Source organism: Rhizobium sp. LCM 4573, from assembly GCF_001854865.1.
In the GTDB taxonomy this organism is placed as follows: Bacteria; Pseudomonadota; Alphaproteobacteria; order Rhizobiales; family Rhizobiaceae; genus Neorhizobium.
Map to the genome: position 1 here is coordinate 167,836 of NZ_MDDW01000028.1, position 57,671 is coordinate 225,506.

Consider the following 57,671-nt stretch of genomic DNA (forward strand, 5'->3'; position numbering starts at 1 on the left):
CTCGGATGCGCATGTCATACCGCATGGGACGGCGGATGCGGGCCGCGCGATGCGCGGTGCTGATCGGCTGACCATGATCGTCGACGCGCTTTGCGACGCCTATGACCTGGTGCTGGTGGAATGCGGTCCCGCCGAGATGTCCGGGCTTTCACGCCTGACCCGAGCGGAATCGGCCGAGATCATCCTGTCGGTGCCGGAATTGGAGGAGGCAGATATCGCCGCCCTGGTGAGCAAGTTCGAGGAGGCAGGTTACCGCAACCTGCTCGTGATGTCCGGCCTTGGCGAAGGCCGCTCGCCCAGCGCGGGAAGGAATGCCGCCGCCTGATCCGTTCTAGGTCAGGGTGTTTGCTGTAATCTCTCGAGACCGGCGCGGCAGCGCTGCAGGAGCGTGTAGAGACCGGGGCTGCGCTTGACCGCCGATTTCGCCCGGCCAAGCGCGGCTGCAAGGGGATAGGCGGCCGTGCCCTTCCAGGTCAGCGGCAGCAGGATATCGTGCTGCACGGTCTCCTCCGTGCACCAGCTCCGCTTGTAGACCTGGTCGCCGAGCCCGAAATCGAAGACGGTTGCGCCTACTCCGCAGGCCTGCTCGATCATCAGCCAGAACAAGAGTTCGCCGGGGCTCGCTTCCGGGCAGACGCTCTCGTCGATCGAGCTGAACTGGCAAAGCATGTGCCCGCCCTTCCGCGAAAGCCCGGCGATCGCCGCGATATGTCCCTCATGCCGGCCGTTCAGGCGGATGGCATGCAGAGCGAGCGGTGTATCGAGGCCGCGCTGCGGAGCATCGAGCAGGCGATGAAAGAAATCGCGCGTTCCGGAGGGGCGGAAGATATCCGGCAGGCCGAAAGCCCTCAGGCGCTCGCCCTTCTGACGGAAGAATAGATCGAGAAGGGCGTGTCTTTCCTCGCTTGTCGTCGGGCAGATATGTTCGAAGCCGCCGAGGGTTTCGAGCTTGCGGCTTTGGGAGCGGAACCTTTTTCTCCGGGTCTTGGCGTTGAGCTGCGCGATCGTTTCCTCGAACGAGGCGCGGAGCGGAAGCTGGAAGGAGCGGTTGGGATTTTCGGCAGTCGCGAGCGCGGCGAGGGGATGGCGGATGCCATGCCATTCAAGCGGCACGTTGTCGTAGACGAGCAGGTCCGCGTGGGCGGCAAGCGCGACCTTCAGAGACCGGGCGAGACCTGTAAGGGCTTGCTCCTCGGGGAGGGGGAAGTCCTCACTGAAGAGCCCGGTATTGACGTTGTTGAACCGGCCCCCGGGCGGGCGGGCGATGCGGATGCCGATTATCTCGGCCACTTCGAGCGGCAGAAGCATCACCGTGCGGCCGTCGATATGGCCCTCCACGACGATGCCCCGATTGCCATGCGCTTCGAACCATGCGCGGCACCAGTCATAGCCCTGATGCAGAGAATTTCGCTCAAGGTTCTCAAGCTGCCGCCATGCGGCCTCCAGCGGGGAGAGATCGTTGGTTACCGAAAGGYGAAGGTCGGCAAGGGAAAACCGCCCGTCGGCCCGGAGCCCTTCCGGGCTCTGGGCGCTGCCGAGCGTATCGACGAATTCGGTTTTCCGCTTGTGCATTTCGCCCCTGCCGATCACTGCCGGGATGATAGGCGGGGCATCGAAAGAATGGGTTTACCGGACGAGTCGCGGCRCCAAATCTGCGGGATTTGGTTAATGCGAAGTGACGGACCGACGGTCACTTCGGCTTCGGGCCAGCCATCCACCTGATGATCAGCATGGCCGGCAGTATCCAGACGAGCCCGCTCAGCAGGAAATAGAGAAGATGGACCCACCAAGGGGAGGTGCCGAGTAGCAGTGTGGCTATGGTGGTCGCCGCCAACGCGTAAAAGATGACGAGGCAGATGATGAGGATCGTGCCGATGAAGCTTCTGAGGCGCGCGGGCATGTGGTCTTTCATCTCCTCATGGGGCTTCTTTAGGCATCCGCGACCGCATGCCGCAAAGGATCGGGGCTTGTTTTGCATGGGTCTATGGGGCAAATCAACGCCGAAGATGAGGGAGCGGACGATGTGCGCCCCTTTTTCCCGGAACCGCAGGAGTGACCATGTCGGCGGCGGACGTGACGGCAGCAAACATTTTAGGCGAGACGAAGCGGCGCGAGCGCGACCGGCGCGCAGTGCGCATCTGGCTCGGCGTCGTCATCTTCACGCTCTTCTGTCTTGTTCTGGTYGGCGGCGCGACACGGCTGACGGATTCCGGCCTGTCGATTACCGAATGGAAGCCGATCCACGGCGCCATTCCGCCGCTCTCCGTGGAAGAGTGGCAGGAGGAATTCGAGCTTTACAAGCGCATTCCTCAATATGAGCAGATCAACCACGGCATGACGCTCGACGAGTTCAAGTCGATCTTCTGGTGGGAATGGGCGCATCGCCTGCTGGCGCGCGCGATCGGCATCGTCTTCGCCCTGCCGCTCCTGTTCTTCTGGCTGACGGGACGCATCGAAAAGCGGCTGCGCGGACCTCTGATCGGGCTCTTGGCACTTGGCGGTTTCCAGGGATTCATCGGTTGGTGGATGGTCTCCTCCGGCCTCACCAAGCTCGTCAGCGTCTCGCAATACCGGCTGGCGGTGCATCTGACGATCGCCTGTCTGATCTTCGCCGGCTGCGTCTGGATCATGCGCGGATTGTCGCCGCATAGCGGCGATGCCGCGAAGGGCAGCGCGAAGACGGGCGCGGTCCTGGTGGCGGTGCTGTCGCTCTTCCAGATCTATCTCGGCGCGCTGGTGGCGGGGCTCGATGCCGGCCTCAGCTACAATACCTGGCCGCTGATGGACGGGGCGCTGGTGCCGGCCGATCTCTTTGTCCAGCAGCCCTGGTGGATCAATCTCTTCGAAAATCCGAAGACGGTGCAGTTCGTCCATCGCATGGGCGCTTACCTCCTCTTCGCCGTGGCGCTCTGGCACATGGTGGTGACGCTGCGCTCGGCACCGGGAACCACGCATGCCCGCCGCGCCGTGTTGCTCTTCGGGCTTATCTGTCTGCAGGCGGGCATCGGCATCGCGACGCTGCTGACCCAGGTGCACCTACATGTCGCGCTTCTGCACCAAGCCGGCGCGCTCGTGGTGCTCGGCTTTGCGATCGCCCATTGGCGCGGCTTTGTCGGTGAATATCCTGCCGAGGCTAAGATCGAGGTTCGCGGCTAAACCTGCTGCAGAACGCTACGGACAGCGGCTGCGACCTTGAGTTCGTTGTCGCGCTCTTCCTCGCTGCCGTCCTCTTCATGCCAGGCGGCCGACAGGCAGCCATAAGCGAAGGCGTAACGCAGAAGGGTGCGCACGTCGCGCCCAAGCGTTTTGGCGAAGACTTCCGCCATCGAGGCGATGCGGTTCTCGTCGCGAGTCAGGTCGAAACGGTCGAGCGGATTGGAGAACATATTGGCGACATCGAGCGCCGCATCGCCGATCAGGCCGACCGGATCGATGATGAGCCAGCCGCGCGGGCCCAGCATGATATTCTCGTGATGCAGGTCGCCATGCAGCGGCCTGACGTCGCGCTGGTCCGCGATCAGCGCTTCGGCCATCGCCGCGCCTTCGCGATAGGAGCTTTCGACACCTTGTCTGCGGTCCGCTTCCGCCTTCCTGAACAGGCTTTCGAAATAGCGCTGGAGGGGCTGGAGGGTTGCCGGTGGCGGCACATCCGAGGAGCGATGGTATTTCATCAACACCTCGGCCGCGATTTCGGTCGCCTGGGCGTCCCCATGCGAGACGAGGCGGTCGCGGAGCGTCTCGTTGCCGGCATGTTCGAGGAGTATGACATTGCCCGAGCGCGCCAACACACGGATGGCCCCGATCCCGTCGCGCCATTCGAGGAAGTCGACGCCGCGAAGGTTGTCGGCAAGCGCCTTCTTCTTCAGCACCTTGACGATATCGATTTCGCCGCGGGCCCGCGTCACCTCATAGACGGTGCCGGCCACCGTATCGGCAATACGGTGCGCGCTTTCGATCCGCCATTCGGTGGGGAAGGCCGCTATGCCCTTGTCGCTCATGCCGAAAGCATCAGGTCCATGTTCTGGACGGCCGCACCCGAGGCACCCTTGCCGAGATTGTCGAGCAGAGCGACGAGATTGACATGGGCGCCGCCTGGCGTACCGAACACGAAGAGCTTCATCCTGTCGGTATTGACGAGTTCCTCGGCATCGACGCGGGGCAGGGCCTTGCTTTCCTCGAGCGGCACGACAGTGACGATATCCTGGCCGGCATAATGCTCGGTGAGCGCCTTGTGGATGCCCTCGATGGTGGTTCCATCCTTGAGGTCATCGAGGAAGAGGGGCACCTGTACGATCATGCCTTGCGCAAAGCGGCCGACGGAGGGCGAGAAGAGCGGCGCGCGGTCGAGCTGGCCGTGAACCTTCATCTCCGGAACGTGCTTGTGTTTGAGCGGCAGGCCGTAGAGGAAGTTGTTGGCGGAGATGGCGTCTTCGCGGGTCTGGTCTTCCATCTGGCCGATCAGCTGCTTGCCGCCGCCGGTATAGCCGGAGACCGCGTTAACCGTCACCGGATAACCGTCTGGCAGGATGCCGGCGGCGCGCAGCGGGCGGATAAGGCCGATCGCGCCGGTCGGATAGCAGCCCGGATTGGCGACATGGCCAGCGGACCGGATCTTGTCGGCCTGCGCCTTGTCCATTTCGGCAAAACCATAGGCCCAGGCAGGATCGACGCGGTAGGCGGTCGAGGTATCGATGACCCGCACCTTGTTGTTGCCGGAGAGCATGGAGACGGCCTCTTTCGAAGCATCGTCCGGCAAGCAAAGGATGGCGATATCCGCACTGTTCAGCAGGTCCTCGCGCATGGCGGCGTTGCGCCGCTCCGCTTCCGGGATCGACAGCAGCTCTACATCGCGGCGGCCGGCCATGCGGGTGCGGATTTGCAGCCCCGTCGTACCGTGTTCGCCATCGATGAATATCTTCGCTGCCATTGTCTTTATCCTGTTGTTTCAGTGCCTTGGAGTGAGGTCCGGATTCAGTCTACCAATGTGTTGAATCAGAAAATTAACGGGCGGCAAATTTCTCCGCGCGGAGCCCGAGCATATACATGGCAACCGTCGCTCCGGCAATGGCGGTGATATCCGCGTGGTCATAGGCAGGCGCGACTTCGACGACATCTGCGCCACGGATATCGAGCGGTCCGAGCTTGCTCAGCACGGACAGGATCTTGGCGCTGCTCGGCCCGCCGGCGACCGGCGTGCCGGTGCCGGGTGCAAAGGCCGGATCGAGACAGTCTATATCGAAGGTGAGATAGGCGGGCACGTCGCCGACATGGTCCAGGATCAGCCCGGCGATTTCGGCCGCCGTCAGGTCCTCCACTTCGTGGCCATGGAGAATGCGGATGYCGCAATCCTCCGGCGCATGGGTGCGGATGCCGATCTGGATCGAGTGGCCCGCATGGATGAGGCCATCGCGGACAGCGCGCGCCACGAAGGAACCGTGGTCGATGCGCTTGCCATCGTCGAACCAGGTATCCTGATGGGCATCGAACTGCACCAGCGCGAGCGGGCCGTACTTTGCCGCATGCGCCTTAAGGAGCGGCCAGGTGATGAAATGGTCGCCGCCGAGCGTCAGCAGGAAGGCGCCGCCTGTGAGGATCGCGGCGGCTTCCCGCTCTATCGTGGCGGGGGTCTTCTGATGATCGCCGTAGTCGAGCAGGCAGTCGCCGTAATCGATCACAGCCATTTCGGCGAAGAGGTCGCGCTGAAACGGATATTGCGGATCGTTATCGAAGATCGCGGAAGCCCTGCGGATCGCCTGCGGTCCGAACCGCGCGCCCGGCCTGTTGGAGGTTGCGGCATCGAACGGGATGCCCCAGACGACCGCGTCGGCGCCATCGAGGTTCTTGGTGAAGCGTCGGCGCATGAAGGAAAGCGCGCCCGCAAATGTCGGATCCGTGGCGGCGGAGGTGAGGCTTTTGCCGGTGAAGGCATGGTCGATGGATTTCGAGGGCATGATCCTCTCCAGGATGGCTGCCGTAAGGTGCTTCGGGCAAAACTGAAAAACAAGACCGCAAACAAAAAAGCGGAGCCGAAGCCCCGCCTTTTCGAAAGTCCAAATCCGAAGCGATTAGCGCTTGGAGAACTGGAAGGAACGACGGGCCTTAGCCTTGCCGTACTTCTTACGCTCGACGACGCGGCTGTCGCGGGTCAGGAAGCCACCCTTCTTGAGGACCGAGCGAAGGCCCGGCTCAAAATAGGTGAGGGCCTTGGAAAGGCCGTGGCGAACTGCGCCGGCCTGACCGGAAAGACCGCCGCCTGCAACGGTCGCGACGATGTCGAACTGGCCGGTGCGGGCTGCTGCGACGATCGGCTGCTGCAGGATCATCTGCAGGACCGGGCGGGCGAAGTATGCCGAGAAATCCTTGCCGTTGACGATGATCTTGCCGGAGCCGGCCTTGACCCAAACGCGGGCGACCGCGTTCTTGCGCTTGCCAGTGGCGTACGAACGGCCGAGGTTATCGACCTTGCGGACGTGAACCGGAGCCTGGTTTTCGGCCGCCGGAGCGAGATCCTTCAGAGAGGAGAGATCGGCCATTATCAGGCGCTCCTTACGTTCTTGCTGTTCAGCTTGGCCACGTCGAGGGCGACCGGCTGCTGTGCTTCATGGGGATGGTTCGGGCCGGCATAGACGCGCAGGTTCTTGAGCTGGCGACGGCCGAGCGGGCCGCGCGGGATCATGCGCTCGACAGCCTTCTCGACGACGCGCTCCGGGAAGCGGCCTTCGATGATCTGGCGCGCAGTGCGCTCCTTGATGCCACCCGGATAACCGGTGTGCCAGTAATACTTCTTGTCGGAATACTTCTTGCCGGTGAGGGCGACCTTTTCCGCATTGATGACGATGACGTTGTCGCCATCATCGACGTGGGGGGTGTAGGTGGCCTTGTGCTTGCCGCGGAGACGGTTGGCAACGATGGTGGCGAGGCGACCGACGACGAGCCCTTCGGCATCGATGATCACCCACTTCTTCTCCACCTCGGCGGGCTTCTGAACGAAGGTTGACATGTTCTTGCTTCTTTCATCTGGACCCGAGCTTCCGGATGTTCCGAACGCCGGGCGTTTCTTGTTGCTTGGCTTGCCTGAAGCGGCAAGAGAGAATGCAGTCCGGGAAGGTCTGCAGACTGCGGCGGCTTATACCGGCGACGGAAAAAATGGTCAAGCTCGTGGACTTCGAGCGTTGAAAAATAGATTTAGTAAAATCAATGGGTTATCGGTGAGGTATGATTATACCACATTATTTCGGCGGAATCGAATAGGTCGCCACGGCCTGGGCGACCGGAGAATCCACGTTCTCCTGCGTGAGGATGGCATCTATGACCGCCAGCCGTTTGCCGAGTTTCAGTATCCTGCAGTCGCAGAAAATCGGCGCGAGCTTCGGCTTGCGCAGGAAGTTGATGTTGAGGCTGGTCGTGACCGCAAGCGCCACCGGGCCGATATGGGCGAGGATTGCCGCATAGGCCGCGACGTCCGCGAGCATCACCATGGAAGGGCCGGAAACCGTGTCGCCGGGCCGCAGATGCCGTTCGCCGGGTTCGAAGCGCATGGTAAGCCCGCCTGGCCGGATATCGGTCACCGAAAGGACACGGCCATCCGCATGCACCTGCGGAAAGTGGCTTTCCAGAAAGGCGTGGATATCCTCGATAGTCATGATGGGGTGCATCCTGGCTCCTTCCGCTCCCCCCGCCGCTAGGGCGCAGGGAACTGAACCGGTCGAAATCAGTCAAGATCGGATCTGTCAATTTCTTGTCGCAGCCATGTGCAAACCTGTCGGAACATGGGGTTTCTTAATCTTGCTGGTTTCAGACAAGATTAGGATGGGCTATGCAATCTATGATTGAAGTATTTCAAGAAATTGCTCAAGCGAGTGAAACGGCATCGGTTGATGAAATTCAGTCGATCTCAAAGCAATATTTGATGAAACTACGAAACAAAGCGTGAATTGCCAGCCGGCAACCGTCCGGATCGTGCTGTAAACGAGATATTTCGCGTGATGCGGTTTTGCGAGGCTCGATCAGTAGGAACCCCTAATTCAACCATAAGATGGCTCTAATATGCCTGGGTACGGAACGCGAATGTTCCCGGAACATTGGTGAAACGCAGGGCGAGCCGGCTTAACCAGCCGGAAATCCCGTTGTGGAAAAGAGAAGGGCGGGCGCCCATCGGATTTGGCGGAATGTTACCTAAATAGAGGATGAGGAGCGGCCAGCGGCCGTATCCGTCGCAGGAGGTAAACATGAACCACGACCGCTACGACGACGCCTATATTGCCGAGATACTGAAGACGACCCGCACGATCGCGCTGCTCGGCGCGTCACCCAATCCGGAGCGCCCGAGCAACCGGGTGATGGGCTTCCTGCTTTCGAAGGGCTACCGCGTGATCCCGGTCAATCCCGGTCAGGCGGGCAAGGAAATCCGTGGGCAGAAGGTCTATGCCCGTCTTTCCGATATTCCCGAGGCCGTCGACATGGTCGATATCTTCCGTGCCGCGCAATATCTGGATGGCGTGGTGGATGAGGCGCTGGCCCTGCCGCAGAAACCGAAAGTCGTCTGGGGGCAGCTCGGCGTCCGCGACGATAGGGCCGCCGCCAAGGCCGAAGCCGCCGGTATCGCGGTGGTGATGGACCGCTGCCCTGCAATCGAGTATCCCCGCCTGGTCGCCTGATCGGCTTCACAACCGCAAAGGGAGGTTTTTGCTTGCCCGATACGCTGTCCGCCCGGAATCTTATTCCTTGATCGGTGGCCGATCAGCGGTTTTCTTGGGTCAAGCAGAGACCCGTCGTTCGAGGAGAGGGCGCCATGCCGACACGCAGTCCGGGATTTTCCACGCTTGCCGTCCATGCCGGCGCCGAGCCAGATCCGACGACGGGGGCGCGGGCGACGCCGATCTATCAGACGACATCCTTCGTCTTCAACGATGCAGACCATGCGGCGGCGCTCTTCGGACTGCAGCAGTTCGGCAATATCTATACCCGCATCATGAACCCGACGCAGGCGGTGCTGGAGGAAAGGATCGCCGCGCTCGAGGGCGGCACGGCGGCGCTCGCGACCGCTTCCGGCCACGCGGCGCAGATGCTCGCCTTCCACACGATCATGGGTGCGGGCGACAATTTCGTCGCCGCGCGTCAGCTCTATGGCGGTTCGGTCAACCAGTTCGGCCATGCCTTCCGCAATTTCGACTGGCAGGTGCGCTGGGCTGATTCTGCCGATCCCGAGAGTTTCGAGAGCCAGATCGACGAGCGCACCAAGGCCATCTTCATCGAAAGCCTGGCCAATCCTGGCGGTACCTTCGTGGACATAGCGGGTATAGCCGAGGTGGCCCGAAGGTACGGACTGCCGCTGATCGTCGACAACACGCTCGCCAGCCCCTATCTGGTGAGGCCCATAGAGCACGGGGCCGACATCGTCATCCACTCGTTGACGAAATTCCTCGGCGGCCACGGCAATTCCATGGGCGGCATCATCGTCGACGGCGGCACTTTCGATTGGTCGAAATCCGGCAAGTACCCGATGCTGTCGGAGCCGCGGCCGGAATATGCCGGCATGGTCCTGCACCAGACCTTCGGCAACTTCGCCTTCGCAATCGCGGCCCGCGTACTCGGCCTGCGCGACCTTGGGCCGGCGATCTCGCCCTTCAACGCCTTTCTCATCCTCACCGGCATCGAGACGCTGCCGCTCCGGATGCAGAGACATAACGACAACGCGCTGGCGGTGGCGAAATGGCTGAAGGAGCATGAGAGGGTGGCGTGGATACGCTATGCGGGGCTTGAGGACGATCCCAACCACGCGCTGCAGCAGCGATATTCGCCGAAGGGGGCGGGTTCCGTCTTCACCTTTGGCATCAAGGGCGGATATGAGGCCGGCAAGGCCTTCGTGGAAGGCCTCAAGCTCTTCTCCCACCTCGCCAATATCGGCGATACCCGCTCGCTTGTCATCCACCCGTCCTCAACCACGCACAGGCAGCTGACCGAGGAGCAGCAGATTGCCGCCGGCGCCGGGCCCGACGTGGTGCGCCTGTCGATCGGCATCGAGGACGCGGCCGACATCATCGCCGACCTCGAACAGTCGCTCGCAAGGCTTTGATGTTGCTCGACGCGATGAGGCTTCAGCCTTGCCGGGCGGCCTCGATTGCCGCGACGTCGATCTTCCTCATGGTCATCATCGCATCAAAGGCGCGTTTTGCCTGATGGCCGCCTGCCGCGAGCGCCTCGGTCAGGACGCGCGGTGTGATCTGCCAGGAGATGCCCCACTTGTCCTTGCACCAGCCGCATTCGCTTTCCTGGCCGCCATTGCCGACAATGGCGTTCCAGTAGCGGTCGGTTTCCTCCTGATCGTCGGTTGCGATCTGGAAGGAAAAGGCTTCGTTGTGTTTGAAGGTGGGGCCGCCGTTCAGGCCGATGCAGGGAATGCCCGCTACGGTGAATTCAACGACCAGCAGGTCTCCTTGCTTCCCGTCCGGATAGTTTCCGGGCGCGCGGATGAGGGCGCCGACGGAGCTGTCGGGAAAAGTCTCCGCATAGAAGCGGGCGGCAGCCTCGGCATCCTTGTCGTACCACAGGCAGATCGTGTTCTTTGCCATTGGGGTGTCCTCCGGTGTTCGTTCTCCCATCTTCCGTGAAATAAGAGGCAGATCGTCTTTCTCCAGCCTATATCATTGCGATTTGAAGGACCGGATTGCTAAATGTGTCCGCTGAAATGCGTATGAGGTGAAAGATGACCTTCCGGCTTGCATTCGATCCCTCCACCGTCGAACCCGAGCACGGCGCGCCTCAGCCGGACCGGCTAATTTCCGGCGACCCGCAATTCCGCACCTGGAACTTCGAGCAGGCCGAAGGCGGGCTCTATGCGGGAATATGGGAGGCGACGCCCGGCAAGTGGCGGATCATTTACGAGGAATGGGAATATTTCCACATCCTCTCCGGTCATTCGATAGTGACGGAGGAGGGCGGTGAGCCGGTGCATCTGCGCCCCGGCGACAGCATGATCCTGAGACCCGGTTTCAAGGGAACCTGGGAAGTCGTTGAAACGACTCGCAAGGATTACGTCATCCGGGTGTGATCACCACTTCAGATCAAGCCGCTCCAACCCGTGGAAGTGATAGACATCCTTGACCTTCGGCGGTGATGCGATGCTCAAACTCGGCAGGCGCCGGAAAAGGATCGGCAGCACGATATTGAGTTCGAGCCGGGCGAGCGGCGCGCCGATGCAGAAGTGTATGCCGGCTCCGAAGGAGAGGTTCGGCGCCTCCTGCCGGTCAGGCTTGAAGGCGAGCGGATCGGAGAATTTCCTCGGATCGAGATTGGCCGCGGCGAGGATGAGGCTCACCTTGTCCCCGCGCTTGAAGGAAAGGCCGTCCACCTCGACATCCTCGAGCGCCCAGCGCTGGAAGATGTGCACCGGCGCGCAGATGCGCAGCGTCTCCTCGACCGTGCGTTCGGTCGTAGCCTCATCCTGGAAAAGCTCGGCCGGTGGTAGCCCGCTTTCCAGGATCACGCGCACCGAATTGCCGATCTGATGGACGGTCGCCTCGTGGCCGGCATTGAGGAGCACGATGGTCGTGGAGACCAGCTCGTCATCGGTGAGGTACTGCCCCTTGTGTTCCGTATGGATCATGTGGGTCAGCAGGTCTTCGCGCGGGTTCCGGCGGCGCTCGGCGATGAGGCCCTTCACATAGTCCGCGAACTCCCTCGCCGCCCGGTCGGCAGCGTATTCATCCTCAAGGCTGCGCTTGAACATGTACATGCCGACATAGGCATGCGACCAGGCAAGCAGTTGCGGTCCCATTTCGTCAGGGATGCCGATCATCCGGGCGATCATGGTGACGGGAATGATATCGGCGAAGGAGGAGAGAAGCTCGGTTTCACCGTCCTTCTCGAACCTGTCGATCAGCTTTTCCGTGAGTTCGGCGATCTCCGGCCGTAGCCGCTCGATATGGCGGGAGACGAAGGCGCGGTTAACGAGCGTGCGCAGACGCGTGTGCTCCGGCGGTTCGATCTCCAGCAGCGAATGACGCTCGGCAAGATCGAAATTCTCAAGATGCCGAGCCGGTTCGGGAAGCCCGAGTTCCTCGCGGCTCGCAATGTGCAGGATCTGCCGGCCGAAGCGGCGATCACGCAGAAGAGCRTTCACATGGTCGTAGCCGGTGAAGAACCATTGCCGCTGTTCCTCCCAGTAGAAGGTCGGACAATGCTCGTGGAGCGCCGCGTAGACACGGTTCGGATCGCCATAGAAGGCCGGGTCGCGTCCGTCGAGCGAGACGCGGCGGGTTTCGGGATCGATGCGGAGGAAATCAGGCAATGCGGTCATGACCACATTGCTAGCTCAATCCCTTTGGCTGCGAAAGCCGCTACTCGCCCACGGCGGTCCCCTCGCGGCGCGGATCGGCGCTGCCGGCAAGGCCGGTGGCGGTAATCTCGATCGCATGCAGACCGGAATTCATCTCGCCCGCCTTCACCTCGTATCCGAGCGTCTTCAGCGGTTCGGCCAACTCCTCGGCGGTCGTGCCGGCTTCGATATCGTAGGTGCCGAAGCGGTTGATGAGGTGCGGCTGGGCGACGACCTCCTCTACCGGCATCTGCCAGTCGACATAGGCGATCAGCGCCTGCGCCACATAGCCGATGATCTRGCTGCCGCCAGGGGAGCCGATCGCCAGCAGCGGCTTGCCGTCCTTCATGACGATGGTGGGTGCCATGGAAGAGCGCGGACGCTTGCCGGGCTCCACGCGGTTGGCCACCGGCAGAGCCCCATCATGGGTCTTGAAGGAAAAATCGGTCAGCTCATTGTTGAGCAGGAAACCGTTCGTCATCAGCCGGGAGCCGAAACCGCTTTCAATGGTCGTGGTCATCGAGACGACATTCCCGTCGCCGTCCACGATCGAAAAATGGCTGGTGGAAGGCATTTCGAGTGCCTCGCCGCGGCCGAAAAGCAGGGCATGATCCCATTCCGGCTCGCCGGCCTTCACGGCATCGGCGGCAAGCGCCTTGTCGCCGTCGAGGAGCGCGGCGCGGGCGCCGAGATAGTCTTTGGTCAAAAGCCCCTTGATGGGCGCCGGCACGAAATCCGGGTCGGCCAGATAGCGCTCGCGGTCGGCGAAGGCGAGGCGCTGAGCATCGCCGATGATGCGCCAGCTTTCAGGATTCTGCGGCCCGAGCCCACGCAAGTCGAAATTCTCGGCGATGCCGAGGATCTGCCCGACCGCCACGGCCCCGGAAGAGGGCGGGCCCATGCCGCAGATATCGAGCGCTCGGTAGGTGATGCAGACCGGTTCGCGCTCCTTGATCCGGTAATTGGAGAAATCGGCCAGCGAGAGCACGCCGGGATTGCCTTCAGCTTCCCGCACGGTCTTCACGATCGCTTCCGCGATCGGGCCGGAATAGAAGGCATCGGCGCCACCGCCTGCGATCGCGTTCAGCGTTTCCGCGTAGGCAGGGTTCTTGAGGATGGCTCCTGCCTTCAGCGGCGTGCCGCTCTCGTCGTAAAAATAACCGCGCGGCCTTTCGTATTTTTTGAGCCGGTCTCCTTCAGAGGCGATCAGGCCTGCCAGGCGAGGCGAGACGGCAAAGCCTTCCGTCGCGAGTTTTTGGGCCGGCTCGAACAGGCTCGCCCACTCGGCTTTTCCGAGACGCTTGTGAACCTCGTGCAGCAGCTTCACCGTGCCGGGCGTGCCGACCGAGCGGCCGCCCACCACCGCATCCATGAATTTCAGCGGCTGGCCCTGTGCGTCGAGGAAGAGCTTTGGCGTGGCTTCCATCGGCGCAGTTTCGCGTCCGTCGAAGGTGGTGAGCTTCTGAGTGGCGGCATCGTAATAGACGAGGAAGGCGCCGCCGCCGAGGCCGGAGCTTTGCGGCTCCACGAGCCCGAGCACTGTCTGAACCGCCACCATGGCGTCTATGGCATTGCCGCCCTTGGCGAGAATTTCGCGGCCCGCTTCAGCCGCCAGCGGATTGGCAGCCGCCACCATGAAGCGCTTCGCCTCCGTGCGTTTGGCCGAGGTGAAGCCGGTTGCGCGCTCGGGCGCCACGGTATCGGACGCCTGTTGCGCAACCCCTTGTCCGGGCAAGATGAGAAGCAAAACGAAGATGCTGTTGAGAAGGGTTTTCCGCACGGCCTGCTCCCGCCATTCCCGATCACTACCGATCGGGTTTCATTGTTTGACCATCGGGAGAATGTGGGCTTGCATGGGCTGCAGGCAAGATCATTTCGAACAATCAGCTTTGGGCGATTGCCGTGATCCGCCTCAGTGCCGTGACCTGCCGGTTGGCGCTGATTTCCGCCTGCATGGCCTCTTCGGAGAGGCGGTCGACCGGCGGAACGATCAGGAGCGTTCCGCTGCTTTCCACGGCGGTTCGGTCGCGTCCCGCTTCCTTGGCGGCATAAAGGGCGCGGTCTGCGGAGCTCAACAGCTTGTCCAGGTCCGCCGTCTCGGCCGGCAGGAGCGCGATGCCGGCACTGACCGTGACGTCGATCTTGTGAGGGCCGGCGGCAATCGGCTGAAGCGTGAGCGTCATGCGGATTCCTTCCGCGATACTCGCCGCCTCGACCATGTCGGCGACGCGCAGGATGCTTGCGAATTCCTCGCCGCCCATGCGGCCGAAGAAGCCGCGCCCGTCAAGCGAGGTGGCGGCGATCCGCGAGAAGGCGACGAGCACCATGTCGCCCGCCTGATGCCCGCAGGTGTCGTTGATCTGCTTGAACTTGTCGAGATCGAAATGCAGGAGCGCGACGAGCGGTTTTTGCGGGATTTCGGCGACGCGGAGATTTTCGAATTCATCGATCAGCCCGCGTCTGTTGAGCGCGCCGGTAAGCGGATCGGTGGCTGCCAGTATCTTGAGCTTCCACTCGGATCTCTCGGCCAGCAGTTTGGCGCAGGTCATGATGCCTGCGACGAAGCAGAAGGCGGCCGGGAAGAAGAGGAGGGTGGCATTCGTACCCGCGGCGAACGACGTCACCTGGTTGGCGACGGCCAGCACGCCGGTCAGGCCGCTGCAGAGGAGCTGCACGGAAATGAAGCCCGCCAGCAGGCGCCGCGTGGAACGAGAAGTGTCCTGTTTCTTCAGCAGGATGCCGATCATGATGGCGTAACCCACCATGATCGCGACATTGTAGAGCGCGACGCGGTAGGCGAAGCTTTCCCTGACGGGTGTCAGGAACATGCCGGCGATCCAGATCAGGGCCGGGATGGCGACGAAGGATTCGACCTGTCTGCCGTCGAACTGCAGCAACCCGGCAATCCACATGCCGACGCCGGCGAGCGCCATGGTATTGGCGACCTGGATCGAGACGAAATCGGGTATGTCTCCGCGTAGCGCGACCAGTGCCACGCCGATCCCGTGCAGAGCAAAGCCGATACTCCAGCTGAGATAGAAGGGGTCGCGTTGATACTGCCATCTGGACAGCAGGACGAGGCTGAGCGTCAAAGCTTCCGCCGTCCAGATCAGGAAACCAGTGACGATGTCCAAAACGCATTCCCCCGCGAAGTCGGTCTCCCCATGATATGCGGGGGAATCTTTAAAAGCGGTTGCCGGGCCGGAAGAGGCCGGATGCGGGACTTGGCGGATGCGGCTGGATGAGGGGCATTCATTTTCGCTTTACCGTGAGCGGCGAAACCTGTGGGTGCGCTATTGCTTTGGGAACGGGAGAAGGCCGCGTTCGGCGAACGGGAGGCCTGCCTTGCCTTCCTTCCGGCGATTAATGATATCGGCCTCTCCGTCTTGAAGTACCGGGCGCTGACACTCTATGTAGGGGATGACCAATTTTATCTGATTCCGGGGAGCTGACGGCATTCCGGCACGCGCTTGACAAAGGACGGACATGAAAAATCCAGTTGATACCGCCATGGCCCTGGTGCCGATGGTCGTGGAACAGACCAATCGCGGCGAACGCTCCTATGACATCTATTCACGTCTGTTGAAGGAGCGCATCATCTTCCTTACCGGCCCGGTGGAAGATCACATGGCGTCGCTGGTCTGCGCCCAGCTTCTTTTCCTCGAGGCCGAAAACCCGAAGAAGGAAATCGCGCTCTACATCAATTCCCCGGGCGGCATCGTCACCGCCGGCATGGCCATCTATGACACGATGCAGTTCGTGCGCCCCGCGGTTTCGACGCTCTGTGTCGGCCAGGCCGCCTCCATGGGATCGCTGCTTCTGGCCGCCGGCGAGAAGGGCATGCGCTTCGCCACCCCGAACGCGCGCATCATGGTGCACCAGCCTTCCGGCGGTTTCCAGGGCCAGGCAAGCGACATCGAGCGCCATGCTCGTGACATATTGAAGATGAAAAGGCGGCTGAACGAAATCTACGTGAAGCATACCGGCCGCACCTACGAGGAAGTCGAAAAGACGCTCGATCGCGACCATTTCATGGCTGCGGACGAGGCCCAGGAATGGGGCGTCGTCGACAAAATTCTGACTTCGCGGCAGGAACTCGAAGGCAACACTGCGGATTAAACCGTCACCTGACCGCGGACTTCACCCCGTTGTGACGAAAAAATGAGGGTTTCAAGTCTCGCGGAAAGCGGTATTAGTACTTATTAATGCTGTGTAGAGTTTTTATGACACGGCATCGTTTCTTTAGGGGTTTCGTTGCCGCCGGTCCTCAAGATGCGGATCGGTAGAGTGCCCCGAGCAAGGCGGGCCTGGTCGCCCCGGTGGGCGCCGGCCGGCAGGCAAAGAGTGGACCGCCTCTGCCCAGGCGGAGAGCGGAGTGCTGGAAGGAAAGTGATATGAGCAAAGTCAGCGGCAGCAACGGCGGCGACTCCAAGAATACTCTCTATTGTTCGTTCTGCGGCAAGAGCCAGCACGAAGTCCGGAAACTGATCGCCGGGCCGACCGTATTCATCTGCGATGAATGCGTCGAACTCTGCATGGACATCATCCGCGAAGAGAACAAGACCTCCATGGTGAAGTCCCGCGATGGCGTTCCCACGCCGCAGGACATCATCAAGGTTCTCGACGAATACGTCATCGGCCAGAAGCAGGCGAAGCGTATCCTCTCGGTCGCGGTGCACAACCATTACAAGCGTCTCGCGCATGCCTCCAAGGGAGGCGACGTGGAGTTGGCGAAGTCGAACATCATGCTGGTCGGTCCGACCGGCTGCGGCAAGACCTATCTCGCACAGACGCTCGCCCGCATTATCGACGTGCCCTTCACCATGGCTGATGCTACGACGCTGACCGAAGCCGGCTATGTCGGCGAGGACGTCGAGAACATCATCCTGAAGCTGCTTCAGGCTGCCGACTACAATGTCGAGCGCGCCCAGCGCGGCATCGTCTACATCGACGAGGTCGACAAGATTTCCCGCAAGTCCGACAACCCGTCGATCACCCGCGACGTTTCGGGCGAGGGCGTTCAGCAGGCGCTTCTCAAGATCATGGAAGGCACGGTCGCTTCCGTGCCGCCGCAGGGCGGCCGCAAGCATCCGCAGCAGGAATTCCTGCAGGTCGACACGACGAACATCCTGTTCATCTGCGGCGGCGCCTTCGCGGGCCTCGACAAGATCATCTCCGCCCGCGGCGAGAAGACCTCGATCGGCTTCGGCGCGACGGTTCGCGCCCAGGACGAGCGCCGGGTCGGCGAAGTGCTGCGGGAACTGGAGCCGGAAGACCTCGTGAAGTTCGGCCTCATTCCGGAGTTCATCGGCCGTCTGCCTGTCCTGGCGACGCTCGAGGACCTTGACGAAGATGCGCTGATCCAGATCCTTTCAGAGCCGAAGAACGCGCTGGTCAAGCAGTATCAGCGCCTCTTCGAGATGGAGGACGTGGACCTGACCTTCCACGAGGATGCCCTGCGCGAGATCGCCCGCAAGGCGATCGTCCGCAAGACGGGCGCCCGCGGCCTGCGCTCGATCATGGAAAAGATCCTGCTCGATACGATGTTCGAACTGCCGGCGCTGGAAGGCGTCCGTGAGGTCGTCATCTCCGAGGAGGTCGTCAAGGGAACGGCGCGTCCGCTCTACATCTATGCCGACCGCCAGGAGGAAAAGGCCAACGCCTCGGCCTGATCTTCTGCGTGAAGCAGACCTATCGAGCATGAGAGGCCCTGCGGGGCCTCTTTCCGCGAATGGGCGCCGAAAAGCGGGCGCCGCGTTCGCTTTTTCCGGTCCATCCACCGTTTTGCTTCGACATGGGTTTGGCGAGACGCTCGGTTTGCATTAGAAAATACATGAGGATCGTATTTCCGGCCGGACGTTGTTCTAGAACAAGATGTCTAAGCCGGATGAAGGACTGCCGAGACGGTATTCCGCTGTTCAGCGTAGAAAGTGTTCGTGTTCCACTTGTAGGTCGCTGCCCGATACTCCCAAAGGCGAATCTGCAAGGCTTGAAATCAATTTTCGGAAACTCCACTTTCGGTTGGAGTGAAGTGCCCGGATGACTTGTCCGGAACGTTTCCCGGAAACGGGATGAAAGGAAGTGATATGACGAATTCAACGTCTGCGGCACCCGGCGGCGATACCTATCCGGTGCTGCCCCTGCGCGACATTGTGGTCTTCCCGCATATGATCGTGCCTCTGTTCGTCGGACGGGAAAAATCCATTCGCGCGCTCGAAGAGGTGATGGGCTCCGACAAGCAGATCATGCTTGTCACMCAGATCAATGCAGGCGATGACGACCCGGCTCCCTCCGCGATCTACAAGGTCGGCACCGTTGCGAATGTACTTCAGCTGCTGAAGCTGCCGGACGGCACCGTGAAGGTTCTGGTCGAAGGCCGCGCGCGCGCCGAGATTGACAGCTACACCGACCGCGAGGAATTCTACGAGGCTCAGGCCAACGTCCTCGTCGAGCCGGAAGACGATCCGGTCGAGATCGAGGCGCTGTCGCGCTCCGTGGTTTCCGAGTTCGAAAACTATGTGAAGCTGAACAAGAAGATTTCGCCCGAGGTCGTAGGTGCCGCGAGCCAGATCGAGGACTATTCGAAGCTGGCCGATACGGTTGCCTCGCACCTCTCGATCAAGATCACCGAAAAGCAGGAAATGCTGGAGACGGTCAGCGTCAAGCTCCGGCTCGAGAAGGCGCTCGGCTTCATGGAAGGCGAGATTTCCGTGCTGCAGGTGGAAAAGCGCATCCGCTCGCGCGTCAAGCGCCAGATGGAGAAAACCCAGCGCGAATACTATCTCAACGAGCAGATGAAGGCGATCCAGAAGGAGCTTGGCGACGGCGAGGAAGGCCGCGACGAGATGGCCGAACTGGAAGAGCGCATCTCCAAGACAAAGCTTTCGAAGGAAGCCCGCGAGAAAGCGGACGCCGAACTGAAGAAGCTGCGCCAGATGAGCCCGATGTCGGCGGAAGCCACCGTCGTGCGCAACTATCTCGACTGGCTGCTCGGCATTCCATGGGCCAAGCGCTCCAAGATCAAGGCCGACCTCAACAATGCCGAGAAGATCCTCGAGCAGGATCACTTCGGACTGGAAAAGGTCAAGGAACGCATCGTCGAGTACCTGGCAGTCCAGGCGCGCGCGACCAAGATCAAGGGCCCGATCCTTTGCCTCGTCGGCCCTCCGGGCGTCGGCAAGACCTCGCTCGCCCAGTCGATCGCCAAGGCGACCGGCCGCGAATATGTGCGCATGGCGCTCGGCGGCGTTCGTGACGAAGCCGAGATCCGCGGTCACCGCCGCACCTATATCGGCTCGATGCCCGGCAAGGTCATCCAGTCGATGAAGAAGGCGAAGAAGTCCAACCCGCTCTTCCTGCTCGACGAGATCGACAAGATGGGCATGGATTTCCGCGGCGATCCGTCCTCGGCACTCCTCGAAGTGCTGGATCCGGCGCAGAACTCGACGTTCATGGACCACTACCTGGAGGTCGAATACGATCTTTCGGACGTGATGTTCATCACCACGGCGAACACGCTGAACATCCCGGCTCCGCTGATGGACCGCATGGAGATCATCCGGATCGCTGGCTACACGGAAGACGAAAAGCGCGAGATCGCCAAGCGTCACCTTCTGCCGAAGGCGATCAAGGAGCATGCGTTGCAGCCGAACGAGTTCTCGGTGAGCGACGATGCCCTGATGGCGGTCATCCAGCAGTACACCCGCGAGGCGGGGGTCCGTAACTTCGAGCGCGAATTGATGAAGCTCGCCCGCAAGGCGGTGACCGAGATCATCAAGGGCAAGACGAAGTCGGTCGAGGTGACGGCTGCGAACATCCATGACTACCTGGGTGTACCGCGCTTCCGTCACGGCGAGGCCGAACGCGACGACCAGATCGGCGTGGTGACGGGGCTTGCCTGGACGGAAGTCGGCGGCGAGCTGCTCACCATTGAAGGCGTGATGATGCCGGGCAAGGGCCGCATGACGGTAACCGGCAACCTCAAGGAGGTCATGAAGGAATCGATCTCGGCGGCGGCATCCTATGTCCGCTCCCGCGCGGTTGATTTCGGCATCGAGCCGCCGCGCTTCGACAAGAGCGACATCCACGTGCACGTTCCGGAAGGGGCGACGCCGAAGGATGGTCCCTCGGCCGGTGTCGCCATGGCAACCGCGATCGTCTCGATCATGACCGGCATCCCGGTTTCGAAGGATGTCGCCATGACCGGCGAAATCACCCTTCGCGGCCGTGTGCTGCCGATCGGCGGCCTCAAGGAAAAGCTGCTTGCAGCGCTCCGGGGCGGCATCAAGAAGGTTCTGATCCCGGAAGAGAACGCCAAGGATCTGGCGGAGATTCCGGATAACGTGAAGAACAGCATGGAGATCATTCCGGTCTCCCGCATGGGCGAAGTCATCCGGCATGCGCTGGTCCGGCAGCCCGAGCCGATCGAATGGGACGGGAGCATCGAGACCCCGGTGATCGCAACCGTGGAAGGCGTCGACGACGCCGGAGCGGCTGTCGCCCACTGATTTCGAGCCTTGCCTATGTCAAATCGGCACTAGTCATCGAAAAAGCCGGCTTCAAGCCGGCTTTTTTTGTGAAAACTCACCTCTTCCCCCTTGTTTTTCAGGCGATTGCGGAGCTTTTCAGTTGCCATGGGCAGCCACGGAACTATTGTCTGCCCCGATTAAACGAGTCGTTCCAATACCGATTGAAAGGGGTGGAAACATGAACAAGACCGAGTTGGTATCCGCAGTTGCCGAAAAGGCTGGCCTCTCCAAGGCCGATGCCGCATCCGCTGTCGACGCCGTATTCGATGCCGTCCAGGCTGAGCTGAAGAAGGGTGGCGACATTCGCCTTGCCGGTTTCGGCAGCTTCTCCGTTTCCCGTCGCGAAGCATCGAAGGGCCGCAATCCCTCGACCGGTGCCGAAGTCGACATCCCGGCCCGCAACGTGCCGAAGTTCTCGGCTGGCAAGGGTCTGAAGGACGCCGTCAACAGCTGATGCGCCGCCCCTCGAGGGCACGCGGATATCTTTCGAGAATCGAGGGCCCGGCTTCACGCCGGGCCTTTTTCGTAAGCGTTCCATCCAGCCGCGATGAAGCTTGCGGAGTGTCATGCGGGCGTCATCGTATTGTCATGCACCTGTCACGCGGCTAGCTCAAAAGCCACCTGTTCGTTCCATGGACAGGAGGGCTTTCCATGACAATCCGTATTGCCGGCGCCGCGCTGACCGCGGCCCTGTTTGCTTCGGTCGCCGTACCGGCGAGCGCCGAACAGGTATTCAATCGCATCGCGTCATTTCCGGTGGCATCCAATTTGCCGGCCGACAAGGACAAGGCGTCCACGACCTCGGCGGAAATCATCACTGCCAGCGAGGACGGCAACACGCTCGTCTATTCCGATGCTCCGGGCAGCTCGATCGGCTTCGTTGATATCACGGATGCCAAGGCTCCCAAGGCCGGCGGATCGCTCGCCTTCGACGGCGAACCCAACTCCGTTGCCGTTGCCGGTCCGAAAGTTCTCGTGACCATCGACAAGACGGAAGACATGACGAAGCCGGCCGGTCAGCTTGCCGTGGTCGATCTTGCCGGCAAAAAACTGGAGAGCGCCTGCGATCTCGGTGGCCAGCCCGATTCTGTCGTCGTCTCGCCCGACAAGACTTTTGCCGCGATCGCCATCGAAAACCAGCGCGACGAAGAAGTGAATGACGGCGCAATCCCGCAATTGCCGGCCGGTGAGCTTCTGATCGTATCGCTCGACAATGGCGTCCCGGCTTGCGACAGCATCAAACATGTCGACCTGACCGGCCTTGCGACCGTGGCACCGGAAGATCCGGAGCCGGAATTCGTCAACATCAATGCGAACGGTGAAATCGCCGTCACGCTGCAGGAAAACAACCACGTCGTCATCGTCGACAGCAAGACGGCGAAGGTGACCGGTCACTTCACTGCCGGCACCGTCGATCTGGAAGGTGTAGACACCAAGACGGATGGCGCGCTGAATTTTACCGGCAAGCTCTCTGGCGTTCCGCGCGAGCCCGACTCGGTCAAGTGGCTCGGCACCGACCGCCTTGTCGTCGCCAATGAAGGCGACTGGAAGGGCGGATCGCGCGGGTTCACGATCTTCGACCGTAGCGGCAAGGTCCTGTACGACGCGGGAATGTCGCTGGAGCATGAAATCGCACGCATCGGCCACTTCCCCGAAAAGCGCGCCAAGAACAAGGGTGTCGAGCCGGAGGGCATGGAAGCGGCGGTCTTTGGCGGCCAGCAGTATTTCTTCGTGCTCACCGAGCGCGCCTCCATCCTAGCGGTCTACAAGGACACCGGCGGGGAACCTGAACTTGTGCAGCTTCTGCCGTCGGGCATTTCGCCGGAAGGCGCAGTGGCGATTCCCGGCCGTAATCTGCTTGCCACCGCCAATGAAGCCGATCTCGGCGAAGACGGGGGCGCCCGCGCGCATGTCATGATCTACGAGCTGGCGGAAGGCGAGAAGGCCTATCCAATGCTCGTATCCAAAGACACCGAAAACGGGCCGCTCGGCTGGGGCGCTCTTTCCGGTCTCGTCGGCGATGCGGAGAAGGAAGGCATCCTCTATGCAGCCAGCGATTCGGTCTACGGCATGCAGCCGTCGATCTTCACCATCGACGCGACGAAGAAGCCGGCCGAGATCACCAATGTGCTGCGGGTGACCCGCAACGGCCAGCCGGCCCAGAAGCTGGACATCGAGGGCATTGCGCTCGATGGCAAGGGCGGCTTCTGGCTCGCCTCGGAAGGGGATTCGTCCAAGCTCGTCGGCCACGGTCTCTACAACGTCAACGCCAAGGGCGAGATCAAGGCGGAGATCGGCCTGCCGGCCGAACTGCTCGCCGGGGAGACCCGCTTCGGTTTCGAGGGCGTGACGACGATCGGTTCGGGCGACGACCTGACGCTTTGGATGGCCGTTCAGCGCGAATGGAAGGACGATCCGAAGGGCACCGTCAAGCTCGTCTCCTACAAGCCGAAGTCCAAGGAATGGGGCGCCGTTCGCTATCCGATCGAGAAGACCGAGGAGGGCTGGGTCGGCCTGTCGGAAATCACCGCGCAGGGCGACTATGTCTACATCATCGAGCGGGACAACCTGCTCGGCGATGCCGCGAAGCTCAAGAAGCTTTACCGCGTCGCGATCGCCGACCTGAAGCCGGGCAAGCTCGGCGGCGAGCTGCCGCTCGTCACGAAGGAAGAAGTCCACGACTTCATTCCGGATCTCAAGGCCGCCTCGAACGGCTACGTGGTCGACAAGCTGGAGGGCTTCACCTTCGACAAGTCCGGCAAGGCCTATGCCGTGACGGACAATGACGGAGTGGACGATTCCTCCGGCGAGACGCTGTTCTTCCAGGTCAATCTGGCGACGAACTGAGGCCCGCAACACGAAAAACGGAAAGGCCGGGCATCGCCCGGCCTTTTTTTTTGCATTTGGTGATCCCGCAGTCTCATGACGAGACGGCATCGGGCTCGATGGTGCGGGCCCGCACCAGAGCCATATCCTTTGCGCCTGCATAGAACACGATGAGCTCGACCGGCATTGCGCCGGTGACGCCCCGATGTACCGTTTCCACCACTTCGAGAAATCCCTGGCCTTTGCCGAACATCTTCTTCTCGCCGGTTGGCTTCTCGATGGTGATTTCACCTTCAAGCACGTAAGCCGCACAGGGCATCGGATGATCGTGCCAGGGGAGCTCCGTGTTGGGCGGAACCGTTATTTTCAGGAGAGACAGTTCCGGCATGCCGTCGGGATAGGAGTTGCAGACAGTCCCGTCCCACGACGTGCCGCTCTGGAACAGGGTTTCCGATCGCAGTGAGATCGGCCGGTTGGCATCGAGCATATAGGGTGAAAGTCGTATCGGTTTGGAATGCGCGATCTGTATACTCGTGACCATCATAGGCCTCCGTTTGTCGGGTCAACAGTCATTCCTTGGGGGTGCCGGCCTTGGCATTCCTGAGCCGGGCCTTGCCGGCAAAAGCTTCCCTGTTCGCATCCCCGGCGGAAAACCGGGCGCGTCTCATTCTTTTGTGCTGATTGAATACTGTCGTCTCCGATCCCTCATGGGTCGGGTTGCAATTATGGTTTTACTTTATCGTAAGTTGCTTTGATTTGCAATGCAGCATTTAATGGTGCAATGCGAAATCTTCATGAAGGCTGGAGTGAAAAGACCGAGCGGACGAATGGCTCACGCTATCCACAGGCCGATTCGGCCGATGCTTTCTTCATGCCCGGCATTTGCCTAAAACAAGGGTTCATCTCGGCCAACCAATGCAAGCGATTCGATGACGTCCTTCCGTTTCATTCATGCTGCGGATCTGCATCTCGGCAGTCCCTTCCAGGGGCTGGCGCTGAAGGACGCCGCGATTGCCCAACTCTTCATCGAGGCAAGCCGCAAGGCTTTTTCCGCGCTCGTGGACCAGGCGATCGCGCAGAAGGTGGATTTCTTCATCGTTGCCGGCGATGTCTATGACGGCGACTGGAAGGACAACAAGATCGGCCTATTCTTCAACCGCGAAGTGGCGCGGCTGGAGCGCGAGGGCATTCCCGTCTTCCTTTTGAAAGGGAACCACGACGCCGAAAGCGTCATCACGAAGACCATCACGCTGCCGAAGAACGTGCGGGAATTCCCGGTCAACAAGCCGGGCACGTTCACGCTGGATCACCTGAAGGTGGCGCTGCACGGCCAGGGGTTTGCCGAGCGTTCGGCGGCGGAGAACCTGGCGCTTTCTTATCCGGAGCGGAACGCCGGCTGGTTCAATATCGGCGTGCTGCACACGTCGCTGACCGGCCGCGAGCCGCACGCGCCCTATGCGCCATGTTCCATCGAGGACCTGAGATCGCGCGGCTACGACTATTGGGCGCTCGGCCACGTGCATGACTACGAAGTGGTGAGCGAAGATCCGGTGGTGATCTTTCCCGGCAACCTGCAGGGGCGCAGCATCCGCGAACAGGGCGCGAAGGGCGCGGTGCTGGTGACGGTCGAGGATGGCCGCGTCAGCCACGAGCGGGTGATTACCGATAGCGCCCGTTTCGCCGAACTCGCCGTTGCGGTGGAGCCCGAGGATGATATTCCCGCCATCCTGCAGCGGCTGGAAAGCGCGCTTGAGCTGGTCGTGGAGCGGATGGAGGATCGGGCTTTGGCATTGCGCGTGAGGCTTACCGGCAGAAGCCGCTTCCGCCATGAGCTGACGGCGCGGGCCCAGGATTTCCGCGACGAGGTGCAGGCGGCCTGCCATCGCTGCCACGAGGATATCTGGCTGGAAAAGCTGGACGTGCGCCTGGAGCCGGAAACGAACGGCAAGGCCGTTTCCAGGGACATTCTCGGCATTGAGGGCTTGATTCTGACCGGCGCCTTCCCCTCGGAACTCGTTGCCGATGCGGAGGCCAGGATTGCCGAGATCGCGGCCCGCCTGCCGGGCGGTATCGGGGCCGGCGAGCTTGCTCTCGGCGGCGATGCCGAAACGCTCCTGGCGGAAGCCCGCGAGCTTCTGCTTTCCCGTGCGGCGAGGGCCGGCTGAACATGCGGTTCGATCGCCTCGACATCCTGCGCTATGGCGCCCTGACCGACCGCAGCCTTGCCTTCYGCCCGGATGCGAAACTGCATGTGATTTACGGGCCGAACGAGGCCGGAAAATCCTCCGCGCTCTCGGCCATCTCGGACCTGCTGTTCGGCTTCCCCGATCGTTCCGACTATACGTTCCTGCACGATTCCGGTTCCCTGCGCGTGGGGGCGCAGATCACCGCGCGTGATGGCGATGTTTTGGCGTTCCGGCGCCGAAAGGGGCGCAAGAACACGCTGCTTGCCGATGACGAGGCGGAGGAGGCCCTGCCGGAAGATGCGCTTGCGCCTTTTCTCGGCACGCTAAGCCGCGATGTGTTCGAGCGCGCCTTCGGGCTGAATTCCGCGTCGCTGCGCGCCGGCGGCGAGAACATGCTGAGAAGCGGCGGCGAAATCGGCAGCCTTCTGTTTTCGGCTGCTTCCGGCCTCACGGGATTGTCGAACCTGCGCAAGCTGCTCGAAGCCGAGGCCGACGGCATCTATGCGCAACGGCGTTCCAAGGACCGGCTGTTCTATCAGGTGCTCGACGCGCATGACGAGGCGCGAAAGACCGAGCGCGAAAGCGAGCTGAAATCCAACGACTGGAAGAAGCTGCTGGCCGAACAGGCGGAGATCGAGGCGGAGCTTGCCGAGGTGCTGGCCGAGCGGCAGGAGACGAAACGGGCGCTCGATCATTTGCGGACGCTGATGCGGCTGGAGCCGGTGTTGCGGGAGATCGATCGGGAGCAGGAGGCGCTTTCCCGGTATGAAAGCCTGGCCGATCTTCCGGCGGGCTTCGAGGAGCGTCTGGCGAAAGCGCTGGAGGGCGCGCGGGAAAATACCGAGGCCCGTCGCGTGGCGGAGATCGAAGTTCGGCGCCTGCGCGACGAGGCCGATGCGCTGCATGTGGACGAGGCGCTGATCGAGGCGGGCCCGAGGATTCTTGCGGCCCATGCGCAGAAGGGCGCCTATCTCAAGGCGCGGGAAGACCTTGGCCGGGTGCGCGGCGAAGTCGAGGATTTCGACCAGCGGCTTACCCAGGCTGCCCGGCGCCTGGGGCTTGCAGATGCCGCCGGCCTCGAACGCTACCAGCCGGCGGATGCGGATCTTGCGCGGCTGAAGGCGCTGGGGGACGAGGGGGCGGCGCTCGACCGCAGCCTGAAGGAGCTTCGCCAGCGGATCGACGAGGAGCGGCAGACGCTTAGGCGGTTGGAGGAGGAGGGGCCCGGTGCCCGCCTGATCGACCCGAAGCCCTGGACGGAGCAGTTCGCCGCCTTGCGTCCCGATATCGGCGCGCTTTCGGCTATCGAGGATCTGCAGGTGCGGGCAACGCGCGCCGAGGCGAATTTTCGCGCCGCTGCCGACCGGCTGGACCCGCCGGTGAAGGATATCGGGAAGCTGCTTGCCGCGCCGCTGCYGGATATCGCCGCTCTCACCAATCATCGCCGCATGATCGAGGCCGCGCGGGCGGAAAGCACGCAAGTCGCCGCAAGGCTTGCGGCGCTGGAAGAGGAGGTGGAGAGCCTTGCCGCCCAGCGCGCGGCGCTTGAAATCGGGGGCCGGATCGTTTCGCGTGAGGATATCGCGATTGCCCGCGCAAGCCGCGACGAGGCCTTGAAGGCAGCGGAGGCGAAGCCGGGCAGGGAAGGATACGCCCTCCTGTCGAGCGCCATCACCGCGGCTGACCGCCTGGCGGATGCGGCGCTTTCCGATGCCGAAAGGGTCTCGCGCCACGCCCAGATCGCGCTTCGGCAGAGGGAAATCGAAGGGCAGCTCGAAAGGAGTCGGGAGGCGGCGCGGGAGGCGGAGATCGCGCTGTCCGATGCCGTTACCGATTTCGAGGATGCCTTCCAGCCAGGGCTGGTTTCTCCCGCTACGCCGGAGCGGATGATCGAATGGCGCCGAGCGGTCGATGAGCTGTCGCGCCAGGCGGAAGGCCTCGACCAATTGCGCGACGAACTCGATATCCTGCGGCTGAAGGAGGAGAAGCTGAGGCCGGCGCTATTGTCTCTCGCCGATGCTGTTGGCCTCCCCGCCGCCGCGCTGCCGACCGTGCCCCTTGCGCGCGGGATCGAACGGAAGATCGGCGAGATCGCCGAGCGCTGGAGCGAAAGCCGCGCGCTGGAGGGAAAGCGCCATTCCGCCAAGGAAGCCCTGGAGCGGCTGGAGGAGCGCGAGATGGCGCTTCGCAGGGAAACGGAAATCTGGGAGCGGACATTTTCCCAGGCGCTTGCCGCCGTCGGCCTGCCGGAGGACGCCAGGATGGAAATGGCGCTCGCCGCCCTCGATCTCTGGCGGGTTGTGCCGGATCTCATGTCGGAGCGCGAAAACCGGAACCGGCGGGTGCGCGGCATGGCGCGCGACATGGAAGGCTTCGAGGAGGAAATGCGCGCCCTGTGCTTGCAGGTCGCGCCGGATCTCGGCTCCATCGCGCCGGATGTCGCGGCGGGCCTGCTGAACGAGCGCGCCATGGCCGCCAATGCGGACGCCAAGCATCGCGCCGCTCTCGTCGCGGAGCTGGAGCGCGCTGAGGCGGCTCTGGACCGTTCGAAGAGCGACGGCGAGCGGCTTCAGGAAGAGCTCGCGGCGCTTGCCCAAATGCTTTCGTGCGATATCGCAAAGCTCGGGGATGTCCTGGAGGATCTCAGGCAGCGCAGCCGGCTGGAGGAGAGCTTGCGTCAGGGCCAAAACCGCTTTGCCGAGCAGGCCGATGGCCGGGACGAGCAGACGGTACGGGCCGCACTTGCCGATTTCGATCGGGTCGCAGCCGCTCTGGAGGTCGAGAGGCTGGAGGCGGAGGATGGCCGGCAGGTGGACCGCATCGCGGCTCTGCGTGCCGGCGAGGCGGACAATCTGCGCCGTCGCCGCGAACTCGAAACCGGCATCGGCGCCGAAGGCGCGGTTTTCCGCAAGCTTGCGGCGGAGGAGGAGGCGAGGGAGCTTGCGCGGCGCTGGGTCGTGCTCAAACTTGCCACGAGCCTTCTCTCCTCATCCATGGAGATCTACCGCGAACGGCGGGCCGATCCCGTGATGCAGCGGGCGGGGCAAGTGTTTTCGGAGCTTACCGGCGGCCGATTCGCGCGGCTCCTGCAGCTCTATGACGAGAGCGACGAATTGCAGCTCGCCGTGGAACGAAAAACCGGCGAACAGGTGCCGCTTGGCGGGTTAAGCGAGGGCACTGGAGACCAGCTCTATCTGGCCCTGCGGCTCGCCTTCCTGGAGGATTACTGCGGCCGCAACGAGCCTGCCCCGCTGATTCTCGACGATATCTTCCAGACCTTCGACGACGAGCGGACGGCTGCGGGCCTTCGCACGCTCGCCGCCGGCGGCGACCGATTCCAGACGATATTGTTCACCCACCAGATGAGCGTGGTGGAAACCGCCAAGCGTGAGATCGGCGAGGGGCTGGATCTGGTGGTGCTGTAGGACTGGCGGCAGGTCGGGCTGAAAGAAGAGCGCACGAGACGCGCCGCCGATCGAAACTCGGCTTCAAAGATTTCAGCAAACTTTAGGGGAAAGAATGGTGGGCGATGAGAGACTCGAACTCCCGACATCCTCGGTGTAAACGAGGCGCTCTACCAACTGAGCTAATCGCCCTTTCGCGGCTGCGGAACCCGTCCGCCGCGTCGGTGGCCGTGATCTATGCGGATCGCGGAAAAACCGCAAGAGCTTTCGTGATGTTTTTTTGAATTTTTTGCTGAAAGCCGGCACGGAAAGGGGAGGGGCTGTGCAAATTGCCTCCCGTCATTCTTTTGTCTTGAAACCTGCTTGACACCCGATGCCGAACCTCTTAGTTAGCCGCTCAACCGAGCGGTCGAGGCCGCACGGCGAAGGGCCAACGCCCTTTTTGAGAAATGCGCGGGTGTAGCTCAGTCGGTTAGAGTGCCGGCCTGTCACGCCGGAGGTCGCGGGTTCGAGCCCCGTCACTCGCGCCATTCTCCTCCTCGAAATCGACCGGTCTCTTTTAAGGATTGGTCAAAATGCCGCAAGCCGGCATTCATGCGCGGGTGTAGCTCAGTCGGTTAGAGTGCCGGCCTGTCACGCCGGAGGTCGCGGGTTCGAGCCCCGTCACTCGCGCCATTCTCTTTTACCGGCATGTTTTCCCTCTCCTAATCTGTGTTCCGGTGCCTTTGCCGGGCGTTGCGGAGCCGTGTCCGCTGCCATAAGCTGTGCTGTAAGCTTGGAATTGCTCTCCTGATCAACCTGTGGTGATTGTGGGACGCCTGCTCCATTTTGGCGGGGCAAGGGGTGCTCAAAAGTCTTGCACCGGGGCTTCGCCTGCGCTAGTCACACGGCGTGTTGCAATGCACGTTTGCTTGGCCCGCGCATTGTTGATCGAGCGCCGCCCGGTGCTTTTGGCCAGCAAGGATCGAATGCCATGAGTGAACTCCTCGCTTCCTATATCCCGATCGCGGTCTTTATCGGTATTGCCATGGTGATCGGCCTGGCGCTTCTGATCGCGCCTTTCGCCGTCGCCTACAAGGCGCCCGATTCGGAAAAGCTTTCGGCTTATGAATGCGGCTTCAACGCCTTCGACGATGCGCGCATGAAGTTCGACATCCGGTTCTATCTCGTCTCGATCCTTTTCATCATCTTCGATCTCGAAGTCGCCTTCCTGTTTCCCTGGGCGGTATCCTTCGGCGATATCGGCTGGTTCGGCTTCTGGTCGATGATGGTTTTCCTGGCGGTCCTGACCGTCGGCTTCATTTATGAATGGAAGAAAGGAGCGCTGGAATGGGCGTAGTCGACACCGGCAGCACCCTGGTCGCGCCGCAGCCCAAGGGGATCATCGATCCGAACACCGGCAAGCCTATTGGCAGCGACGATGCGTTCTTCGGCGAGATCAATAACGAACTCGCCGACAAGGGCTTTCTCGTCACTTCCACCGACGAGCTGATCAACTGGGCCCGCACCGGTTCGCTGATGTGGATGACCTTCGGTCTCGCTTGCTGCGCGGTCGAGATGATGCAGCTCTCCATGCCGCGCTACGATGTCGAGCGTTTCGGGTTTGCGCCGCGCGCCTCGCCGCGCCAGTCGGACGTCATGATCGTCGCCGGCACGCTGACCAACAAGATGGCACCCGCCCTGCGCAAGGTCTATGACCAGATGCCGGAGCCGCGCTACGTCATCTCCATGGGCTCCTGCGCCAACGGCGGCGGTTACTATCATTATTCCTATTCGGTTGTTCGCGGCTGTGATCGAGTCGTGCCGATCGATATCTATGTTCCGGGCTGTCCCCCCACGGCGGAGGCGCTGCTCTACGGGGTGCTTCTGCTGCAGAAGAAGATCCGGCGTACCGGTACGATCGAGCGCTGAGGGCGAAGGACGAAGCAATGACTGAAGCCCTGAATGAGCTTTCCTCCTACATCCGCGAGACGCGTCCGGAACTGGTGAAGGATGCGGTGATCGCCTATGGCGAGCTGACGCTGACGGCCGAGCCTGATGATATCGTGCCGCTGCTCACCTTCCTGCGCGACGACGTGCAGTGCGGGTTCGTGAGCATGATCGATATCTGCGGGGTGGACTGGCCGGCGCGCGAGAAGCGTTTCGACGTGGTCTACCACCTGCTGTCGCCGCGCCAGAACCTGCGTATCCGCATCAAGGTCGCGACCGGCGAAGACGAGCCGGTTCCTTCTGTTTGTCCGGTCTATCCGGGCGCCGACTGGTTCGAGCGCGAAGCCTGGGACCTCTACGGTATTCTGTTCACCGGCCATCCGGACCTGCGCCGCATCCTGACGGACTATGGTTTCGAAGGTCATCCGCTGCGCAAGGACTTCCCGACGACCGGCTTCGTCGAGGTTCGTTACGACGATGCTGCGAAGCGGGTGGTCTACGAGCCGGTGGAGCTGCGCCAGGAGTTCCGTAATTTTGATTTTCTGTCTCCGTGGGAGGGTACGGATTATGTCCTACCCGGAGACGAAAAGGCGAAAGCTTAAAGTCGGCATATCGGGCCGGCTGACCACGTTTTTCCGCCCGGCGCGGCTTTTCCGTCCGGCATGGAGCAAGCAGTATGACTGAACACAACGTCCGCAACTTCAACATCAACTTCGGACCGCAGCATCCGGCCGCGCATGGCGTGTTGCGGCTTGTGCTGGAGCTGGACGGTGAAATCGTCGAGCGGGTCGATCCGCATATCGGATTGCTTCACCGCGGCACCGAGAAGCTGATCGAGACGAAGACCTATCTGCAGGCCGTTCCCTATTTCGATCGCCTCGACTACGTCGCGCCGATGAACCAGGAGCACGCCTTCGCGCTCGCAGTGGAGCGGCTGATCGGGCTCGAAATCCCGATCCGCGGCCAGCTCATCCGTGTGCTGTTTTCCGAAATCGGCCGTATCCTTTCGCATCTCCTGAACGTCACGACCCAGGCAATGGACGTCGGCGCGCTCACCCCGCCGCTCTGGGGCTTCGAGGAGCGCGAGAAGCTCATGGTCTTCTACGAGCGGGCCTCCGGCGCGCGCATGCATGCGGCCTATTTCCGGCCGGGCGGCGTGCATCAGGACCTGCCGCCGGAACTGGTCGAGGATATCGGCACGTGGTGCGACGAATTTCCGGCGAAGCTCGACGACATCGACGATCTCCTGACCGGCAACCGCATCTTCAAGCAGCGCAACGTCGATATCGGTGTGGTGAAGCTGGAGGATGCCTGGGCATGGGGCTTTTCCGGTGTCATGGTGCGCGGCTCCGGTGCCGCCTGGGATTTGCGCCGCGCGCAGCCCTATGAATGCTATTCCGAGCTCGATTTCGACATTCCGATCGGCAAGAACGGCGACTGCTACGATCGCTATCTGATCCGCATGATTGAGATGCGCGAATCCGTGAAGATCATGAAGCAGTGCGTCAACCGCCTGCTGGGCGATGCAAGGACGGGGCCGTTCTCTTCCACCGACGGCAAGGTCGTACCGCCGAAGCGCGGCGAGATGAAGCGTTCGATGGAAGCGCTCATCCATCACTTCAAGCTCTACACCGAAGGCTACCATGTGCCGGCCGGCGAGGCTTATGCGGCCGTCGAGGCTCCGAAGGGAGAATTCGGCGTCTATCTCGTCTCCGACGGTACCAACAAGCCCTACCGCTGCAAGATCCGCGCGCCGGGCTATGCCCATCTGCAAGCCATGGACTTCCTCTGTCGGGGGCACCAGCTTGCGGACGTTTCTGCGGTTCTCGGCTCGCTCGATATCGTGTTCGGTGAGGTGGACCGCTGATGCGCCGACTGATCCTGACGGCATTTGCTCTGCTGGCCGCCTCCGCTGCGCTTGCGCAGGAGCGGGCGTCCTCGGACGCGATCAAGGGAAGCTCCACCATTGCGGACCTCCTGTCGAAGGGATTTGAGATCAAGGCAGCCGTACCCAACGGTACGACAAAGTTCATAGTGTTCATGCAGAAAGGCAATTCTGCCTATGCCTGCGAATTCCTCACCGTCACCAAGACGCGGTGCGGAACCTTAAACTGATAAGGCGTGAAAGAATGTCCGTTCGTCGATTAGCCGAAGAGCAGTTTCAGCCGGCAGCGTTCGCCTTCAATGACGAGAACGCCGCCTGGGCCGAGGCGACCATCAGAAAATATCCGGAAGGCCGTCAGCAGTCGGCGGTGATTCCGCTTCTGATGCGCGCGCAGGAACAGGACGGCTGGGTGACGCGCTCGGCCATCGAATACGTCGCCGCCAAGCTCGACATGCCCTATATCCGCGTGCTGGAAGTCGCGACCTTCTATACGCAATTCCAGCTGAAGCCGGTCGGCACCCGCGCCCATATCCAGGTCTGCGGCACGACGCCCTGTATGCTGCGCGGCGCCGAAGACCTGATGAAGGTCTGTCAAAGGAAGATCCATCACGATCCCTTCGCGCTGAATGCCGACGGCACGCTTTCTTGGGAAGAGGTCGAGTGTCAGGGTGCCTGCGTCAACGCGCCGATGGTCATCATCTTCAAGGATGCCTACGAGGACCTGACGCCCGAGCGGCTGGAAGAGATCATCGATGCGTTCGAGGCAGGCAAGGGCCATGAAATCAAGCCCGGTCCGCAGATCGATCGGTATTTCTCTGCGCCGGAAGGTGGCCCTCTGACCCTTCTGGAGGACGTCAAGCCGGTCCGCACCAATCTCGAGCCGCAGCCCGCGGCCGACGCTGCGCCTATTCCGCCCGCCGAGGCCGCACGGCCGAAGGACAGGGCTCCGGAAACCGATCCCAAGCTGAAGACCCCGGCAACCGCCCCGAAGGCGGCGGCCGCCAATGTGAAGGCTGCGGAAAAGCAGCCGCTTTCCGCCACCGCAAAGAGCGTGCCGGACCCGAAGGCGGTCGGCAGCACAGCGGAAGGCGCGCCGGCCGAGCCTGGCTCGGCGACGGGTGGAAAGCCTGCGGCCGCCAAGGTCGCCAAGCCCTCGCTGGAGGACAAGAACCGTCCGAAGGGCATCGAACGCCCGGCGGAAGTGGACGACCTCAAGATGATCGCCGGCGTCGGCCCGAAGATCGAGGGCATTCTGCACGAACTCGGCATCTTCACCTTCGCGCAAGTCGCCTCCTGGAAGAAGGCGGAGCGCGAATGGGTCGATTCCTATCTGAACTTCAAGGGTCGGATCGAGCGCGACGACTGGGTCAAGCAGGCCAAGGCACTCGCCAAGGGCGGTGAGGCCGAATACATTCGTGTCTTCGGCAAGAAGCCGCGGTAAGGAGTGAGACATGCTCAAGGATCAGGATCGCATCTTTACCAATATCTACGGCCTCAAGGACAAGTCGCTCAAAGGCGCGATGAACCGCGGCCATTGGGATGGCACGAAGATCATCATCGAAAAGGGACGTGACTGGATCATCAACGAGATGAAGGCGTCCGGCCTGCGCGGACGCGGCGGCGCGGGCTTCCCGACCGGTCTCAAGTGGTCCTTCATGCCGAAGGAATCGGACGGCCGCCCGCATTACCTCGTGGTCAATGCCGACGAGTCCGAGCCCGGCACCTGTAAGGACCGCGAAATCATGCGCCACGATCCGCATACGCTGATCGAAGGCTGCGTGATCGCCGGTTTCGCCATGGGCGCCCATACGGCTTACATCTATGTGCGCGGCGAATACATGCGCGAGCGAGAGGCGCTGCAGGCGGCGATCGACGAGTGCTATGACGCAGGCCTTCTCGGCAGGAACAACAAGAACGGCTGGGATTTCGACATCTACGTCCATCATGGCGCGGGTGCCTATATCTGCGGCGAAGAGACGGCGCTGCTCGAAAGCCTCGAGGGCAAGAAGGGCCAGCCGCGCCTTAAGCCGCCGTTCCCGGCCAATATGGGCCTCTACGGCTGCCCGACGACGGTCAACAACGTCGAATCGATCGCGGTCGCGCCCACCATTCTGCGCCGCGGCGCCGGCTGGTTCTCCTCGATCGGCCGCCCGAACAATGTCGGCACAAAGCTCTTCATGATCTCGGGCCACGTGAACAAGCCCTGCACGGTCGAGGAAGCCATGAGCATCCCCTTCCGCGAACTGATCGAGAAGCATGCCGGCGGCATCCGCGGCGGCTGGGACAACCTGCTCGGCGTCATTCCAGGCGGCGCGTCTTGCCCCGTCGTCAAGGGCGAGGACATGATCGATGCGATCATGGACTTCGACGGCATGCGCGACGTGAAGTCCTCCTTCGGCACCGCCGCCGTCATCGTCATGGACAAGTCCACCGACATCATCAAGGCAATCGCCCGTCTCTCGGCTTTCTTCAAGCACGAGAGCTGCGGCCAGTGCACGCCCTGTCGCGAAGGCACCGGCTGGATGTGGCGCGTGATGGAACGCATGGTGAAGGGCAATGCGCAGAAGCGTGAGATCGACATGTTGCTCCAGGTCTCCAAGCAGATCGAGGGACACACGATCTGCGCGCTTGGCGATGCGGCCGCATGGCCGGTCCAGGGCCTGATCCGCAATTTCCGTCCGGAAATCGAGGCGCGTATCGACCAGTACACCCACAATGCCACGTCCCATGGCGCGGTAATGGAAGCAGCGGAGTAAGAGAGCGTGGCGATAACGGGCGCAGATCGGGATATGAGGGCGAGGGCGAATACGCCGGCGCACGATCCTGCGCGCCCGGCCGATTTCTCCGAAGCCTTTTCGCTTCACCCGCTCATGTCGCATCCGGCGGCGGCTATGACGGCCGCCACGGCGATCGGCTTCGGTCTAGCAACGCAGGCCGCCGGGGTTTTCTTCGGCATGCTGCAGGGGGCGATGGAAGCGGCGAACCGGATGAACAAGGCTCTCGGTGACGAAAGCGTCCATGCAGCCGTTGCGCGGGTGCCGGCGGCGGCGCAAACCGAGCCGGAGAAAAAGCCGGATCCGGCGCAGCGTGTAAAGACCGCGCCAAAGCCGGCGAAAAAACAGGCCGCGGAAAAGGTTGCGAAGGCCACGCCCGCACCGAAGCGGCAGGCGAGGGGCAAAGCGGCCCCCGCCGCAGGCCCCGCAACAGGGATTGTCGCTCCTGCGGATGATCTGAAACAGATCGCCGGCATAGGGCCGAAGCTGGAAAAGGTACTGAACGATATGGGCGTCCGGCGCTTCGCCGACATTGCCGGATGGAGCAAGGCGGACGTCGCCCGGTTCGACAAGACGCTTGGTTTCGAAGGCCGCATCGGTCGTGACGATTGGATCGGCCAGGCAAAGAAGCTGATGCAATAGGAATACTTCGGCGGCTTCCGGGCCGCGCGATTGAACACAGGACGTAAGTGAGACGATGGTTAAGCTGAAGGTTGACGGCAAGGAGATCGAGGTTCCGGATCATTTCACGCTGCTTCAGGCGTGCGAGGAAGCCGGCGCCGAGGTTCCGCGCTTTTGTTTCCACGAGCGTCTGTCGGTCGCGGGAAATTGCCGCATGTGCCTCATCGAGGTGAAGGGCGGACCGCCGAAGCCGGCGGCGTCCTGCGCCATGGGTGTGCGCGATATCCRCGGCGGACCGAACGGCGAACTGCCGGAAGTCTTCACCAACACGCCGATGGTCAAGAAGGCCCGCGAAGGCGTGATGGAATTCCTGCTCATCAACCACCCGCTGGATTGCCCGATCTGCGACCAGGGCGGCGAGTGTGACCTGCAGGACCAGGCCATGGCCTTCGGCATCGACAGCTCGCGCTATACGGAAAACAAGCGCGCCGTCGAGGACAAGTATATCGGCCCGCTCGTCAAGACGGTGATGAACCGCTGCATTCACTGCACGCGTTGCGTCCGCTTCACGACGGAAGTCGGCGGCATTTCCGAGCTCGGCCTCATCGGCCGCGGCGAGGATGCGGAAATCACCACCTATCTCGAACAGGCCATGACCTCCGAGCTGCAGGGCAACGTCGTCGATCTTTGCCCGGTCGGCGCGCTGACCTCACGGCCGTTCGCCTTTACGGCCCGTCCGTGGGAACTGAACAAGACCGAATCGGTCGACGTCATGGATGCGGTCGGATCGGCGATCCGGGTCGATACGCGTGGACGCGAAGTCATGCGCATCATGCCGCGCGTCAACGAGGAGATCAACGAGGAGTGGATCTCCGACAAGACCCGCTTCATCTGGGATGGCTTGAAGACCCAGCGTCTCGACCGGCCCTATGTGCGCCGCGACGGACGCCTGYAGGCCGCGACCTGGAGTGAGGCATTTGCAGCCATCAAGACCGCCGTTTCGGCGACTTCCGGCGAACGGATCGGCGCGATCGCCGGCGATCTCGCGTCCGTGGAGGAAATGTACGCCCTGAAGGAGCTGATCCATTCGCTCGGATCGGAGAATCTCGACTGTCGACAGGACGGGACGGCGCTTGATCCGTCGCTCGGCCGCTCAAGCTACATATTCAATCCGACCATCCAGGGCATTGAAAATGCTGGCGCCCTGCTGATCGTCGGCGCCAATCCGCGCCTCGAGGCAGCGGTTCTCAACGCCCGCATCCGCAAGCGCTGGCGCCGGGGCAATTTCCCGATCGGCGTCATCGGCGAAGGCGGCGAGCTGCGCTACGGCTACGACTATCTCGGCGCCGGCCCGGAGACGCTTGCCGATCTCGCATCCGGCAAGAACAGCTTCGTCGATACGCTGCGCAATGCCAAGAACCCGATGATTATGGTGGGGCAGGGGGCTCTTGCCCGCCCGGACGGAGCCGCCATTTTGGCAGCCGCAGCCCAGCTCGCCGGTTCTGTAGGCGCGCTGACCGACGAGTGGAACGGCTTTGCCGTGCTCCATACCGCGGCCTCCCGCGTCGGCGGCCTTGACCTCGGCTTCGTGCCGGGCCCGAAGGGCGCCAATGCAGCGACCATGCTGCGTTCGATGGACGTGCTCTTCCTGCTCGGCGCGGATGAAATGGAGTTCTCGACCAAGCACGCCAAGTTCACCGTCTATATCGGCAGCCACGGCGATGCCGGCGCCCATAACGCTGATGTCATTCTGCCCGGCGCGGCCTATACGGAAAAATCCGGCACCTGGGTCAATACCGAAGGCCGTCCGCAGATGGGCAACCGCGCCGGTTTCGCGCCGGGCGAGGCCCGAGAGGAGTGGGCGATCCTGCGCGCTCTTTCCGACGTGCTCGGAAAGAAGCTGCCGTTCGATTCGCTCTCCGCGCTGCGGTCGAAGCTCTACGAAGCCTATCCGCATTTCGCCGCGCTCGATGAGGTCGCGGCCGGTGATGTGAACGAAATCGCCACGCTCGGACAAAAAGCCGGTGAGATGACGAAGTCTGCGTTTGCGTCTCCGATCAAAGACTTCTATTTGACGAACCCAATCGCCCGCGCTTCCGCGGTCATGGCCGAGTGCTCGGCTCTGGCCCGCAACAACTTCAAGGCAGCGGCGGAGTAACAGGACCATGGATTCATTCTTCTCGACCTATGCCTGGCCGGCGATCGTCATGATCGCGCAGTCCCTGCTGCTTCTCGTCTGCCTGCTGGTCTTCATCGCCTTTATCCTGCTTGCCGACCGCAAGATCTGGGCTGCCGTGCAGCTTCGCCGCGGCCCGAACGTCGTCGGTCCCTTCGGCCTGTTCCAGTCCTTTGCTGACCTTTTGAAGTTCATCTTCAAGGAACCGATCATTCCCTCGGGCGCCAACAAGGGCGTTTTCCTGCTCGCTCCGCTGGTCTCGGTTACGCTGGCGCTTGCCACATGGGCGGTCATTCCGCTCAATGAGAATTGGGTGATCGCCAATATCAATGTCGGCATTCTCTATGTCTTCGCGATCTCCTCGCTCGAAGTCTACGGCGTCATCATGTCGGGCTGGGCTTCGAACTCGAAATACCCTTTCCTCGGTGCACTTCGCTCTGCCGCGCAGATGGTGTCCTATGAAGTCTCGATCGGCTTCGTCATCGTCGCCGTTCTGCTCTGCGTCGGTTCGCTGAACCTTACCGACATCGTCTACGCCCAGCGTGACGGCCTCGGTACCATGATCGGCCTGCCGAATTCCTTCCTGGACTGGCATTGGCTGTCGCTCTTCCCGATGTTCGTGATCTTCTTCATCTCGGGACTGGCCGAAACCAACCGTCCGCCCTTCGATCTTCCGGAAGCGGAATCGGAACTCGTCGCCGGCTACATGGTGGAGTATTCTTCCGCACCGTACATGATGCTGATGCTCGGCGAATATGCCGCGATCCTGCTCATCTGCTCGCTGACGACAATTCTCTTCCTCGGCGGATGGCTGCCGCCGGTCGATGTCTGGTTCCTGAACTGGGTTCCCGGTATCATCTGGTTCGTCCTGAAGGCATCCATGGTCTTCTTCATGTTCGCCATGGTGAAGGCCTTCGTACCGCGCTACCGCTATGACCAGCTCATGCGTCTCGGCTGGAAGGTCTTCCTTCCGATCTCGCTCGCCATGGTCATCATCGTTGCATTCGTGCTGAAACTGACGGGATGGGCATGACCATGACCATTCCCGGTTTCGGCATCATTGGAGAATAAGGATGGCAAGTCTTTCGCAAGCCGTCAGTTCGCTGTTTCTGAAGGAGTTCGTCGGCGCTTTCTTCCTGTCGATGCGCTACTTCTTCAAGCAGAAGGCCACGATCAATTATCCCTTCGAGAAGGGCCCGGTCTCTCCGCGCTTCCGCGGCGAGCATGCGCTTCGCCGTTATCCCAACGGTGAGGAGCGCTGCATCGCCTGCAAGCTCTGCGAGGCGATCTGTCCTGCCCAGGCGATCACCATCGAAGCCGGACCGCGCCGCAACGACGGCACCCGCCGCACGGTGCGCTACGATATCGATATGGTGAAGTGCATCTATTGCGGCTTCTGCCAGGAGGCATGCCCGGTCGATGCGATCGTCGAAGGCCCAAACTTCGAATTCTCGACGGAAACCCGCGAAGAACTCTATTTCGACAAGGCGAGACTTCTCGAAAACGGAGACCGCTGGGAGCGCGAGATCGCCCGCAATATAGCACTGGATGCGCCCTACCGCTGAGGGCGGGCCATCCGACCGGCGCCGCCGGCGCCACAAGCAATGAGTGCGGAGGTCAAAGGACCTCCGGATTTCTGACGGGAAGAAGGAATCCTTTCGGAACTTCCCGGTGAGGACGAAAAGGCACCACGATGGGTCTGCAGGCTGTTTTCTTCTATCTTTTCGCGTTCGTCGCGGTGGCGTCGGCGTTCATGGTCATTTCGGCCAGGAACCCGGTACATTCGGTACTGTTCCTGATCCTGGTGTTCTTCAATTCGGCCGGTCTCTTTCTGCTGACGGGTGCTGAATTCCTCGCCATGATCCTGCTCGTCGTCTATATCGGCGCCGTGGCGGTGCTCTTCCTCTTCGTGGTCATGATGCTCGATGTCGATTTTGCAGAGCTTCGTTCCGGAGTGCTGCAATATGCGCCGATCGGCATCCTGGTCGGCCTGATCGTGGCGGCGGAGCTGATTATCGTCGTCGGCGGCAGCGTTCTGACGCCGCAGGCCGCGCAGTCGATCACCATGCCGATCCCGAACCCGGCCGAACGGACGAACACGGCAGCGCTCGGCGACGTGCTCTATACGAATTATGTCTACTTCTTCCAGATCGCCGGCCTGGTGCTTCTGGTGGCGATGATCGGCGCGATCGTGCTGACGCTGCGTCACCGCACCAACATCAAGCGGCAGGACATACCGACCCAGGTGGCCCGCACGCCGGAGACCGTCGTCGAGGTGGTCAAGGTCAAGCCGGGCCAGGGCGTCTGAGTGAGCGGGAAAAAGGAACGAAAAATATGGAAATAGGTCTTTCCCATTATCTCACGGTCAGCGCCATTCTCTTCACGCTCGGCGTGTTCGGCATCTTCCTGAACCGCAAGAACGTCATCATCATCCTGATGTCGGTCGAGCTCATCCTGCTCTCGGTCAACCTCAACATGGTGGCTTTCTCCTCCTTCCTGAACGACATCGTCGGCCAGGTCTTCGCGCTGTTCATTCTCACCGTCGCGGCCGCAGAAGCCGCTATCGGTCTTGCAATTCTCGTCGTCTTCTACCGCAACCGCGGCTCGATCGCGGTCGAAGACGTCAATATGATGAAGGGCTGATCGGGTCATGATCTACAAGGCTATCGTCTTCCTTCCCCTGATCGGCTTCCTGATCGCCGGCCTGTTCGGCCGGTCCATCGGCGCCAAGGCATCGGAATATGTCACCAGCGGCCTGATGGTCGTCGCCGCCGTGCTCTCCTGGATCGTCTTCTTCAACGTCGCGCTTCACCATGGCGAGGCAGGCGAAGTCATCAAGGTCGATGTGCTGCGCTGGATCCAGTCCGGCGGCATCGATATCGAATGGGCGTTCCGCATCGATACGCTGACAGCGGTCATGTTCGTGGTCGTCAACACCGTGTCGTCGCTGGTGCACATCTATTCGATCGGCTACATGCATCATGATCCGCATCGGCCGCGCTTCTTCGCCTATCTGTCGCTCTTCACCTTCGCCATGCTGATGCTGGTGACGGCGGACAACCTGGCGCAGATGTTCTTCGGCTGGGAAGGCGTTGGTCTGGCCTCCTACCTGCTCATCGGCTTCTGGTATAAGAAGCCTTCGGCATCGGCCGCCGCCATGAAGGCCTTCATCGTCAACCGCGTCGGTGACTTTGGCTTCATTCTCGGCATCGCCGGCGTCTTCGTGCTGTTCGGTTCGATCAGCTTCGAGACGATCTTTGCCGCCGCGGGCAGCTATCTGCCGGCGGAAGGTGCCGCGGAAGCCGCTGAACCTTTCATCAACATCTTCGGCATGGAACTTTCCAAGGCCGGCGCGCTGACTGTCGTCTGCCTGCTGCTCTTCATGGGCGCCATGGGCAAGTCGGCTCAGTTCCTGCTGCACACCTGGCTCCCGGACGCCATGGAAGGCCCGACTCCGGTTTCGGCGCTCATTCATGCCGCGACCATGGTGACCGCCGGCGTCTTCCTCGTCGCCCGCATGTCGCCGCTCTTCGAACTCTCGCATGATGCGCTCCTCGTCGTGACGATCATCGGCGCGATCACCGCCTTCTTCGCGGCGACCGTCGGCCTCGTGCAGAACGACATCAAGCGCGTAATCGCCTATTCCACCTGCTCGCAGCTCGGCTACATGTTCGTGGCRCTTGGGGTAGGGGCCTATGGCGCGGCGATCTTCCACCTCTTCACGCACGCCTTCTTCAAGGCTCTGCTCTTCCTTGGCGCGGGTTCCGTGATCCACGCGGTCGATGGCGAGCAGGACATGCGTTACATGGGCGGTCTTCGGAAGCACATTCCGATCACCTTCTGGATGATGACGATCGGCACGCTGGCGCTCACCGGCGTCGGCATCCCCGGCACGATGCTCGGCTTTGCCGGCTTCTTCTCCAAGGATGTGATCATCGAGAGCGCCTTCGCCTCGCATTCGGCGGCGGCGGGCTTCGCCTTCACGCTCCTGGTCGTGGCCGCTCTGTTCACGAGCTTCTATTCCTGGCGCCTGGCCTTCATGACCTTCTTCGGCAAGCCGCGTGCTTCCGCCGACGTCATGCACCACGTGCATGAATCGCCTCTGGTCATGCTGGCTCCGCTCTATATCCTCGGCATCGGCGCGGTTCTCGCCGGCGTTCTCTTCGAAGGCTATTTCTTCGGCCACCACTATGCCGATTTCTGGAAGGGCGCTCTGTTCACGCTTCCGGAAAACGAGATCCTCGAGGAATTCCATCACGTGCCGCTTTGGGTGAAGTGGAGCCCCTTCGTCGCCATGGCTCTCGGCTTCCTCACGGCCTGGTACATGTACATCAAGTCGCCCTCGACGCCGAAGCGTCTCGCCGAATCCCAGAAGGTTCTCTACGAGTTCCTGCTGAACAAGTGGTACTTCGACGAAATCTACGATTTCCTCTTCGTCCGTTCGGCAAAGGCGCTCGGCCGCTTCCTCTGGAAGAAAGGTGACATCGGCGTCATCGACACCTACGGTCCGAACGGCGTCGCCGCCCGCGTCGTGGACGTCACCAGCCGCGTCGTGCGCCTGCAGTCCGGCTATCTCTATCACTATGCGTTTGCGATGCTGATCGGCATCGCCGCCCTCGTCACCTGGATGATGCTCGGGAGCACTCTGTAATGACCGACTGGCCCATTCTCTCGACGGTCACCTTCCTGCCGCTGGTCGGCGTCCTTCTGCTGCTTCTGACGCGGGAGGACGGCCCCTATGGCCGCCGCAACATCCTGAACGTCTCCCTGTTCACGACGGTGTTCACCTTCATCGTCTCGCTGTTCATCTGGATCGGGTTCGATAATTCGAATCCCGGCTTCCAGATGGTGGAGAAGCATGCCTGGCTCGGAACCGGCATCGCCTATCATCTCGGCGTAGACGGCATTTCCATGCTGTTCGTCATCCTGACGACCTTCCTGATGCCGTTCTGCGTTCTGGCGAGCTGGGATTCGGTCGAGAAGCGCCTCAAGGAATACATGATCGCCTTCCTGCTTCTGGAAGTGGTCATGATCGGTGTCTTCGTCTCGCTCGATATCGTTCTCTTCTACGTCTTCTTCGAAGCGACGCTGATCCCGATGTTCGTCATCATCGGCGTATGGGGCGGCAAGGATCGCATCTACGCGAGCTACAAGTTCTTCCTCTATACGCTGACGGGTTCGGTGCTGCTGATGCTCGCCATCATGGCGATCTATTGGCAGGCCGGCACGACCGACATGACGGAACTGGTGAAATACGGCTTCCCGGCCGGCATGCAGACCTGGCTATGGCTCGCCTGCTTCGCCGCCTTCTCGGTGAAGATGCCGATGTGGCCGGTCCATACCTGGCTTCCGGATGCGCACGTCCAGGCGCCGACCGCAGGCTCGGTCATCCTGGCAGGCGTTCTCTTGAAGCTCGGCGGCTATGGCTTCATCCGCTTTTCGCTGCAGATGTTCCCGCTGGCTTCGGACTATTTCGCGCCCTTCATCTTCACGCTGTCTGTTCTGGCGATCATCTACACCTCGCTCGTGGCGATGATGCAGGACGACATCAAGAAGCTGATTGCCTATTCCTCCGTCGCCCATATGGGTTACGTGACCATGGGTATCTTTGCTGCCAACGTGCAGGGCGTGCAGGGTGCGATCTTCCAGATGCTGTCGCACGGCATCGTTTCGGGCGCGCTCTTCCTCTGCGTCGGCGTCGTTTATGACCGGCTGCACACCCGCGAGATCGCGGCCTATGGCGGCCTCGTCAACAACATGCCGAAATATGCGGTCGCCTTCATGGTCTTCACCATGGCGAATGTCGGCCTGCCTGGCACCTCCGGTTTCATCGGCGAATTCCTGACGATCATCGGCGTCTTCCGGGTCAACACCTGGGTCGCGCTCTTTGCGGCAACCGGTGTCATCCTCTCGGCCTCCTACGCGCTCTGGCTCTATCGCCGGGTGATCTTCGGCGCGCTCGAGAAGGAAAGCCTCAAGGGTCTGCTCGATCTTTCGACCCGCGAGAAGGTGATCCTCTACCCGATGATCGCGCTCACCATCTTCTACGGCGTCTATCCGGCACCGATCTTCGATGCGACGGCCGCCTCGGTAGACCTCCTGGTAAACAACTACTCCGCAGCCCTGCGCGCGGCGCAAGACCTTGCACTGACCGTGCACTGAGACGGGACACGACTGGATATGACCGCTGAACTACTCTCTCTAAGCCTGCAGCTCGCCATGCCGGAAGTCATTCTGGCGGTGGGCGCGCTCGCTCTTCTGATGATCGGCGTCTTCTCCGGCGACAAGTCCGCGCCGACGGTGACCGGTCTTGCGGTGGCGCTGCTCGTCATTGCCGGGCTCTGGCTGATCTTCTCGCCCGGCGAGGGCGAGGCCTTCGGAGGAGCGTTCCTTCTGGACCCCTTCGCACGCTTCATGAAGGTGCTCGCGCTGATCGGCTCGATCACGGCGATGATCATGGCAGTTGGCCATGCCCGTTCCGAGCAGCTTGACCGTTTCGAGTTTCCGGTCCTCCTGGTTCTCGCAACGCTGGGCATGATGGTGCTGATTTCGGCCAACGATCTCATTGCCCTCTATCTCGGCTTGGAGCTGATGTCGCTGTCGCTCTATGTCGTCGCTGCCATCAACCGCGACAGCCTGCGTTCCACGGAAGCAGGCCTGAAGTACTTCGTGCTCGGCGCGCTCTCCTCGGGCATGATGCTTTACGGCATGTCCCTGATCTATGGCTTCACCGGCAATACCGGCTTTGACGAGATCGCCGGAGTGCTCTCCTCCGAAACACGCAATCTCGGCCTCGTCTTCGGCATGGTCTTCGTGCTTGCCGGCGCCTGCTTCAAGATCTCGGCCGTGCCGTTCCATATGTGGACGCCGGACGTCTACGAGGGTGCGCCGACGCCCGTTACCGCCTTCTTCGCGGCCGGACCTAAGGTTGCCGCCATGGCGATCCTGGTTCGCATCGTCTCCGAAGCCTTCATGCCGATCCTGGCCGACTGGCGCCAGATCATCGTCTTCGTGGCGATCGCCTCGATGCTGCTCGGCTCGTTTGCCGCGATCGGCCAGCGCAACATCAAGCGGCTGATGGCCTATTCCTCGATCGGCCATATGGGCTTTGCTCTGGTCGGCCTTGCCGCCGGCACGGAAACGGGCGTTTCCGGCGTCGTTCTCTACATGACGATCTACATGGTCATGACGCTTGGCGTCTTCGCCTGCATCATGGCGATGCGCCGCAAGGAGGGTGAGAATGTCGAAAATGTCGACGATCTCGCCGGCCTTTCCTCCACCAAGCCCTTCATGGCGGTGGTGCTGACAGCGCTGATGTTCTCCATGGCCGGCATTCCGCCGCTCGCGGGTTTCTTCGCCAAGTATTTCGTCTTCGTGGCGGCGATCGAAGCCAAGCTCTATGCGCTGGCGATCATCGGCGTGCTGTCTTCGGTCGTCGGTGCCTATTATTATCTCCGCATCGTCAAGCTGATGTGGTTCGATGAAGCCAAGGGCGAGTTTGCACGCATTTCCGGCGAGTTGCGGCTGGTCTTCGGCCTCTCCGGCCTCTTCGTCACGGCTTATGTGCTGTTCGGCGGGCCGGTCGGTTCGGCTGCGAACGCAGCGGCCAAGTCGTTCTTCTGAGACCGGCCTAGATGGCAGCCTCGGGGAGCCGGTTTTCACTCGACGACTTTCGTCACGAAGCGCTGAGTGAAGTCGGCTCCACCAATAGCGAATGCCTCGCCCGTGCGCGGGCGGGCGATCCCGGAAAGCTCTGGATCACCGCCACGCGGCAGACTTCCGGAAGAGGCCGGCGAGGCCGCGCCTGGACTTCCGAACCGGGCAACCTTTACGCATCCCTCCTATTGATCGATCCGGCCGAGCCGCCGTTGATGGGATCGCTCCCTTTGGCGATCGCGGTCGCGGTTCATTCTGCCGTCCGCGCCGTTCTGCCGCCGGGCGGCGAGCCGCTGGAGGTGAAATGGCCGAACGATATCCTGATCGGGCGCAAGAAAACCTGTGGCATTCTTCTTGAAGGCGAGAGGCTCGCCGACGGCCGCCGGGCGCTGGTCATCGGCATCGGCGTCAATATCCTACATAAGCCCGACAGCGCGCCTTACGCCGTGACGCGCCTTGCCGATCATGGCGCGAACGTCTCTCCCGAGGAGCTTTTCGCCCATCTTTTCAGAACGATGGCCGAGGTTCTGGAATCATGGGACGAAGGGCGCGGCACCGCGGAAATCAGCCGGCGCTGGCGGGAGCTCGCCTGCGGGGTCGGCGAAAAAATCACGGTAAATCTTCCGGATCGCTCGCTCGAGGGAACTTTCGCGGGTATCGATGAAGGAGGCCTGCTGCTGCTCGACACCGGATTTGGCAGGATTATGCCGATTGCGGCCGGTGATGTATTTTTTGCGAGAATGGACTAAGAGAAATAATGGCAAAACAGGACGAACTGGTATTTCTGCCGCTGGGCGGCGTGGGCGAGATCGGGATGAACCTCGCTCTCTACGGCTTTGGAACGCCGGGGAAGCGCCAGTGGATCATGGTGGATTGCGGCGTCACCTTTCCGGGACCGGAACTGCCGGGCGTCGATCTCGTCCTGCCGGATATCCGCTACCTCGCCGCCGAGCGCCACAATCTCAAGGGCATTATCATCACCCACGCTCATGAGGATCATTACGGCGCGCTGAACGAGCTCTGGCCGGGCCTTAACGTGCCCGTCTATGCCTCGCCGTTCACCGCCGGAATGCTGGAGGCCAAGCGCGACTACGAAGGGTCGCGCGCCGATATTCCGGTAACGATCTTCAAGGCCGGCGACCGGATCAATGTCGGCCCCTTCGAGGTCGAGGCCGTCGGTGTCAACCACTCCATTCCCGAGCCGATGTCGCTGGTCATCCGCACGCCGCTCGGCAATGTCATCCACACCGGCGACTGGAAGATCGATCACGCGCCGTCGCTTGGACCGTTGACGGACGAGGCCCGTTTTCGTGCGCTCGGAGACGAGGGCGTTCTGGCGGTCATGTGCGACAGCACCAATGCCATGCGCGATGGCGTTTCGCCCTCCGAGGAGGAAGTCTCGGAAGGCCTGCGCAAGATCATCGAGGCGGCGGAGGGCAGGGTGGCCATTACCACCTTCTCTTCCAATGTCGGCCGTATCCGCTCGATCGCCCAGGCTGCCGAGGCTGCGGGCCGCGAGGTTCTGCTACTCGGCAGTTCGTTGAAGCGCGTGGTCGATGTCGCGCGTGACATCGGGATCATGGAAGGGTTGAAGCCCTTCATCGCCGAGGACGAATACGGCTATATCCCGCGCGACAAGGTCGTGGTCATCCTGACCGGCAGTCAGGGCGAACCGCGCGCAGCGCTGGCCAAGATCGCCCGCGACGAGATGCGCAACGTGGCGCTTTCGGCGGGCGATACGGTCGTCTTCTCCTCCCGCACCATTCCCGGCAACGAGAAGGCGATCCTCGAGATCAAGAACGGCCTGATCGAACAGGGCATCAAGGTGGTGACGGACAGCGAGGCGCTTGTCCACGTCTCGGGTCATCCGCGCCGCAACGAATTGCTGAAGATGTATGAGTGGACGCGTCCGCAGGTTCTGGTGCCCGTTCATGGCGAAGCGGCCCATCTGCTGGCGCAGGCGGAACTTGCCGCATCGGCCGGTATCAAGACCGTTCCACGCGTTCGCAATGGCGACGTCCTGCGCTTGGCGCCTGGCCCCGCCGAAGTCATCGACGAGGCGCCGCACGGCCGCATCTTCAAGGATGGCAAGCTGATCGGCGATTTCGACGAGATGGGCATAGGTGAACGGCGCAAGCTCGCCTATGTCGGTCATGTCTCGGTCAACGTGCTGCTCGATAACCGGTATGATTTCGTGACCGATCCGGATGTCGTTTCCTTCGGCCTGCCGCAGTTCGACGACGAGGGCGAGGATATGGAGGACTCGCTCTACGATGCCGTGCTCGGTGCGATCGAAAGCATTCCGCGCGCGCGCCGCAAGGATCTCGATACGCTGCGTGAAGCGGTGCGCCGGGCTGTGCGGGCCGCAGCCAACGAAGCCTGGGGCAAGAAGCCGATCGTAACGGTATTCGTGACCAGGCTATAGAGCTTTCTGGGAGGAGGCATGCTCGGACGGGTAAACCACATAGCGATCGCTGTGCCGGACTTGACCGCCGCAACCGCGATCTATCGTGACACGCTCGGTGCCAGGGTTTCACAGGCGCAGGCCTTGCCAGAGCATGGCGTCACCGTAGTCTTCGTGGAGCTTCCGAATACAAAGGTCGAATTGCTGGAGCCGCTCGGCGAAAATTCGCCGATAGCGGCATTCCTTGTAAAGAGCCCTTTGGGGGGCATGCACCATATCTGCTACGAGGTGGACGATATCATCGCCGCGCGGGAGAGGCTGAAAGCCGGCGGGGCGCGGGTGCTGGGAGACGGCGAGCCGCGGATCGGGGCTCATGGAAAGCCGGTGCTTTTCCTGCATCCCAAGGATTTCAACGGTACTCTGGTAGAACTCGAACAGGTGTGATGGGGCGCCGGCGCGGGGAAGGGATTCAAAAACAGGGACTTGCGTGCGTCAGCTGAATCTTATCGAGAAGGTGTGACACTCCGCCATCTGCCTTTTGTTTGAACCGCCGCAGCTTTCGAACTATAAGCCATCCGATCTGAAGCGGGTTGGAACCATGCAGTTTCTTTCGGCCTTCGCCGTTTACTTCGTCATCTGGTGGATCGTGCTCTTCACGGTCCTGCCTCTCGGCATGCGCTCGCAGCATGAGGAGGGGGAGGTGACGCTCGGGACGGTGGAAAGTGCGCCGGCCCGCTTTCGCGGCGGTCGAGTGGTGCTGCTGACTACATTGATCTCGGCGATCGTCTATGGGGCCTGGTATGTCGCTTCGACCTATTTCGGCTTCAGCATGGCGACCCTGCCCCGTATCGTGCCCCGCTTCGACTGAAGACAAGTGCCGTCATCCGCTTGTCATATTTCTGGGGCATAGAAGTAAAGATGCAAGAAAGCAAAAAAAAACAAGGCGGTTAGCCTTGTTTTTTAGTTTCGCGTGATCCTTAACCGTTGCCGGGGCAGCGAACAAGCGCGCCTAAGATCTGATCCTCCCAAGACTTGACCGCGAAATGGCAAGAATTTGAACTCCTTGCCTCTTTTATGAGCTGACCCTAGCTCAAAGGATGAGCTTTGTCATCTCAATTTTTGCATTTTTGTTACAGTGAGCCCAAATTTTTTCTGTTGACAAAAATGTCGCACCTGGCCTGCAAAATCCTGCTTTTTCATCATGTGTCCCTGCTGGCCGCAAGGATGTTTCCCGTTTTCCTGCCGCTCCCGAAACGGGTTTCCTTCATGCGGCAGAAGGGCTATGAACGCTCGCAATTGTCATCTTGAAACGGCCGATTCCCAAAGACTGGGGAGGGGCCGGCAAAACCCTCGGAAACCTCAATGCGCCTGTCCCGCTATTTCATGCCGATCCTGAAGGAAAATCCCAAGGAAGCGGAGATCGTCTCGCACCGGCTGATGCTGCGTGCAGGCATGATCCGCCAGCAGAGCCAGGGGATCTATTCCTGGCTCCCACTCGGCAAGCGTGTTCTCGACAAGGTCAATGCCATCATCCGCGAGGAGCAGAACCGCTCCGGCGCGATCGAGCTGCTCATGCCGACGCTGCAGTCCGCGGAGCTATGGCAGGAGAGCGGCCGTTACGATGCCTATGGCAAGGAGATGCTGCGCATCAAGGACCGGCAGGACCGGCCGATGCTCTACGGCCCCACCAACGAGGAAATGGTCACCGATATCTTCCGGTCCTATGTAAGGTCCTACAAGAGCCTGCCGCTCAATCTCTATCACATCCAGCTCAAGTTTCGCGACGAGATCCGCCCGCGCTTCGGCACCATGCGCTCGCGCGAATTCCTGATGAAGGACGCCTATTCCTTCGACCTGACCAAGGAAGACGCCGAGCATTCCTACCGGAAGATGTTCGCCGCCTATCTGCGTACCTTCTCGCGGCTGGGGCTGCGGGCCATTCCGATGCGCGCCGATACCGGCCCAATCGGGGGCAATCTCTCCCACGAATTCATCATCCTGGCGGATACCGGGGAATCCGAGGTCTTCTCCCACAAGGATTTCGTGAATTTCGATATACCGGCGGAAGATACCGATTTCGACGACGTGGCGGGTCTCAAGGCCATTTTCGAAAAATGGACCTCGGTCTATGCCGCGACCTCGGAAATGCACGACGAGGCGGCCTTCGACGCGATCCCCGAAGCCGATCGGCTGTCTGCCCGCGGCATCGAAGTCGGCCATATCTTCTATTTCGGCACGAAATATTCCGAGCCGATGGGTGCCAAGGTTCAGGGACCGGATGGCAAGGAACACCTTGTCCACATGGGTTCCTACGGTATCGGCCCGACCCGCCTTGTTCCCGCCATCATCGAAGCATCGCATGACGAGAACGGAATCATCTGGCCGGCCTCGGTTGCTCCCTTCGATGTGGTGCTCATCAACATGAAGCCGGGCGACGAGGCCTGCGATCGTATCTGCGACGACCTCTATGCCGGCCTCGCAAAGGCGGGCAGGGACGTGCTCTACGACGATACGGACGAGCGCGCCGGCACCAAGTTCGCTACCGCCGATCTGATCGGCGTGCCGGTTCAGGTGATCGTCGGACCGCGCTCCGCGGCAAGCGGCGAGGTGGAGGTAAAGGACCGCAAGACCGGTGTGCGTGACGTGCTGACGGTCGAGGCGGTCATGAACAGGCTTGCCGGCTGAGCATAGCGCATCCGGCAAGATAGGCGCGCAAGCGCGGATTGGCCGCGAGGCGGCAGGTGAAGGGAAGGGAATGGCAAGCGTCGCGGCAGATCGTGAAGCGGAAAAGACAGTCAAGGCTCCGGCCGCTGGCCCGTTCTCGGCTTTCGAGCGTATGGTGGCCTGGCGCTATCTGCGCTCGCGCCGCAAGGAAGCCTTCATTTCCGTCATCGCCGGTTTCTCCTTCATCGGCATCATGCTCGGTGTCGCAACCCTCATCATCGTCATGGCGGTGATGAACGGCTTCCGCACCGAGCTGATTTCCCGCATTCTCGGCATCAACGGTCATATGATCGTTCAGCCGATCGACGGACCCTTCACGGATTATGCGGACCTCACGCAGAAGTTTGCGGCAGTGCCCGGCGTGCGCATGGCTTTGCCACTCGTCGAAGGGCAGACGCTTGCATCCGGCCGCGCCGGCGCAGGCTCGGGCGCGCTGGTGCGCGGCATTCGTCCGGAGGATATCGAGAAGCTCACGGAGGTTTCCTCCAACATCAAGTTCGGCGACATGGCCGGCTTCGCCTCGGGCGAGGGCGTACTCGTCGGATCGCGGCTGGCCTCCTCGCTCGGCATCACCGCAGGCGACGATATCACTCTGGTTTCCCCGGAAGGCGATGTGACGCCGATGGGCGTCAATCCTCGTGTCAAATCCTATCCGGTCTCCGGCGTCTTCGAGATCGGCATGTCGGAATATGATGCCACAATCATCTATATGCCGCTTCCGGAGGCCCAGCTTTACTTCAATGCCGATGGTCTGGTCCAATCGATCGAACTCTTCGTCGATAATCCGGACGCCGTCGACGGCATAAGGCCCTTGGTGGAGGCTGCCGCCGGCCGGCAAGTCCACATCACTGACTGGCGCCAGCGCAACCAGACTTTCTTCTCGGCTCTGCAGGTGGAACGCAATGTGATGTTCATGATCTTGACGCTGATCGTGCTCGTGGCGGCGCTCAACATCATTTCCGGCCTTATCATGCTGGTGAAGGATAAAGGCAGCGACATCGCGATTTTGCGCACCATGGGGGCGAGTTCCGGCTCGATCATGCGTATCTTCTTCATGACCGGAGCGGCGATCGGCATTGTCGGTACCCTCGCGGGCGTCGTTCTCGGGGTCATCGTCTGCCTCAATATCGAGTCGATCCGGCAGTTCTTCTCCTGGCTTTCAGGCACGGTGCTTTTCGATCCGGAGCTTTATTTCCTCAGCCAGCTGCCCGCTGAAATGAGCTTCAGCGAGACCCTTTCCGTAGTCATCATGGCGCTGGCGCTCTCCTTCCTGGCGACGATCTTCCCGGCCTGGCGGGCCTCGAAGCTCGATCCGGTCCAGGCCCTCCGATACGAATAGGCCCCCTTCATGGTACGCAAAACCGTTTTGCAGCTCTCGGGCGTCGAACGCCATTATGGTCAGGGCGAAACCGTGCTCTCGATCCTGAAGGGTGCCGATTTCGACCTGAAGAGCGGCGAGATCGTCGCGCTGGTGGCGCCTTCCGGAACCGGCAAGTCGACTCTGCTTCATCTTGCCGGCCTGCTCGAACATCCGGACGGGGGCGAGGTCTTCATCGGCGGGGAGGCTTGCAACGGCCTCTCGGATGAGCGCCGCACCGCGATCCGTCGCAGCGATATCGGCTTCGTCTACCAGTTCCATCATCTCTTGCCGGAGTTCTCCGCACTCGAAAACATCATGATGCCGCAGCTCATCGCCGGCCTGCCGCACGCCGAGGCAAAGGAACGCGCAAGCCAGCTTCTGGATTATATGCGCATCGGCCACCGGGCCGATCACCGCCCGGCGGAGCTTTCCGGCGGGGAGCAGCAGCGTGTCGCGATCGCCCGCGCGGTCGCCAACGCTCCGCGGGTATTGCTGGCGGACGAGCCGACCGGCAATCTCGATCCGAAAACGGCATCCTACGTGTTCGACGCGCTTGAGGCGCTGGTGCGGCAATCGGGTCTAGCGGCACTGATCGCAACCCATAATCATGAGCTTGCCGGGCGTATGGATCGCCGCGTGACGATCGAGGGCGGCAAGATCGTGGCGATGTGAGCGCGGCTTTCGGTCGCGTGAGATAGGCGCTGTCGGTCTGCTACCAGCATTGATTGCCGGGCTGGTCTCTCCCATCTAGTGGACAGGCAGTCTGCGGGAACAAAACCGGCAGACGCGGCTTCGTCGAGTCTTCGGTCAGGCCCGGCGTGTTCCACAATTGCAGGCGCGAGAAGGGAAGTATGGTCTTTCACCACCGGATGAGACAGCGGGTCGTCGAGAAATTCATGACCTTCGAGCCGATCGGCCTCATGATGTTCGCCTCTCTGGCCGGTGGCCTGTTTCTCTTCCTGAGCCTCACGGGCGGGGTGATCGACGGCGATACGCACGCATTCGACGAGCGCATATTGCTCAGCCTACGCGAACCGGGCGATCTTTCCCTGCCCATCGGCCCCTATTGGTTGACCCATGCCGTGGATGACATCACCGCGCTTGGAGGAACCACCGTGCTGTCGCTGATGACGGTGCTCGGGACGATCTATCTCCTGCTGGCGCGGCAGAGGGCGATCGCGCTGTTCATGTTCCTGTGTATCGCCGGCGGCTGGATCGTCAGCGCCGCGCTGAAACTCGGCGTGGCGCGCCCCCGGCCGGATATCGTGCCGCATCTCGTCGAGGTAAGCGACCTCAGTTTCCCAAGCGGGCACGCCATGCTTTCGGCAGTGACCTACCTGACGCTCGGCGCGCTCCTCTCGCGGGCGCAGCAGTATCGCTCGACGCGGATATTCCTCATCGCGGCGGCGATCTTCCTCACCTTCATCGTGGGGCTAAGCCGTGTCTATCTCGGTGTGCATTTCCCTACCGATGTTCTCGGTGGCTGGTGCGCCGGCGCCACCTGGGCGCTGGGCTGCTGGATGATCGCGCGGCGTTTCATTTCTCCCTCGGCGGGCTGAGCGGCGCTTAAATCAGGCACTTGGACCGGGCGCGGAGGCGCCACGCCCCGACCCGGGCGGCTATGGTCGGCCATCTTAACCATAATCTCTCCTATCTGTTTCCTGTTTTGTTCTCTTGTTGACTCGTGAACGAAATTAGAACAAAATAAAAACATAACAGGACAGGAGATGACAATGACCGACATGCTTCGCGACATTGCAGCATTCGCTTCCATCGCCACCTTCGTGGYAAGCCTCTCGATGTTCATGATGGCTATGTGATTTTCCGCTCCCGGCATCCGGATTTCCGTTGAGGAAGAGACTCTCGGCTGGACTCTCGTCGCGCCGCGCCGGAAAATCACCTGATTCATTTGGTGGTGTGGACGCGGAATATGGCTGATCAGACGGAAACCAAGTCGGGAGCGGACATGCCGGGAGCGTCCCCGCAATTCGTGCATTTACGCGTTCATTCCGCCTATTCGCTCCTCGAGGGCGCGCTGCCGCTCAAGAAGATTTTGTCGAAAGCTGGCGCCGACAACCAGCCGGCGATCGCGATCACCGATACGAACAACCTCTTCGTGGCGCTGGAATTTGCCCAGAAGGCGATCGGCGAGGGGATACAGCCGATCATCGGCTGTCAGCTTTCGATCGATATGGAAGACCAGACGGAAGAACGGCGCGGCAGTCACCATCAGCTTGCCAAGTTGCCTTCGATCGTCGTTCTCGCAGCCAATGCCGTCGGCTATGAACGGCTCGTCGATCTTATCAGCCGAGCCTATCTCGGCGGCGAGGGGCACCAGGCAGTGCATGTCCGCCGTTCCTGGCTGGAGGAGGGCGGCACGGAAGGATTGCTCGCGCTGACCGGGGCCGGCGGCGGCCCGGTCGATATCGCCCTGAAGGAGGGCAATACGGCGCAGGCCGAGGCGCGCCTCCTGAAACTCAAGGAAGTCTTCGGCGACAGGCTCTATGTGGAACTGCAGCGCCACGGCTCCTACGACCGCCGCCATGAGCAGAAGGTGATCGCGCTTGCCTACGATCACGACCTGCCGCTGGTGGCCACCAACGAAGCCTTTTTTCCTTCCAAGGACGATTACGACGCCCATGACGCGCTGATGGCCGTCGCCCATAACGCCATCGTTTCGGACGACAGCCGGTTCCGGCTGACTCCAGATCATTATCTGAAGAGCCGGGCGGAGATGGAGGAGCTTTTCGCCGATCTGCCGGAGGCGCTGGAAAACACAGTCGAGATCGCGCGGCGCTGTTCCTTCATCCTCAAAACGCGCAATCCGATCCTGCCGCGCTTCACCGGCGCGACCGAAGATGCGGAAGAGGCCGAGCGGGCGGAAGCGGCGGAGCTTCGCCGCCAGTCGATCGAGGGGTTGGAGCATCGTATTGCCACGCTCGGTTTGACGGCGGGCTATACCGAACAGGATTATCGAGAGCGGCTGGACTTCGAGCTCAGCGTTATCGAGAAGATGAAATTTCCGGGATACTTCCTGATCGTTGCTGACTTCATCAAATGGGCCAAGCAGCAGAATATCCCGGTCGGTCCGGGCCGCGGCTCGGGTGCGGGCTCGCTGGTTGCCTATGCCCTGACGATCACCGACGTCGATCCGCTGCGCTTCTCGCTGCTCTTCGAACGCTTCCTAAATCCGGATCGCGTCTCGATGCCCGACTTCGATATCGACTTCTGCCAGGATCGCCGCGAAGAGGTGATCCGCTACGTGCAGCAAAAATACGGCCGCGAGCAGGTGGCGCAGATCATCACCTTCGGTTCGCTGCAGGCCCGCGCGGCGCTGCGCGATGTCGGTCGCGTGCTCGAAATGCCCTATGGCCAGGTGGACCGCATCTGCAAGCTGGTGCCGAACAACCCGGCCAATCCGACGCCGCTTTCGAAGGCCATCGAGGAAGAGCCGAAGCTGCAGGAAGAGGCGGAAAAGGAACCGGTGGTCGCCAGGCTGCTCGATATCGCCCAGAAGATCGAAGGGCTCTACCGCCACGCCTCCACGCATGCCGCCGGTATCGTTATCGGTGATCGGCCGCTTTCGAAGCTCGTGCCGATGTATCGGGATCCGCGCTCGGATATGCCGGTCACCCAGTTCAACATGAAATGGGTGGAGCAGGCAGGCCTCGTCAAATTCGACTTCCTCGGCTTGAAGACCCTGACCGTACTGAAGACGGCAGTGGATTTCTGCGCCAAGCGCGGCATCGAGGTGGATCTTTCCAAGATACCGCTCGACGATCCAAAAACTTACGAGATGTTGTCGCGCGGTGAGACGGTCGGCGTGTTCCAGGTTGAAAGCGTCGGCATGCGCAAGGCGCTGATCGGCATGCGCCCGGACTGCATCGAGGACATTATCGCACTTGTGGCGCTTTATCGCCCCGGTCCGATGGAGAACATACCGACCTACAACGCCCGCAAGCACGGCGAGGAGGAAATAGAGTCGGTTCATCCTTCCATCGACTACCTCCTGAAGGAAACACAGGGCGTCATCGTCTATCAGGAGCAGGTGATGCAGATCGCCCAGGTCCTGTCCGGCTACTCGCTTGGCGAAGCCGATCTTCTGCGCCGCGCCATGGGCAAGAAGATCAAGGAGGAGATGGACAAGCAGAGCGAGCGCTTCGTGGAGGGCGCCGTCAAGAATGGCGTCTCTAAGCCGCAGGCGAAAAACATTTTCGAACTGCTCGCCAAGTTTGCGAACTACGGATTCAACAAGTCCCACGCAGCGGCTTACGCGATCGTCTCCTACCAGACCGCCTATATGAAGGCGCATTATCCGGTCGAATTCCTCGCCGCGTCGATGACCTACGATATGGCGAACAGCGAAAAGCTGAACGACTTCCGGCAGGATGCCGCTCGCCTCGGCATCTCGGTGATCCCGCCGTCTGTGCAGACCTCATTCCGCCGTTTCGAAACGGGCGAGAGCCGGATCTATTACGCATTGGCGGCGATCAAGGGCGTCGGTGAGTCGGCCGCCGATCACATCGTCGAAGTGAGGGGGAATCGCCCATTCGCGAGCCTTGAGGATTTCTGTCTGCGGATAGATCCGAAGCAGGTCAACCGGCGGGTTCTGGAAAGCCTCATTTCCGCAGGGGCCTTCGATTGTTTCGGCAAGGACAGGGCCGAACTGATCGGCGGTCTCGACCGCATTATCGGCTATGCCCAGCGCGCCCAGGAAGAGAAGGTGAGCGGCCAGTCGGATTTCTTCGGCTCGTCTGCCGCCGCCGGTCCTGAAAAGCTGATCCTGCCCCCGTTCATGCCATGGATGCCGTCGGAAATGCTGATGCGCGAGTATCAGGTCCTCGGCTTCTATCTTTCAGCCCATCCGCTGGATTCCTACGCG

50 protein-coding genes and 3 tRNA genes (2 of these 53 only partly in view) are annotated in these 57,671 nt (G+C 61.6%); 39 read left to right on the plus strand and 14 right to left on the minus strand.

Features of this window, described 5'->3' with window-relative positions; translation table 11 throughout:
* A protein-coding gene (locus LCM4573_RS22750) for an exopolysaccharide transport family protein (RefSeq protein WP_071008695.1) crosses the window boundary here: on the plus strand, positions 1 to 325 show its 3' portion. The gene continues 1,880 nt to the left of window position 1, outside the view; 325 of the gene's 2,205 nt are visible here — the last part of the coding sequence; the start codon falls outside the window, past its left edge; the stop codon is at positions 323 to 325.
* A gap of 11 nt (positions 326 to 336) precedes the next feature.
* Here LCM4573_RS22750 and LCM4573_RS22755 read toward each other — a convergent pair whose 3' ends face one another.
* Both LCM4573_RS22755 and LCM4573_RS22760 read right to left on the minus strand, forming a co-directional pair.
* Positions 337 to 1,572 (minus strand): GNAT family N-acetyltransferase, encoded by a 1,236-nt coding sequence (locus LCM4573_RS22755; protein ID WP_071008696.1) that lies wholly within the window; start codon positions 1,570 to 1,572, stop codon positions 337 to 339.
* Between the two features lie 118 nt (positions 1,573 to 1,690).
* Positions 1,691 to 1,900 (minus strand): DUF2842 domain-containing protein, encoded by a 210-nt coding sequence (locus LCM4573_RS22760; protein ID WP_071008697.1) that lies wholly within the window; start codon positions 1,898 to 1,900, stop codon positions 1,691 to 1,693.
* A 158-nt stretch (positions 1,901 to 2,058) separates the two neighbouring features.
* On the opposite strand from LCM4573_RS22760, the gene LCM4573_RS22765 reads away from it, so the two are divergent.
* The gene (locus tag LCM4573_RS22765; RefSeq protein WP_071008698.1) at positions 2,059 to 3,156 is read left to right on the plus strand and encodes a COX15/CtaA family protein; all 1,098 of its coding nucleotides are present in this window, start codon (positions 2,059 to 2,061) and stop codon (positions 3,154 to 3,156) included.
* On the opposite strand, the gene LCM4573_RS22770 is transcribed toward LCM4573_RS22765, so the two are convergent.
* The 6 genes from LCM4573_RS22770 to LCM4573_RS22795 all read right to left on the minus strand — a co-directional run bounded on the left by LCM4573_RS22770 (position 3,153) and on the right by LCM4573_RS22795 (position 7,655).
* A complete protein-coding gene (locus LCM4573_RS22770) occupies positions 3,153 to 3,998 on the minus strand; it encodes an aminoglycoside phosphotransferase family protein (RefSeq protein WP_071008699.1) in 846 nt (281 codons plus the stop codon). The genes LCM4573_RS22765 and LCM4573_RS22770 overlap by 4 nt on opposite strands.
* Positions 3,995 to 4,927: an N-acetyl-gamma-glutamyl-phosphate reductase gene (argC, locus tag LCM4573_RS22775; RefSeq protein ID WP_071008700.1), complete on the minus strand. Its 933-nt coding sequence runs from the start codon at positions 4,925 to 4,927 to the stop codon at positions 3,995 to 3,997. Before argC ends, LCM4573_RS22770 begins: the two co-directional genes overlap by 4 nt.
* Positions 4,928 to 5,000: 73 nt before the next feature.
* Positions 5,001 to 5,951, minus strand: coding sequence for an agmatinase (speB, locus tag LCM4573_RS22780; protein WP_071008701.1), 951 nt, complete (start codon positions 5,949 to 5,951; stop codon positions 5,001 to 5,003).
* Between the two features lie 114 nt (positions 5,952 to 6,065).
* Complete coding sequence (rpsI, locus tag LCM4573_RS22785) at positions 6,066 to 6,533, minus strand: 30S ribosomal protein S9 (protein ID WP_071008702.1); 468 nt, start codon at positions 6,531 to 6,533, stop codon at positions 6,066 to 6,068.
* 2 nt (positions 6,534 to 6,535) lie between these two features.
* Positions 6,536 to 7,000 carry a 50S ribosomal protein L13 gene (rplM, locus tag LCM4573_RS22790; RefSeq protein WP_071008703.1) on the minus strand — a complete coding sequence of 155 codons (465 nt, stop codon included), beginning with the start codon at positions 6,998 to 7,000 and terminating at the stop codon, positions 6,536 to 6,538.
* Between the two features lie 229 nt (positions 7,001 to 7,229).
* Complete coding sequence (locus LCM4573_RS22795) at positions 7,230 to 7,655, minus strand: PaaI family thioesterase (protein WP_071008704.1); 426 nt, start codon at positions 7,653 to 7,655, stop codon at positions 7,230 to 7,232.
* Between the two features lie 573 nt (positions 7,656 to 8,228).
* Between LCM4573_RS22795 and LCM4573_RS22800 the strand changes: the two genes are divergently transcribed.
* Both LCM4573_RS22800 and LCM4573_RS22805 read left to right on the plus strand, forming a co-directional pair.
* Positions 8,229 to 8,657 carry a CoA-binding protein gene (locus LCM4573_RS22800; RefSeq protein WP_071008705.1) on the plus strand — a complete coding sequence of 143 codons (429 nt, stop codon included), beginning with the start codon at positions 8,229 to 8,231 and terminating at the stop codon, positions 8,655 to 8,657.
* Positions 8,658 to 8,791: 134 nt separating this feature from the next.
* Positions 8,792 to 10,075 carry an O-acetylhomoserine aminocarboxypropyltransferase gene (locus tag LCM4573_RS22805; protein WP_071008706.1) on the plus strand — a complete coding sequence of 428 codons (1,284 nt, stop codon included), beginning with the start codon at positions 8,792 to 8,794 and terminating at the stop codon, positions 10,073 to 10,075.
* A 22-nt stretch (positions 10,076 to 10,097) separates the two neighbouring features.
* Here LCM4573_RS22805 and LCM4573_RS22810 read toward each other — a convergent pair whose 3' ends face one another.
* Entirely contained in the window at positions 10,098 to 10,571 is a 474-nt protein-coding gene (locus LCM4573_RS22810) for a VOC family protein (protein WP_071008707.1), read from the minus strand.
* A gap of 134 nt (positions 10,572 to 10,705) precedes the next feature.
* Between LCM4573_RS22810 and LCM4573_RS22815 the strand changes: the two genes are divergently transcribed.
* Positions 10,706 to 11,050, plus strand: a complete 345-nt coding sequence (locus LCM4573_RS22815; RefSeq protein ID WP_071008708.1) for a cupin domain-containing protein — start codon at positions 10,706 to 10,708, stop codon at positions 11,048 to 11,050.
* Here LCM4573_RS22815 and LCM4573_RS22820 read toward each other — a convergent pair whose 3' ends face one another.
* The 3 genes from LCM4573_RS22820 to LCM4573_RS22830 all read right to left on the minus strand — a co-directional run bounded on the left by LCM4573_RS22820 (position 11,051) and on the right by LCM4573_RS22830 (position 15,450).
* Positions 11,051 to 12,298 (minus strand): cytochrome P450, encoded by a 1,248-nt coding sequence (locus tag LCM4573_RS22820; RefSeq protein ID WP_071008709.1) that lies wholly within the window; start codon positions 12,296 to 12,298, stop codon positions 11,051 to 11,053.
* A gap of 40 nt (positions 12,299 to 12,338) precedes the next feature.
* Positions 12,339 to 14,096 (minus strand): gamma-glutamyltransferase, encoded by a 1,758-nt coding sequence (ggt, locus tag LCM4573_RS22825; RefSeq protein ID WP_071008710.1) that lies wholly within the window; start codon positions 14,094 to 14,096, stop codon positions 12,339 to 12,341.
* Positions 14,097 to 14,199: 103 nt separating this feature from the next.
* A complete protein-coding gene (locus tag LCM4573_RS22830) occupies positions 14,200 to 15,450 on the minus strand; it encodes a diguanylate cyclase (protein ID WP_071008711.1) in 1,251 nt (416 codons plus the stop codon).
* Between the two features lie 352 nt (positions 15,451 to 15,802).
* Between LCM4573_RS22830 and clpP the strand changes: the two genes are divergently transcribed.
* From clpP to LCM4573_RS22855, 5 genes are all read left to right on the plus strand, one after another.
* Positions 15,803 to 16,435, plus strand: coding sequence for an ATP-dependent Clp endopeptidase proteolytic subunit ClpP (clpP, locus tag LCM4573_RS22835; protein ID WP_046792786.1), 633 nt, complete (start codon positions 15,803 to 15,805; stop codon positions 16,433 to 16,435).
* A 275-nt stretch (positions 16,436 to 16,710) separates the two neighbouring features.
* Positions 16,711 to 17,988, plus strand: coding sequence for an ATP-dependent Clp protease ATP-binding subunit ClpX (gene clpX, locus LCM4573_RS22840; protein WP_071008712.1), 1,278 nt, complete (start codon positions 16,711 to 16,713; stop codon positions 17,986 to 17,988).
* A gap of 414 nt (positions 17,989 to 18,402) precedes the next feature.
* Complete coding sequence (gene lon / locus LCM4573_RS22845; RefSeq protein WP_071008713.1) at positions 18,403 to 20,823, plus strand: endopeptidase La; 2,421 nt, start codon at positions 18,403 to 18,405, stop codon at positions 20,821 to 20,823.
* Between the two features lie 199 nt (positions 20,824 to 21,022).
* Positions 21,023 to 21,298 (plus strand): DNA-binding protein HupB, encoded by a 276-nt coding sequence (hupB, locus tag LCM4573_RS22850; protein ID WP_046792784.1) that lies wholly within the window; start codon positions 21,023 to 21,025, stop codon positions 21,296 to 21,298.
* Positions 21,299 to 21,495: 197 nt separating this feature from the next.
* Positions 21,496 to 23,691 carry an esterase-like activity of phytase family protein gene (locus LCM4573_RS22855; RefSeq protein ID WP_071008714.1) on the plus strand — a complete coding sequence of 732 codons (2,196 nt, stop codon included), beginning with the start codon at positions 21,496 to 21,498 and terminating at the stop codon, positions 23,689 to 23,691.
* 73 nt (positions 23,692 to 23,764) lie between these two features.
* Here LCM4573_RS22855 and LCM4573_RS22860 read toward each other — a convergent pair whose 3' ends face one another.
* Positions 23,765 to 24,214, minus strand: coding sequence for a cupin domain-containing protein (locus LCM4573_RS22860; protein WP_157895535.1), 450 nt, complete (start codon positions 24,212 to 24,214; stop codon positions 23,765 to 23,767).
* 385 nt (positions 24,215 to 24,599) lie between these two features.
* On the opposite strand from LCM4573_RS22860, the gene LCM4573_RS22865 reads away from it, so the two are divergent.
* Together LCM4573_RS22865 and LCM4573_RS22870 are read left to right on the plus strand one after the other, a co-directional pair.
* On the plus strand, positions 24,600 to 25,835 hold the full coding sequence (locus LCM4573_RS22865; protein ID WP_071008716.1) for a DNA repair exonuclease: 1,236 nt from the start codon (positions 24,600 to 24,602) through the stop codon (positions 25,833 to 25,835).
* Between the two features lie 2 nt (positions 25,836 to 25,837).
* A complete protein-coding gene (locus LCM4573_RS22870) occupies positions 25,838 to 29,281 on the plus strand; it encodes a YhaN family protein (RefSeq protein ID WP_071008717.1) in 3,444 nt (1,147 codons plus the stop codon).
* Positions 29,282 to 29,376: 95 nt separating this feature from the next.
* On the opposite strand, the gene LCM4573_RS22875 is transcribed toward LCM4573_RS22870, so the two are convergent.
* Positions 29,377 to 29,452, minus strand: a tRNA-Val gene (locus LCM4573_RS22875).
* 261 nt (positions 29,453 to 29,713) lie between these two features.
* Between LCM4573_RS22875 and LCM4573_RS22880 the strand changes: the two genes are divergently transcribed.
* The 27 genes from LCM4573_RS22880 to dnaE all read left to right on the plus strand — a co-directional run.
* Positions 29,714 to 29,790 (plus strand) — tRNA-Asp (locus tag LCM4573_RS22880).
* 68 nt (positions 29,791 to 29,858) lie between these two features.
* Positions 29,859 to 29,935 (plus strand) — tRNA-Asp (locus LCM4573_RS22885).
* 298 nt (positions 29,936 to 30,233) lie between these two features.
* Complete coding sequence (locus LCM4573_RS22890; RefSeq protein ID WP_071008718.1) at positions 30,234 to 30,599, plus strand: NADH-quinone oxidoreductase subunit A; 366 nt, start codon at positions 30,234 to 30,236, stop codon at positions 30,597 to 30,599.
* A complete protein-coding gene (locus LCM4573_RS22895; protein ID WP_071008719.1) occupies positions 30,590 to 31,171 on the plus strand; it encodes an NADH-quinone oxidoreductase subunit B family protein in 582 nt (193 codons plus the stop codon). Before LCM4573_RS22890 ends, LCM4573_RS22895 begins: the two co-directional genes overlap by 10 nt.
* A 17-nt stretch (positions 31,172 to 31,188) precedes the next feature.
* On the plus strand, positions 31,189 to 31,791 hold the full coding sequence (locus LCM4573_RS22900) for an NADH-quinone oxidoreductase subunit C (RefSeq protein ID WP_071008720.1): 603 nt from the start codon (positions 31,189 to 31,191) through the stop codon (positions 31,789 to 31,791).
* A gap of 74 nt (positions 31,792 to 31,865) precedes the next feature.
* Positions 31,866 to 33,056, plus strand: a complete 1,191-nt coding sequence (locus tag LCM4573_RS22905; RefSeq protein ID WP_071008721.1) for an NADH-quinone oxidoreductase subunit D — start codon at positions 31,866 to 31,868, stop codon at positions 33,054 to 33,056.
* Positions 33,056 to 33,304, plus strand: coding sequence for a hypothetical protein (locus tag LCM4573_RS22910; protein ID WP_071008722.1), 249 nt, complete (start codon positions 33,056 to 33,058; stop codon positions 33,302 to 33,304). Before LCM4573_RS22905 ends, LCM4573_RS22910 begins: the two co-directional genes overlap by 1 nt.
* 14 nt (positions 33,305 to 33,318) lie before the next feature.
* A complete protein-coding gene (locus LCM4573_RS22915) occupies positions 33,319 to 34,515 on the plus strand; it encodes an NADH-quinone oxidoreductase subunit E (RefSeq protein ID WP_071008723.1) in 1,197 nt (398 codons plus the stop codon).
* A gap of 10 nt (positions 34,516 to 34,525) precedes the next feature.
* Positions 34,526 to 35,830 carry an NADH-quinone oxidoreductase subunit NuoF gene (gene nuoF, locus LCM4573_RS22920; RefSeq protein WP_071008724.1) on the plus strand — a complete coding sequence of 435 codons (1,305 nt, stop codon included), beginning with the start codon at positions 34,526 to 34,528 and terminating at the stop codon, positions 35,828 to 35,830.
* Positions 35,831 to 35,836: 6 nt separating this feature from the next.
* Positions 35,837 to 36,490 (plus strand): 5' DNA nuclease, encoded by a 654-nt coding sequence (locus LCM4573_RS22925; RefSeq protein ID WP_131819006.1) that lies wholly within the window; start codon positions 35,837 to 35,839, stop codon positions 36,488 to 36,490.
* Between the two features lie 55 nt (positions 36,491 to 36,545).
* A complete protein-coding gene (gene nuoG, locus LCM4573_RS22930; RefSeq protein ID WP_071008726.1) occupies positions 36,546 to 38,627 on the plus strand; it encodes an NADH-quinone oxidoreductase subunit NuoG in 2,082 nt (693 codons plus the stop codon).
* A gap of 7 nt (positions 38,628 to 38,634) precedes the next feature.
* Positions 38,635 to 39,678, plus strand: coding sequence for an NADH-quinone oxidoreductase subunit NuoH (gene nuoH / locus LCM4573_RS22935; protein WP_071008727.1), 1,044 nt, complete (start codon positions 38,635 to 38,637; stop codon positions 39,676 to 39,678).
* Positions 39,679 to 39,718: 40 nt separating this feature from the next.
* A complete protein-coding gene (gene nuoI, locus LCM4573_RS22940) occupies positions 39,719 to 40,210 on the plus strand; it encodes an NADH-quinone oxidoreductase subunit NuoI (RefSeq protein WP_071008728.1) in 492 nt (163 codons plus the stop codon).
* A gap of 128 nt (positions 40,211 to 40,338) precedes the next feature.
* Positions 40,339 to 40,953 (plus strand): NADH-quinone oxidoreductase subunit J, encoded by a 615-nt coding sequence (locus LCM4573_RS22945; RefSeq protein ID WP_071008729.1) that lies wholly within the window; start codon positions 40,339 to 40,341, stop codon positions 40,951 to 40,953.
* A gap of 26 nt (positions 40,954 to 40,979) precedes the next feature.
* Positions 40,980 to 41,288: an NADH-quinone oxidoreductase subunit NuoK gene (nuoK, locus tag LCM4573_RS22950; RefSeq protein WP_007772674.1), complete on the plus strand. Its 309-nt coding sequence runs from the start codon at positions 40,980 to 40,982 to the stop codon at positions 41,286 to 41,288.
* 7 nt (positions 41,289 to 41,295) lie between these two features.
* Positions 41,296 to 43,296, plus strand: coding sequence for an NADH-quinone oxidoreductase subunit L (gene nuoL, locus LCM4573_RS22955; RefSeq protein WP_071008730.1), 2,001 nt, complete (start codon positions 41,296 to 41,298; stop codon positions 43,294 to 43,296).
* On the plus strand, positions 43,296 to 44,807 hold the full coding sequence (locus LCM4573_RS22960) for an NADH-quinone oxidoreductase subunit M (RefSeq protein ID WP_071008731.1): 1,512 nt from the start codon (positions 43,296 to 43,298) through the stop codon (positions 44,805 to 44,807). Before nuoL ends, LCM4573_RS22960 begins: the two co-directional genes overlap by 1 nt.
* Positions 44,808 to 44,825: 18 nt before the next feature.
* The gene (gene nuoN / locus LCM4573_RS22965) at positions 44,826 to 46,268 is read left to right on the plus strand and encodes an NADH-quinone oxidoreductase subunit NuoN (protein WP_071008732.1); all 1,443 of its coding nucleotides are present in this window, start codon (positions 44,826 to 44,828) and stop codon (positions 46,266 to 46,268) included.
* An 11-nt stretch (positions 46,269 to 46,279) separates the two neighbouring features.
* Entirely contained in the window at positions 46,280 to 47,050 is a 771-nt protein-coding gene (locus tag LCM4573_RS22970; protein ID WP_071008733.1) for a biotin--[acetyl-CoA-carboxylase] ligase, read from the plus strand.
* Positions 47,051 to 47,058: 8 nt separating this feature from the next.
* A complete protein-coding gene (locus LCM4573_RS22975) occupies positions 47,059 to 48,726 on the plus strand; it encodes a ribonuclease J (RefSeq protein ID WP_071008735.1) in 1,668 nt (555 codons plus the stop codon).
* Between the two features lie 18 nt (positions 48,727 to 48,744).
* Positions 48,745 to 49,149, plus strand: a complete 405-nt coding sequence (mce, locus tag LCM4573_RS22980) for a methylmalonyl-CoA epimerase (RefSeq protein ID WP_071008737.1) — start codon at positions 48,745 to 48,747, stop codon at positions 49,147 to 49,149.
* 154 nt (positions 49,150 to 49,303) lie between these two features.
* Positions 49,304 to 49,573, plus strand: a complete 270-nt coding sequence (locus LCM4573_RS22985) for a DUF1467 family protein (protein ID WP_071009211.1) — start codon at positions 49,304 to 49,306, stop codon at positions 49,571 to 49,573.
* Between the two features lie 494 nt (positions 49,574 to 50,067).
* A complete protein-coding gene (gene proS / locus LCM4573_RS22990; protein ID WP_071008739.1) occupies positions 50,068 to 51,390 on the plus strand; it encodes a proline--tRNA ligase in 1,323 nt (440 codons plus the stop codon).
* A gap of 70 nt (positions 51,391 to 51,460) precedes the next feature.
* The gene (locus LCM4573_RS22995; protein ID WP_071008740.1) at positions 51,461 to 52,768 is read left to right on the plus strand and encodes a lipoprotein-releasing ABC transporter permease subunit; all 1,308 of its coding nucleotides are present in this window, start codon (positions 51,461 to 51,463) and stop codon (positions 52,766 to 52,768) included.
* 9 nt (positions 52,769 to 52,777) lie between these two features.
* Positions 52,778 to 53,461 carry an ABC transporter ATP-binding protein gene (locus tag LCM4573_RS23000; protein ID WP_071008742.1) on the plus strand — a complete coding sequence of 228 codons (684 nt, stop codon included), beginning with the start codon at positions 52,778 to 52,780 and terminating at the stop codon, positions 53,459 to 53,461.
* Between the two features lie 179 nt (positions 53,462 to 53,640).
* The gene (locus LCM4573_RS23005) at positions 53,641 to 54,348 is read left to right on the plus strand and encodes a phosphatase PAP2 family protein (RefSeq protein ID WP_071008744.1); all 708 of its coding nucleotides are present in this window, start codon (positions 53,641 to 53,643) and stop codon (positions 54,346 to 54,348) included.
* Positions 54,349 to 54,719: 371 nt separating this feature from the next.
* A protein-coding gene (gene dnaE, locus LCM4573_RS23010) for a DNA polymerase III subunit alpha (protein ID WP_071008746.1) crosses the window boundary here: on the plus strand, positions 54,720 to 57,671 show its 5' portion. Its footprint extends 546 nt past the window's final position; 2,952 of the gene's 3,498 nt are visible here — the first part of the coding sequence; it begins with the start codon at positions 54,720 to 54,722; its stop codon lies beyond the right edge, outside the window.

Excerpts from the sequence above, each read along its gene's own strand:
- LCM4573_RS22760 (WP_071008697.1), bottom strand. The coding sequence starts at position 1,900 with ATGCCCGCGCGCCTCAGAAGCTTCATCGGCACGATCCTCATCATCTGC.
- LCM4573_RS22770 (WP_071008699.1), bottom strand. The coding sequence starts at position 3,998 with ATGAGCGACAAGGGCATAGCGGCCTTCCCCACCGAATGGCGGATCGAA.
- argC (WP_071008700.1), bottom strand. The coding sequence starts at position 4,927 with ATGGCAGCGAAGATATTCATCGATGGCGAACACGGTACGACGGGGCTG.
- rpsI (WP_071008702.1), bottom strand. The coding sequence starts at position 6,533 with ATGGCCGATCTCTCCTCTCTGAAGGATCTCGCTCCGGCGGCCGAAAAC.
- rplM (WP_071008703.1), bottom strand. The coding sequence starts at position 7,000 with ATGTCAACCTTCGTTCAGAAGCCCGCCGAGGTGGAGAAGAAGTGGGTG.
- LCM4573_RS22795 (WP_071008704.1), bottom strand. The coding sequence starts at position 7,655 with ATGCACCCCATCATGACTATCGAGGATATCCACGCCTTTCTGGAAAGC.
- LCM4573_RS22800 (WP_071008705.1), top strand. The coding sequence starts at position 8,229 with ATGAACCACGACCGCTACGACGACGCCTATATTGCCGAGATACTGAAG.
- LCM4573_RS22805 (WP_071008706.1), top strand. The coding sequence starts at position 8,792 with ATGCCGACACGCAGTCCGGGATTTTCCACGCTTGCCGTCCATGCCGGC.
- LCM4573_RS22810 (WP_071008707.1), bottom strand. The coding sequence starts at position 10,571 with ATGGCAAAGAACACGATCTGCCTGTGGTACGACAAGGATGCCGAGGCT.
- LCM4573_RS22815 (WP_071008708.1), top strand. The coding sequence starts at position 10,706 with ATGACCTTCCGGCTTGCATTCGATCCCTCCACCGTCGAACCCGAGCAC.
- clpP (WP_046792786.1), top strand. The coding sequence starts at position 15,803 with ATGAAAAATCCAGTTGATACCGCCATGGCCCTGGTGCCGATGGTCGTG.
- clpX (WP_071008712.1), top strand. The coding sequence starts at position 16,711 with ATGAGCAAAGTCAGCGGCAGCAACGGCGGCGACTCCAAGAATACTCTC.
- hupB (WP_046792784.1), top strand. The coding sequence starts at position 21,023 with ATGAACAAGACCGAGTTGGTATCCGCAGTTGCCGAAAAGGCTGGCCTC.
- LCM4573_RS22855 (WP_071008714.1), top strand. The coding sequence starts at position 21,496 with ATGACAATCCGTATTGCCGGCGCCGCGCTGACCGCGGCCCTGTTTGCT.
- LCM4573_RS22860 (WP_157895535.1), bottom strand. The coding sequence starts at position 24,214 with ATGATGGTCACGAGTATACAGATCGCGCATTCCAAACCGATACGACTT.
- LCM4573_RS22865 (WP_071008716.1), top strand. The coding sequence starts at position 24,600 with ATGACGTCCTTCCGTTTCATTCATGCTGCGGATCTGCATCTCGGCAGT.
- LCM4573_RS22890 (WP_071008718.1), top strand. The coding sequence starts at position 30,234 with ATGAGTGAACTCCTCGCTTCCTATATCCCGATCGCGGTCTTTATCGGT.
- LCM4573_RS22895 (WP_071008719.1), top strand. The coding sequence starts at position 30,590 with ATGGGCGTAGTCGACACCGGCAGCACCCTGGTCGCGCCGCAGCCCAAG.
- LCM4573_RS22900 (WP_071008720.1), top strand. The coding sequence starts at position 31,189 with ATGACTGAAGCCCTGAATGAGCTTTCCTCCTACATCCGCGAGACGCGT.
- LCM4573_RS22905 (WP_071008721.1), top strand. The coding sequence starts at position 31,866 with ATGACTGAACACAACGTCCGCAACTTCAACATCAACTTCGGACCGCAG.
- LCM4573_RS22910 (WP_071008722.1), top strand. The coding sequence starts at position 33,056 with ATGCGCCGACTGATCCTGACGGCATTTGCTCTGCTGGCCGCCTCCGCT.
- LCM4573_RS22915 (WP_071008723.1), top strand. The coding sequence starts at position 33,319 with ATGTCCGTTCGTCGATTAGCCGAAGAGCAGTTTCAGCCGGCAGCGTTC.
- nuoF (WP_071008724.1), top strand. The coding sequence starts at position 34,526 with ATGCTCAAGGATCAGGATCGCATCTTTACCAATATCTACGGCCTCAAG.
- nuoH (WP_071008727.1), top strand. The coding sequence starts at position 38,635 with ATGGATTCATTCTTCTCGACCTATGCCTGGCCGGCGATCGTCATGATC.
- nuoI (WP_071008728.1), top strand. The coding sequence starts at position 39,719 with ATGGCAAGTCTTTCGCAAGCCGTCAGTTCGCTGTTTCTGAAGGAGTTC.
- LCM4573_RS22945 (WP_071008729.1), top strand. The coding sequence starts at position 40,339 with ATGGGTCTGCAGGCTGTTTTCTTCTATCTTTTCGCGTTCGTCGCGGTG.
- nuoK (WP_007772674.1), top strand. The coding sequence starts at position 40,980 with ATGGAAATAGGTCTTTCCCATTATCTCACGGTCAGCGCCATTCTCTTC.
- LCM4573_RS22960 (WP_071008731.1), top strand. The coding sequence starts at position 43,296 with ATGACCGACTGGCCCATTCTCTCGACGGTCACCTTCCTGCCGCTGGTC.
- nuoN (WP_071008732.1), top strand. The coding sequence starts at position 44,826 with ATGACCGCTGAACTACTCTCTCTAAGCCTGCAGCTCGCCATGCCGGAA.
- LCM4573_RS22970 (WP_071008733.1), top strand. The coding sequence starts at position 46,280 with ATGGCAGCCTCGGGGAGCCGGTTTTCACTCGACGACTTTCGTCACGAA.
- LCM4573_RS22975 (WP_071008735.1), top strand. The coding sequence starts at position 47,059 with ATGGCAAAACAGGACGAACTGGTATTTCTGCCGCTGGGCGGCGTGGGC.
- mce (WP_071008737.1), top strand. The coding sequence starts at position 48,745 with ATGCTCGGACGGGTAAACCACATAGCGATCGCTGTGCCGGACTTGACC.
- LCM4573_RS22985 (WP_071009211.1), top strand. The coding sequence starts at position 49,304 with ATGCAGTTTCTTTCGGCCTTCGCCGTTTACTTCGTCATCTGGTGGATC.
- proS (WP_071008739.1), top strand. The coding sequence starts at position 50,068 with ATGCGCCTGTCCCGCTATTTCATGCCGATCCTGAAGGAAAATCCCAAG.
- LCM4573_RS22995 (WP_071008740.1), top strand. The coding sequence starts at position 51,461 with ATGGCAAGCGTCGCGGCAGATCGTGAAGCGGAAAAGACAGTCAAGGCT.
- LCM4573_RS23000 (WP_071008742.1), top strand. The coding sequence starts at position 52,778 with ATGGTACGCAAAACCGTTTTGCAGCTCTCGGGCGTCGAACGCCATTAT.
- LCM4573_RS23005 (WP_071008744.1), top strand. The coding sequence starts at position 53,641 with ATGGTCTTTCACCACCGGATGAGACAGCGGGTCGTCGAGAAATTCATG.